50 protein-coding genes (1 of these 50 running past the window's edge) are annotated in these 57671 nt (G+C 43.7%); 24 read left to right on the top strand and 26 right to left on the bottom strand.

The genetic code is table 11. From position 1 onward, the window contains the following. Positions 1-351: 351 nt before the first annotated feature. Entirely contained in the window at positions 352-1056 is a 705-nt protein-coding gene (locus tag J5X94_RS10270; protein WP_416346177.1) for a DNA glycosylase, read from the bottom strand. A gap of 270 nt (positions 1057-1326) precedes the next feature. Between J5X94_RS10270 and upp the strand changes: the two genes are divergently transcribed. Both upp and J5X94_RS10280 read left to right on the top strand, forming a co-directional pair. After that, on the top strand, positions 1327-1986 hold the full coding sequence (gene upp, locus J5X94_RS10275; protein WP_189586156.1) for a uracil phosphoribosyltransferase: 660 nt from the start codon (positions 1327-1329) through the stop codon (positions 1984-1986). A gap of 158 nt (positions 1987-2144) precedes the next feature. Beyond that, on the top strand, positions 2145-2897 hold the full coding sequence (locus J5X94_RS10280; RefSeq protein ID WP_210541198.1) for an SDR family NAD(P)-dependent oxidoreductase: 753 nt from the start codon (positions 2145-2147) through the stop codon (positions 2895-2897). Positions 2898-2921: 24 nt separating this feature from the next. On the opposite strand, the gene J5X94_RS10285 is transcribed toward J5X94_RS10280, so the two are convergent. Then, positions 2922-3590 (bottom strand): hypothetical protein, encoded by a 669-nt coding sequence (locus tag J5X94_RS10285; RefSeq protein WP_210541199.1) that lies wholly within the window; start codon positions 3588-3590, stop codon positions 2922-2924. A 236-nt stretch (positions 3591-3826) separates the two neighbouring features. Here J5X94_RS10285 and J5X94_RS10290 point away from each other — a divergent pair, with 236 nt between their 5' ends. Both J5X94_RS10290 and J5X94_RS10295 read left to right on the top strand, forming a co-directional pair. Next, positions 3827-4810, top strand: coding sequence for an alpha/beta fold hydrolase (locus J5X94_RS10290; RefSeq protein WP_210541200.1), 984 nt, complete (start codon positions 3827-3829; stop codon positions 4808-4810). Between the two features lie 177 nt (positions 4811-4987). Further along, complete coding sequence (locus J5X94_RS10295; RefSeq protein ID WP_194620883.1) at positions 4988-5824, top strand: alpha/beta fold hydrolase; 837 nt, start codon at positions 4988-4990, stop codon at positions 5822-5824. Positions 5825-5905: 81 nt separating this feature from the next. On the opposite strand, the gene J5X94_RS10300 is transcribed toward J5X94_RS10295, so the two are convergent. From J5X94_RS10300 to tyrS, 4 genes are all read right to left on the bottom strand, one after another. Next, entirely contained in the window at positions 5906-6127 is a 222-nt protein-coding gene (locus tag J5X94_RS10300; protein WP_210541285.1) for a DUF1653 domain-containing protein, read from the bottom strand. 3 nt (positions 6128-6130) lie between these two features. After that, complete coding sequence (locus J5X94_RS10305) at positions 6131-6652, bottom strand: DUF4411 family protein (protein ID WP_210541201.1); 522 nt, start codon at positions 6650-6652, stop codon at positions 6131-6133. Between the two features lie 17 nt (positions 6653-6669). After that, a complete protein-coding gene (locus J5X94_RS10310; protein ID WP_210541202.1) occupies positions 6670-7800 on the bottom strand; it encodes an ImmA/IrrE family metallo-endopeptidase in 1131 nt (376 codons plus the stop codon). A 93-nt stretch (positions 7801-7893) separates the two neighbouring features. Then, positions 7894-9105: a tyrosine--tRNA ligase gene (gene tyrS, locus J5X94_RS10315; protein ID WP_210541203.1), complete on the bottom strand. Its 1212-nt coding sequence runs from the start codon at positions 9103-9105 to the stop codon at positions 7894-7896. A gap of 117 nt (positions 9106-9222) precedes the next feature. On the opposite strand from tyrS, the gene J5X94_RS10320 reads away from it, so the two are divergent. The 3 genes from J5X94_RS10320 to J5X94_RS10330 all read left to right on the top strand — a co-directional run bounded on the left by J5X94_RS10320 (position 9223) and on the right by J5X94_RS10330 (position 13047). Beyond that, entirely contained in the window at positions 9223-10599 is a 1377-nt protein-coding gene (locus J5X94_RS10320) for an anhydro-N-acetylmuramic acid kinase (protein ID WP_210541204.1), read from the top strand. A 94-nt stretch (positions 10600-10693) separates the two neighbouring features. Further along, the gene (fabF, locus tag J5X94_RS10325) at positions 10694-12070 is read left to right on the top strand and encodes a beta-ketoacyl-ACP synthase II (RefSeq protein ID WP_210541205.1); all 1377 of its coding nucleotides are present in this window, start codon (positions 10694-10696) and stop codon (positions 12068-12070) included. 116 nt (positions 12071-12186) lie between these two features. After that, complete coding sequence (locus J5X94_RS10330) at positions 12187-13047, top strand: hypothetical protein (RefSeq protein WP_189586130.1); 861 nt, start codon at positions 12187-12189, stop codon at positions 13045-13047. Between the two features lie 88 nt (positions 13048-13135). Here J5X94_RS10330 and J5X94_RS10335 read toward each other — a convergent pair whose 3' ends face one another. The 5 genes from J5X94_RS10335 to J5X94_RS10355 form a co-directional block, all read right to left on the bottom strand. After that, positions 13136-14953: an aminopeptidase P family protein gene (locus J5X94_RS10335; protein WP_210541206.1), complete on the bottom strand. Its 1818-nt coding sequence runs from the start codon at positions 14951-14953 to the stop codon at positions 13136-13138. Between the two features lie 243 nt (positions 14954-15196). Beyond that, positions 15197-16765, bottom strand: coding sequence for a peptide MFS transporter (locus tag J5X94_RS10340; RefSeq protein ID WP_210541207.1), 1569 nt, complete (start codon positions 16763-16765; stop codon positions 15197-15199). Positions 16766-17062: 297 nt separating this feature from the next. Further along, the gene (locus J5X94_RS10345) at positions 17063-17500 is read right to left on the bottom strand and encodes a hypothetical protein (protein WP_210541208.1); all 438 of its coding nucleotides are present in this window, start codon (positions 17498-17500) and stop codon (positions 17063-17065) included. Positions 17501-17638: 138 nt separating this feature from the next. Then, a complete protein-coding gene (gene lnt / locus J5X94_RS10350; protein ID WP_210541209.1) occupies positions 17639-19213 on the bottom strand; it encodes an apolipoprotein N-acyltransferase in 1575 nt (524 codons plus the stop codon). 542 nt (positions 19214-19755) lie between these two features. Continuing rightward, on the bottom strand, positions 19756-20655 hold the full coding sequence (locus J5X94_RS10355; RefSeq protein WP_189586115.1) for a CBS domain-containing protein: 900 nt from the start codon (positions 20653-20655) through the stop codon (positions 19756-19758). Between the two features lie 254 nt (positions 20656-20909). On the opposite strand from J5X94_RS10355, the gene J5X94_RS10360 reads away from it, so the two are divergent. Further along, on the top strand, positions 20910-22244 hold the full coding sequence (locus J5X94_RS10360) for a DUF4105 domain-containing protein (RefSeq protein ID WP_210541210.1): 1335 nt from the start codon (positions 20910-20912) through the stop codon (positions 22242-22244). Positions 22245-22251: 7 nt separating this feature from the next. Here the strand turns inward: J5X94_RS10360 and J5X94_RS10365 are convergent, their stop codons facing one another. Then, on the bottom strand, positions 22252-22848 hold the full coding sequence (locus tag J5X94_RS10365; protein ID WP_228293232.1) for a YcgN family cysteine cluster protein: 597 nt from the start codon (positions 22846-22848) through the stop codon (positions 22252-22254). A 161-nt stretch (positions 22849-23009) separates the two neighbouring features. Here J5X94_RS10365 and J5X94_RS10370 point away from each other — a divergent pair, with 161 nt between their 5' ends. The 3 genes from J5X94_RS10370 to ylqF all read left to right on the top strand — a co-directional run bounded on the left by J5X94_RS10370 (position 23010) and on the right by ylqF (position 28169). After that, a complete protein-coding gene (locus tag J5X94_RS10370) occupies positions 23010-23747 on the top strand; it encodes a dienelactone hydrolase family protein (RefSeq protein ID WP_210541211.1) in 738 nt (245 codons plus the stop codon). A gap of 217 nt (positions 23748-23964) precedes the next feature. Continuing rightward, entirely contained in the window at positions 23965-27081 is a 3117-nt protein-coding gene (locus J5X94_RS10375; RefSeq protein ID WP_210541212.1) for a DUF2339 domain-containing protein, read from the top strand. A 131-nt stretch (positions 27082-27212) separates the two neighbouring features. Further along, entirely contained in the window at positions 27213-28169 is a 957-nt protein-coding gene (gene ylqF / locus J5X94_RS10380) for a ribosome biogenesis GTPase YlqF (RefSeq protein ID WP_210541213.1), read from the top strand. 21 nt (positions 28170-28190) lie between these two features. On the opposite strand, the gene J5X94_RS10385 is transcribed toward ylqF, so the two are convergent. Both J5X94_RS10385 and J5X94_RS10390 read right to left on the bottom strand, forming a co-directional pair. After that, the gene (locus J5X94_RS10385; protein ID WP_210541214.1) at positions 28191-28586 is read right to left on the bottom strand and encodes a hypothetical protein; all 396 of its coding nucleotides are present in this window, start codon (positions 28584-28586) and stop codon (positions 28191-28193) included. A 6-nt stretch (positions 28587-28592) separates the two neighbouring features. Then, positions 28593-29717, bottom strand: a complete 1125-nt coding sequence (locus tag J5X94_RS10390; protein WP_210541215.1) for a hypothetical protein — start codon at positions 29715-29717, stop codon at positions 28593-28595. Between the two features lie 188 nt (positions 29718-29905). On the opposite strand from J5X94_RS10390, the gene mutY reads away from it, so the two are divergent. Further along, positions 29906-31138, top strand: a complete 1233-nt coding sequence (gene mutY, locus J5X94_RS10395; RefSeq protein WP_210541216.1) for an A/G-specific adenine glycosylase — start codon at positions 29906-29908, stop codon at positions 31136-31138. A gap of 129 nt (positions 31139-31267) precedes the next feature. Here mutY and J5X94_RS10400 read toward each other — a convergent pair whose 3' ends face one another. Then, positions 31268-32170 (bottom strand): acyl-CoA thioesterase, encoded by a 903-nt coding sequence (locus tag J5X94_RS10400; RefSeq protein WP_010197837.1) that lies wholly within the window; start codon positions 32168-32170, stop codon positions 31268-31270. Positions 32171-32836: 666 nt separating this feature from the next. Continuing rightward, the gene (gene rapA / locus J5X94_RS10405; protein ID WP_210541217.1) at positions 32837-35725 is read right to left on the bottom strand and encodes an RNA polymerase-associated protein RapA; all 2889 of its coding nucleotides are present in this window, start codon (positions 35723-35725) and stop codon (positions 32837-32839) included. 360 nt (positions 35726-36085) lie between these two features. Between rapA and J5X94_RS10410 the strand changes: the two genes are divergently transcribed. Next, positions 36086-37042, top strand: a complete 957-nt coding sequence (locus tag J5X94_RS10410) for a D-2-hydroxyacid dehydrogenase (RefSeq protein ID WP_210541218.1) — start codon at positions 36086-36088, stop codon at positions 37040-37042. Here J5X94_RS10410 and J5X94_RS10415 read toward each other — a convergent pair. Both J5X94_RS10415 and J5X94_RS10420 read right to left on the bottom strand, forming a co-directional pair. Further along, complete coding sequence (locus J5X94_RS10415; RefSeq protein ID WP_210541219.1) at positions 37032-38615, bottom strand: flavin-containing monooxygenase; 1584 nt, start codon at positions 38613-38615, stop codon at positions 37032-37034. The two genes, J5X94_RS10410 and J5X94_RS10415, sit on opposite strands and share 11 nt — an antisense overlap. Before the next feature lie 92 nt (positions 38616-38707). Then, entirely contained in the window at positions 38708-39421 is a 714-nt protein-coding gene (locus J5X94_RS10420) for an RluA family pseudouridine synthase (RefSeq protein WP_210541220.1), read from the bottom strand. A gap of 409 nt (positions 39422-39830) precedes the next feature. On the opposite strand from J5X94_RS10420, the gene trxA reads away from it, so the two are divergent. The 3 genes from trxA (at position 39831) to J5X94_RS10435 (ending at position 42501) form a co-directional block, all read left to right on the top strand. Then, positions 39831-40157 carry a thioredoxin gene (gene trxA, locus J5X94_RS10425; protein ID WP_010197853.1) on the top strand — a complete coding sequence of 109 codons (327 nt, stop codon included), beginning with the start codon at positions 39831-39833 and terminating at the stop codon, positions 40155-40157. Positions 40158-40704: 547 nt separating this feature from the next. Continuing rightward, positions 40705-41973: a transcription termination factor Rho gene (gene rho, locus J5X94_RS10430; protein WP_010197854.1), complete on the top strand. Its 1269-nt coding sequence runs from the start codon at positions 40705-40707 to the stop codon at positions 41971-41973. Positions 41974-42267: 294 nt separating this feature from the next. Continuing rightward, positions 42268-42501 carry a hypothetical protein gene (locus J5X94_RS10435; protein WP_194620912.1) on the top strand — a complete coding sequence of 78 codons (234 nt, stop codon included), beginning with the start codon at positions 42268-42270 and terminating at the stop codon, positions 42499-42501. A gap of 136 nt (positions 42502-42637) precedes the next feature. On the opposite strand, the gene J5X94_RS10440 is transcribed toward J5X94_RS10435, so the two are convergent. After that, the gene (locus tag J5X94_RS10440) at positions 42638-43525 is read right to left on the bottom strand and encodes a neutral zinc metallopeptidase (RefSeq protein ID WP_194620913.1); all 888 of its coding nucleotides are present in this window, start codon (positions 43523-43525) and stop codon (positions 42638-42640) included. 526 nt (positions 43526-44051) lie between these two features. On the opposite strand from J5X94_RS10440, the gene J5X94_RS10445 reads away from it, so the two are divergent. Next, positions 44052-44408 carry a hypothetical protein gene (locus tag J5X94_RS10445; RefSeq protein WP_189586073.1) on the top strand — a complete coding sequence of 119 codons (357 nt, stop codon included), beginning with the start codon at positions 44052-44054 and terminating at the stop codon, positions 44406-44408. Positions 44409-44632: 224 nt separating this feature from the next. Here J5X94_RS10445 and J5X94_RS10450 read toward each other — a convergent pair whose 3' ends face one another. The 5 genes from J5X94_RS10450 to rpmI all read right to left on the bottom strand — a co-directional run bounded on the left by J5X94_RS10450 (position 44633) and on the right by rpmI (position 49868). Next, a complete protein-coding gene (locus J5X94_RS10450) occupies positions 44633-44932 on the bottom strand; it encodes an integration host factor subunit alpha (protein ID WP_010197859.1) in 300 nt (99 codons plus the stop codon). Between the two features lie 245 nt (positions 44933-45177). Next, the gene (gene pheT, locus J5X94_RS10455; protein ID WP_210541221.1) at positions 45178-47592 is read right to left on the bottom strand and encodes a phenylalanine--tRNA ligase subunit beta; all 2415 of its coding nucleotides are present in this window, start codon (positions 47590-47592) and stop codon (positions 45178-45180) included. A gap of 82 nt (positions 47593-47674) precedes the next feature. Next, positions 47675-48730, bottom strand: coding sequence for a phenylalanine--tRNA ligase subunit alpha (gene pheS / locus J5X94_RS10460; RefSeq protein WP_210541222.1), 1056 nt, complete (start codon positions 48728-48730; stop codon positions 47675-47677). Between the two features lie 433 nt (positions 48731-49163). Further along, the gene (rplT, locus tag J5X94_RS10465; RefSeq protein WP_010197865.1) at positions 49164-49520 is read right to left on the bottom strand and encodes a 50S ribosomal protein L20; all 357 of its coding nucleotides are present in this window, start codon (positions 49518-49520) and stop codon (positions 49164-49166) included. A 150-nt stretch (positions 49521-49670) separates the two neighbouring features. Further along, the gene (gene rpmI, locus J5X94_RS10470) at positions 49671-49868 is read right to left on the bottom strand and encodes a 50S ribosomal protein L35 (protein ID WP_010197866.1); all 198 of its coding nucleotides are present in this window, start codon (positions 49866-49868) and stop codon (positions 49671-49673) included. 668 nt (positions 49869-50536) lie between these two features. Here rpmI and J5X94_RS10475 point away from each other — a divergent pair. The 7 genes from J5X94_RS10475 to J5X94_RS10505 all read left to right on the top strand — a co-directional run bounded on the left by J5X94_RS10475 (position 50537) and on the right by J5X94_RS10505 (position 56961). Continuing rightward, positions 50537-50980: a thioesterase family protein gene (locus tag J5X94_RS10475; protein WP_194620917.1), complete on the top strand. Its 444-nt coding sequence runs from the start codon at positions 50537-50539 to the stop codon at positions 50978-50980. A 52-nt stretch (positions 50981-51032) separates the two neighbouring features. Continuing rightward, positions 51033-51896 carry a phosphoribosyl-AMP cyclohydrolase gene (hisI, locus tag J5X94_RS10480; RefSeq protein ID WP_210541223.1) on the top strand — a complete coding sequence of 288 codons (864 nt, stop codon included), beginning with the start codon at positions 51033-51035 and terminating at the stop codon, positions 51894-51896. A gap of 231 nt (positions 51897-52127) precedes the next feature. Continuing rightward, the gene (gene tatA, locus J5X94_RS10485; protein ID WP_189586058.1) at positions 52128-52397 is read left to right on the top strand and encodes a Sec-independent protein translocase subunit TatA; all 270 of its coding nucleotides are present in this window, start codon (positions 52128-52130) and stop codon (positions 52395-52397) included. Between the two features lie 62 nt (positions 52398-52459). After that, complete coding sequence (tatB, locus tag J5X94_RS10490; RefSeq protein ID WP_210541224.1) at positions 52460-53158, top strand: Sec-independent protein translocase protein TatB; 699 nt, start codon at positions 52460-52462, stop codon at positions 53156-53158. Next, positions 53158-54015, top strand: coding sequence for a twin-arginine translocase subunit TatC (tatC, locus tag J5X94_RS10495; RefSeq protein WP_210541225.1), 858 nt, complete (start codon positions 53158-53160; stop codon positions 54013-54015). The genes tatB and tatC overlap by 1 nt, the downstream gene beginning before the upstream one ends. A 350-nt stretch (positions 54016-54365) precedes the next feature. Continuing rightward, entirely contained in the window at positions 54366-55865 is a 1500-nt protein-coding gene (locus J5X94_RS10500; RefSeq protein ID WP_194620920.1) for a UvrD-helicase domain-containing protein, read from the top strand. Between the two features lie 76 nt (positions 55866-55941). Continuing rightward, a complete protein-coding gene (locus J5X94_RS10505; RefSeq protein ID WP_201590056.1) occupies positions 55942-56961 on the top strand; it encodes a tRNA dihydrouridine synthase in 1020 nt (339 codons plus the stop codon). A 48-nt stretch (positions 56962-57009) separates the two neighbouring features. Here the strand turns inward: J5X94_RS10505 and J5X94_RS10510 are convergent, their stop codons facing one another. Both J5X94_RS10510 and J5X94_RS10515 read right to left on the bottom strand, forming a co-directional pair. Beyond that, a complete protein-coding gene (locus tag J5X94_RS10510) occupies positions 57010-57435 on the bottom strand; it encodes an MAPEG family protein (protein WP_010197893.1) in 426 nt (141 codons plus the stop codon). A gap of 14 nt (positions 57436-57449) precedes the next feature. Beyond that, on the bottom strand, positions 57450-57671 hold the 3' portion of the coding sequence (locus J5X94_RS10515; protein WP_210541226.1) for an OsmC family protein. It continues 192 nt past the right edge of the window; the window shows 222 of its 414 coding nt (coding positions 193-414); the start codon falls outside the window, past its right edge; the stop codon is at positions 57450-57452.

A 57671-nucleotide genomic window follows, 5' to 3' on the forward strand; every position in this document is an offset into this window, starting at 1 on the left:
CTGGGTTATTAATGTGTAATCTACACACTAGTTACTTCCAGCTCGTCTTGATGAGGGCGTATTATAGACGCTTTAAACTCTGTGTCAAGAGGTAATTTCTATTTAGTTTCAAGCAAATGTCTCATCACTCATTCTAAACAGCCTTCCCTTTCAACTAGGGCGCATTATACGGGGTTTTAAGACTGGGTCAAGGGGTTTGTCTTCTATTTTGAGTACTATCTAATTTTATAATTAATACCATCTATTTATCAGTTGGTTAGCACTAAAAATAACTTTTCCTTTACCAAGAATAACGCTTTTCCTTAAATTTAGTCGGAGCTTCTATATAGCCCCCTTCTATATACGATGCTTTTATAGCTTCCCTACCTTCTCAAAGAAATCCTTATAAGCCGTTATCTTTTTATCTAGTGCTAAAGGATAAGCACGCGAAGTAGAAGGCAATCGATATAGCGTTAGTTCATTTACTCTATTAGCTCTTAACACTGCCTCATCGTTTTGCCATTGATAGGGATAATCCATATTTTGATTGGTCTTAGGATATTTGGACTTAGCTGGTGGTTCGGCCAATAAGTTGAGCAATACCTCAGTCGCCTTACCGCCTGTGGTAAACAACGTATGAACCTTTGGCACTTGCGGCAAGATATTATCTAGGTCGACAGTGGTCACAACCGTTAAATTTTTATCTGAGGCATTGCCGGTTTCACGAATCGCTTGTTTTACTGTCGGACAAGAAGCTATGCCACGCTCAAACATAAAGTCGCGGATACGCTCAGGATCAAAGCGCTTCTCATCCCCTACTCTGAAATAATCAATATCGTCAAAAAATACGCTGCCATAGATACGCCACATATCATTATAAAAATTCGGATAGTGAAAGCTCATTGCCCATTTATCGGCAGTCGGAGGAAAGGTGCCCATCATCATCACGGTAGCATCTGGCGGTAACACCGGAGCGAACGGATGGGTTTCTACTTCTACAGCCTTCGTTTTGGATAAGGCGCTAGCACTATTGGCATTATTCATTACATCTTCAATGTTCGCTGGTTGATTGTTCATAAGATTCTTCATCAGAAAAGCAGTTTTTTTGGTATCATAGCAGGCCTAAACACTACTTCGTATTTAACCATGGCATATAGTCGGCTTAGATAGGGAAATGATAATTTAATTGGCTTAAACCATCTTTGCTTTGATTGCGATTATGGAAACGCTAAGCTTATGATTACTGTGTTACCTATAGGGTTGAAGTGTAGTAAGTGTTTGTATCTTTTATACTAATAGCAAACGCAGTGACTGCGCAAGCATCAGACCAAAACCAAGAGAGTATTTATGAGCGACTTAAATAGCGGTTTAGAAATTACGGTAATCGATCATCCACTAGTCCGTCATAAACTCAGTTTAATGCGCGAAAAAGACTGTAGTACTTATAAGTTTCGTACGTTGACCAAAGAGCTTGCACGCTTGATGGCGTATGAAGCGAGCCGCGATTTTGAGATTGAAACGTTCCCAATGGAAGGCTGGTGTGGTGAAATCACTGGTGAGCAAATTATCGGTAAAACAGCAACGATTGTACCAATTTTACGTGCAGGTATTGGCATGTTGGACGGTGTGCTCGATTTGATTCCTACTGCTAAGATTTCTGTGGTTGGTTTACAGCGTGATGAGGAAACCTTACAGCCAGTGCCGTTCTTTGAAAAATTCGTCAGCCACATGGACAAACGCCCTGCCCTGATCATTGATCCAATGCTAGCCACTGGTGGCTCAATGGTTGCGACCATCGAGATGCTAAAGAAAAATGGCTGTACCAATATCAAAGCTTTGGTATTGGTTGCCGCACCTGAAGGCGTGCGTGTGGTCAATGAAGCACATCCTGACGTAACTATTTATACCGCTGCATTAGACAGTCATTTGGATGAGCACGGTTATATTATTCCAGGTCTTGGTGATGCAGGTGATAAAATCTTTGGTAAACAGTTAGCTAATAAGTAACTGCCTAAATAGTAATTACCTAACAAGTAAGTAACTATCTAACCGTAGTTGCGACAATTGTGATTAATTAATGCAAGCAAATCAAAACATATACGGTAAGACAAACAGTCGTCTTAAAAATCAGGATACAAACACAGCATCAACGATAAGGATAGATAATGAATGTATTGATTACAGGAGCAAGCGCCGGTTTTGGTAAAGCGCTGGCAGAGCGTCTGATCGTTAATGGTCATCGTGTGATTGGTTGTGCTAGACGCCTTGATAAGCTGAACGCTCTAGCAGAGACATTGGGCGAATCATTCTTACCTGTGGTGATGGATGTGAGCGATACGGCTTCTATTCCACAAATCATTGCTGACTTGCCGGATGGTTTTAAGCAAATCGATGTTTTGGTGAATAATGCGGGATTGGCACTTGGTACTGAACCTGCACAAAGTAGCAGTCTTGATGACTGGATGCGTATGACCGATACTAATATAAAAGGTCTTATGGCGCTGACTCACGCGGTCTTGCCAGCAATGGTCGCACGCGATAGCGGTTATATTATCAATGTCGGCTCGATTGCTGGCAGTTGGCCGTACTTTGGTGGGAACGTCTATGGCGCGACCAAAGCATTCGTCAAGCAATTCAGTCTAAATCTGCGCGCGGATTTAATCGGTACCCAAGTGCGCGTGACCAATCTCGAACCGGGTAATGTCGCAGGCACTGAGTTTTCAAACGTCCGCTATCATGGCGATGATGATAAAGCCGCCAAGGTTTATGATGGCTTTAAAACCATGACCGGCGATGATATTGGCGATATTTTATTATGGCTAATCGAATCACCGGCTCATATTAATGTCAATCGCTTGGAAGTGATGCCAGTTGCGCAAACTTATAATGGGCTGACGATTGCTAAGAAAGATTCTTAAAATTTTAGCCGAGCCTTCGGCTCATTAACGTAATTCATAATATCGAAGCAACATAGTCTCATCTATGTTGCTTCTTTTTTTGCTGATGACATTCTCTTCATTGACCAAGCGCAACTCCTGAAAATCTAAAACCAATACTTCATTGCGCGTACGCTCACTAGTACGCCTATTATGACGTATGGGAAATCCCATCACCTGCCTGCCGACGACGGTTATCTGATTAATAACTGCTACTGAACGATTTATAGCAGATTTTTTATGTGCTTGCTGTGCGTTAAAGACTGCTGTGGCAGGATTCACAGTCGTGGTCAATAGCTTATCGAAACGAGCGCTTTTGGGCATGTCTCCTGCCAAAAACAATATTTGCGTAAGCGGTAAATACTGAGCATGACGTATGAGCTCTCGGCGAAACAACGCTGGCATATCTGTATTAAAGCTGTCTTCTGTCTGCCGATAAAAAGCCATAAATTGACGCTGCAGATAATCGCCAAATACCGTAAAGTTAATCCACTGTTGATAAGTATCATTGGCCAGTAATTGCCTAGTGAAAGCATCGGAAAAAGCCTTGGCATCTGTCTTAATGTTGCCCGTTAACATCGCTATCAATAAGCTGTGCGCATCATTAAATGTCTGCTGCTCCCAAACTTGTGGGTAAAGGCTGCGATCCAGTGACGCCAGTGTCGGTGTACTCATAAGCATCGCCCCTTTATTCTTTTATTTCAAGTTTAGGATAATGGCTGTTAATCACAAGCGTCACTTACTGTCTATACATTTTATGCTATGGTCAGCTTAGTTGTGTTTGATTAATACAAGTTCTATTAGCACAGATTTTACTATAACAAGCTCTCATCGATAAGATAAAAATACTTTATGTTGAATGTTCAACATGCCCTAATTAATTACAATATATATGACGGAAATACGACGCTATGATGACCAATTTAATGACGTTGCCCAGTCGCTACCAGTCGCGTTATCAGTTGCAAACGCTGACGGTTACCGCTGCTGACGGTACGTCTCTGCCAGTTTCAGTCATTGGTCAAGGCACGCCAGTGCTAATACTGCATGCTTATGGGATGGATGCACGCGAGTTCTTGCCTTTTATCTTGGCATTGACAGGTAAATATACATTTTATTTGCCGCATCTGCGTGGTTTTGGCGCTGCAAAAGCTCTCACGATGGAACAGTTTGATTTTGTCCGTCAATATGCGGATGATGCCAACGCTGTGATTGAGAAAATTTGTGAATGGCGTCAAGTAGAGGCTTTGCCAGTGGCGGCTATTTCGATGGGCGCGCAAGTCATGTGGTCTTATTTTGAGCGTTTTGGCGCATCAAGGGTCAGTCGCTATCTTAATATTGATCAAAATCCAGCGATTCATAATCAAGACGACTGGCAAGGGGGGCTATTTGGCACGCGGCAGCAAGAAGTGTTCGATATATTTCAAGAAGTAATCGATCTGACCTTACCTTATGCGAATTCTAATGCTAATGCTAATAGCTTTGCCCATCTGCCCTTTGCGCTCAAGCGCCGTGCAACCGATGTCGAAAGGCTGTTTTCTTTGTTATCCGTCAATCGCACGCGTTCAAAAGTTTTTATACAAGCGATGACTCATAAAAACGACCACACACTCGCGCTTTACGACCACAGCATTTGGCATCAAAAAATGCGCTGCTTGCAAGCCTATTTGGTCTTACCTTACGATTTTCGGGGTGCCATAGATAAAGTGACTATTCCTGTGGTTAATCTTATCGGTGGTCGCTCTAAACTTTATGACGCCAAATGGCAGCAGAAAGTGACCCAAATGCTGCCTAACGCCACTGAAGTTATTTTGCCACGTGCAGGTCATGCCATTCCTTTGGATGAGCCGATTGGATTTTATAGAGTATTAAAAGAGTTTTTGCAGAATCGCTAGCTCAGTGCAACTTACTGTGATGTCACAGAACCACTCTATAATCGACACTGTTACTGTACAACCCGTCATAGTAATCGTTCTATCCACCTTTTATACTAAAAACCTGACGTTAGCTGCGTAAGCGCATTAACGTTAAAATAAAATACTTTTTAATAATAATTCTAAAAGGAAAAACTTATGCCTTACGTTAACGTTGCACAGCAAGATGAACAATCTGTCGACCTATATTACGAAGTCCAAGGTACTGGCAAGCCTGTGGTATTAATCCATGGCTGGCCGCTGAGTGGACGCGCTTGGGAGGCACAACTTCCTGCACTGGTCGAAGCCGGCTATCAAGTGATTACCTATGATAGACGTGGCTTTGGTCAATCTGCTAAACCATGGAATGGCTATGATTACGATACTTTGGCACAAGATCTAAAAGCCTTGATGGATGAGCTGGATTTAACAGATGCTACTATCGTTGGCTTCTCTATGGGTGGCGGCGAAGTCGCTCGCTATCTGGGCAAATTTGGTTCAGAGCGCATTAGCAAAGCAGTACTTGCCTCTGCCGTTCCGCCTTATCTGTTTAAAGCTGATGACAATCCTGATGGGGCCTTAGCAGAAGCAGATATCCAAGAATTCTTAGACGGCGTAAGCGGAGATCGTATCGCCTTCTTAAACGACTTTACCAAGAATTTCTTTACGCCAGCAGATGGCAAGCTGTTGGTCAGCAAACCAATGCGTTTATACAATCGCGATATCGCCTCGTTTGCTTCAGCGAAAGCGACTTATGATTGTGTCAAATCCTTTAGCTACACCGATTTCCGTGATGACCTAAAAAAATTCGACGTACCAACCTTAGTCATTCATGGTGATGCCGATCAGATCGTCCCATTCGAGGCTAGCGGTCAACGTTCGCACGATATGATTGCCGACAGTCAGTTACATATTGTCGAAGGTGGTCCACACGGTATCAATGTGACCCATGCGAAAGAATTTAATGACACATTGATTGCGTTTTTGAATAGCTAATGATTATTTAACAGACATAAAAAAGGCGACCTTAACGGGTCGCTTTTTATTTGGGCAGTGGATTTTAACGAAGTTGATTCATTAATCCCCTAATGATTTAATAAGCTCAAAGCGTAGTATTACTTTGCCATCGACTTCGACGGTCTCTGTAAACATTGCTAAAGGTCTTACCCATACGCCATATTCACCATATAAACAGCGATAAACGACTAACGATTCTTCGGTTTCTGAATGCTGTGCGGTATGCAAAACTTGGTAAAGGCTGCCTTTATAATGGCGGTAGATACCTTGGGATATTATGATAATTTAAAACCTCATACCTAAGTGAGTGAAGACGTCTAACCAATTGCTACAAGGAATATTTTTATAACGACAGACATCAGGAATTTTTAATTGAGTGTTTTTGCTTAATACTGGATTAGTAATATCTTTATTAAAGCCCTGTTCGCTAGTAATGACTTTCGCATTCTTGATAGATGCTACTGAAATGTTTGATAAGTCTTCATCTAAATTGTCTAGAAATGTTCCTTGCTTTTTAGTAATGAAAGGCACATTACTAGCTAAATCTCCTTTTAAGCTAATTAGAGCTTGAGCATAATCACTGTTTCTTATTACATCTACTTTAAGACGTCTTATGAAATCATCGTAATTTTTTCTAGGATAGCCGAACTGAGTAAGCTTCCCTTCAACTTCTTTATTAATATGCTCAGATTGAATAAAACGTACTTGCCCTGCAATAACAGCAGACTCTAATCCATCCCATAGGCCTGCAAAAGAATCATTAGGGTAATAACGATAGCATATATCTAACAACGCATTAGTATCCACACAACACATTAATGTCATTAGGTGAAGGCCTTCTTCTCTAGATGGTCTAAATCACTCATTTTTTCAATACCTAGAATTCTCATGGCACTACCTAAACTCAGTGCATCCTCCCAAACGGCTGAAAACACTTGCTGAATATAAATCTTACCAAAGTGATTATAGGTAGTATGTTTTTTATAACTAGCTCTAAAACCACTATCCTTTTCATCCATTTCTTTCTGTTTATTAGCAAAATATGTATTTAAGTCGTTCTGTGAGATTTTTCCCACTTGCTTTAATTGTATAGCAATCGCATCATAACTGACTTTAACAGCTTTTCGAATATGCTCAATATTCTCGATTAACTGCTTTTTTTCATCATAAATTTCATTTATAACTGAAGTAGGTACTAATACATGGCCTGCTACTTCATTACAATAACTTTCAGTTTTATTGTCAGCTTCTAAAATATAGCCATCTAAAGCACTTTGTCTTAGACCTAAATGTACTAGTTCATGAATTAAAGTAAAGAGCTTTCTCGATGGAGTTTGACCAGATGTAATAATAACTATAATAGGTAAAACATCATAGAAAAGAGACAAACCTTCTGAACCGATACTAAGTCTAGACTTCTCTAGAACTAAAACATCTTTTTTCTCTAATAATAAGCGCCATGACTTATAGTAGTCGCTCCCTTCAACAGTCAAACGAGCGTTATCCACGTCTAGAAAATCTCGAATACGTTGAGCATCTTCCTGTGCATTATTTCCTGATAAGCTTAACTGGAAATCTCCAAGGCTTTCTTCGATAGCATCGTATACATGTAATAAGTTTTCTCTATCTTTATAAACTTCACTAATCATTTTATTTAGCTCATATAGATCCTCGTCATCCGAATTTCTATCTGAGTAGTTCCTATGATCAATATACTTTGGGATATTTTTACTATAGACCTTATCCATTGTAAGATAATAGGTAGGCAGAATGAGGGTTTTAGCGATGCTCTCTAACTGTTTCACAGTGAAAACTTCGGATTCTGTTTCACCTATGAGAACTTTCTTCAAATTAGTATTCGATTTCTTGGCAAGCAAATCTACAGATAGCGACATCTGTTTTCGATAATGAATTAAAGCTTTAGGAGAATGTGTCACTAGCTGACGGCTTGCCATATATGTCTAAAATTCCTAATCAAATGAAAGTGGAGATATGGTTAATATTATATCTCCATTTATAGTTCAAGTTTGTAAATGTATTATTTTAATTTAACTCACCGTCACTTTCGCATAAGCCTTTTTGCCTGCTTGGATAACGACTGTCTGACCAGACGTTAGACTAAATCCACCATCAACCACATCGCCATCTACTTTTACTACGCCACGTTTTACCATGTCTTTGGCAGATGAGCTGTTTTTCGCAAGCCCTGATTGGTTGAGTACTTGAGTGATAAACAGTGCATCCTGACCTTCTAGATCTACCGTTACTTCTGGCAAATCGATTGGCAATTCGCCATCAGCTAAGACATTACCGGCTGACTTGTGCGCATTGGCAGCGGCATCAGCATCATGGAAACGCTCGATTAACTCTTCGGCTAAAATACGTTTGATTTCTTGTGGATTGCGACCATTTTCCATTTCTGCTAGTAAACCTTCGACTTCATCCATTGGTTTAAAGCTTAAAAATTCAAAATAGCGGCGGATTAACGTATCTGGCATAGATAAGATTTTTTGGTACATCGTACCCGGTGCATCATAAATGGCCACGTAGTTATTTAAAGACTTAGACATTTTATTAACGCCATCTAACCCTTCTAAAATGGGTACGGTGATACATACTTGTTGCTCTTGACCATAACGACCTTGCAACGTGCGACCCATCAATAGGTTAAAGGTCTGATCGGTACCGCCAAGCTCAACATCGGCTTTCAGCGCGATAGAGTCATAGCCTTGCACGAGCGGATACAAAAACTCATGGATAGAGATTGGGGTCTGCGAGGCATAACGCTTAGAGAAGTCATCACGCTCAAGCATCCGCGAAACGGTTTGCTGACTGGCAAGCTGAATCATATCAGCGGCGCTCATGTCATTGAACCACTCAGAGTTAAAAACCACGCGAGTCTTTTCTTTGTCCAAAATTTTAAATACTTGCTCAGCATAGGTCGTGGCATTGGCTTTGATTTGCTCATCAGTCAATGGCGGACGCGTGCTGTTTTTGCCAGAAGGATCACCAATTTTGGCCGTATAGTCACCGATTAAGAAATAAATCTCATGACCCAAATCTTGAAAATGCTTGAGCTTATTGATCAGCACGGTATGACCTAAATGCAGGTCAGGTGCGGTGGGATCAAAGCCCGCCTTGATACGCAATGGACGGTTTAGCTTAAGCTTCGCCACTAAATCCTCTTCAGATAGGATTTCTTGCGTACCGCGTTGGATAAGTGCAAGTTGTTCTTCTAGGGTGTAAGTTTGCGTGGTCATGATGCTCTCTTTATTGTCTTTATTAAGGGTTAAACGTTTGAGCGATTTAGAATCTCGTCGCTGTCAAAAGATGTTAGAATTTGACGGATATACTAGCGTTTTTTAAGGTAAATTGCCATGACCAACCCCGCATCGACTGCTGATACTCGTCCAGATTTAGAGATGGACAGTGATTTGGATAATAGCTTGGAAAATATTGACGATTTAAATTATGCCACACTTACTGAGGCACTTGAGCAAACTGTGTTTGAAAACTTCGATGATGGCTTATATATCGGCATGATGTCGGGCACCAGTTTGGACGGTATGGATGCCGTTCTTTGTCAATTCGGTACAGATACTGGTAATGAAGACGAGGCTCAGCAGCCCATGCGCTTGTTAGCTTCTTATAGCCAAGACTTCCCACCGCGACTGCGTGAAGTGCTTTTAGCATTATGTCAGCCCAATGGTGTCCAAGCATTGACATCAACCGCTGACGAACCAAACAGCGAGCTTGACTGGTTCGGCTGGGCGAGCCGTGAGTATGGTGAGTTTGCTAGCGAGGTGGTCAATACTTTATTAACACAAGCCGATACCGATGTAGAGTTGGTGCTAGCCATTGGCTGTCATGGACAGACGGTGCGCCATCGTCCGCAGATGGGGTTTAGCTTGCAGTTGCTCGATGCCAATATCATTGCTGAGCGTACAGGCATCAGCGTGGTTAGCGATTTCCGACGCCGTGATATGGCAGTCGGTGGTCAAGGTGCACCGCTGGTTCCAGCCTTTCATCAAGCGTTGTTTGCCACGCCTGATAGCACGCGCGTGTTATTGAACTTAGGCGGTATTGCTAATATTACCGTCTTACCAGCGACTGCTAATAACTCATCAAATCAACCAGACGATGTTGTAGATAATGTCGTTGGCTATGGCGTTGTAGGTTATGACACTGGCCCTGCCAATTTACTATTGGATGCATGGACAGCGTTACATACGGATAAAGATTATGATGCTGGTGGTGCATGGGCGCAATCTGGTCAAGTCATTGAACCGTTACTGAACCAACTGTTAGAACATCCATTTTTTGCAAAACCTTATCCTAAGAGTACGGGCCGTGAAGACTTTAACTTAGCATGGCTGCAAGACGAGCTACAAAAATTCGAACAGGCATCTGCGGTCATTCGTTATTCATCAGCAAATGTACAGGCCACACTCACTGAACTGACAGCCATCAGTGCGAGTGCGCAAATTAATAAGTTTATCGATGCTAACGAAAATACTTCGGTATACGTCTGCGGTGGTGGTGCCTTAAATGACTACTTGATGACGCGTTTGCAGGCATATCTCCCTCATTGCACGGTAGAAACCACTGCGAGCTTAGGACTGGATCCAACATGGGTAGAGGCTGTTGCTTTTGCATGGCTAGCGAGACAGACATTGATGGGTGAAACAGGTAATTTGCCAGCAGTGACAGGTGCAAGTAAAAACGTGGTGCTGGGTCAAGTGTGCTTTGCCTAGTCCATTAATTTTAGTTTACATACGTGCACCTATGTGTTTTATAATGACTTCCGAAATAACATCCTCTTAGGACCGTAAGTACAGGATATATCGCATGAGCCAACACAGCAATTCAACCACCTCACAAGCCGATCAGGTTAGCGCAACCTCGGCGCACAAACCGCGCCATAAACCACCTCACTACGAGCGCTCTGATGAGTTGCGCGTGGTGATCACTGGCATGGGTGCCATTACACCACTGGGTCTAGACGTTGATAGCTCGTGGAAGAAACTGCTCAATGGCGAGAGTGGTATCGCACCGATTACCCATTTTGATGCTGCCGAATATCGTGCAAAAATCGCGGGTGTGGTCAAAGACTTCGACGCCAAACAATATATGAATGCCAAAGACGCACGTCGCTATGATGCATTTATTCATTATGGTATCGCCGCCTCTAGCATGGCACTACAGAACGCGGGCTTTATCGACCAAATAAGCGCGGCTGATGCGCCTGTACAAGGTGTTGACCAAGAGCGTTTTGGTATTATTTTAGGCTCAGGGATTGGCGGTATTCAAACCATTGAAAACAGCCGTGATACCCTGCGTGAAAAAGGTGCGCTGAAAGTTTCGCCGTTTATTATTCCAGGCTCTATTATAAATATGGCGGCTGGATTGGTGGCGATTAAGCACACCTTAAAAGGCCCCAACCTCGCAACATCGACTGCCTGTACAACAGCCACTCACGCGATCGGACTTGCAGCACGCCTGATTGCTTATGGTGATGCCGATGTGATGCTGGCTGGTGGTAGTGAAAAAGGCTCAAGCCCACTGGGTATATCAGGGTTTGGTGCTATGCATGCACTCTCGACCCGCAATGATGAGCCAACCAAAGCCTCGCGTCCATTTGATAAAGCCCGCGATGGTTTTGTACTCGGTGATGGCTCTGGTATGGTCGTGCTCGAAAGCTTGGCTCATGCCAAAGCACGCAGCGCGACCATACTGGCTGAATTGGTCGGTTTCGGTATGAGTGATGATGCAGGTCACATTACTGCGCCACCAGAAGATGGCAATGGTGCTGCACGCGCAATGAGAAATGCCTTGCACGATGCTGGTATTGAGCCATCGAGTGTTGGTTATGTCAATGCTCATGGCACCAGCACCCCTGCCGGTGATGTCGCTGAATCAATTGCTATTGAAACCGTATTCGCCCCAGTGAAAGACAGTATTCTAGTCAGCTCGACCAAGTCAATGACTGGTCACTTGCTAGGTGCCGCTGGTGGTGTTGAGGCCATATTTACAGTGCTTTCCCTACAGCATCAACACGTACCACCTACCATTAACTTGGATAATGTGGAGGACAACTGTAACCTCGACTATGTCGCCAATCAATCTCGCAAAGTCGAAAATCTACAGTACGCTGTCTCGAATAGCTTTGGCTTTGGTGGCACCAATGGCTCGTTAGTCTTTGCACGTTGGCCTAGCAATGACTAGAGCATAAAAGCATACAACACGCGTTGTTGTAACCTTGGTGTCAGATTTGCTACGTTTGTCCACTTGCAGCCCCTTATCGTACTTGCGTATGATAAGGGGTAATTTTTGGAACATTTATGGAAGATACCATGTCAAGCTACTCATTTTCCCATCAGTTTTATCAGCGCTGGACGTGTGCGCCTGAGCCTATACGCGCAGCAATCACCCAAGAACTAAAAGATATCACCACTTTATTGCAAAGCGATACACCCTTTGAGAGCTTTGAATTTCAAACCCATGATTTAGATGCTCATATCGATGAGCTCTATGAAAACCACGAAGCTGAGCAAGCGATTGCCAAAGCGATCACGGAAAAACAAGAACAAGCACGCGCCACTGCTGAAAAAGAACGTCTCGAAGAAGAACAAAAAATAAAAGCAGCAGCGGATGCCAAACTCCAAGAAGAAGCTAAATTAAAAGAAGAGGCCAAACTGCGCGAAGAAGCAGAAGCCGCGCAAAAAGAACAAGAAAAGAATGCAATACTAGCTGCTGATAAGCGCAATGATGACAAGTCAGTAGCAGCGATCGAGACAAATATTGCGGACAAAGCAAACGTTAATAGTAGTGCCACTGATAACTCTGAAAAAAATAATACCCAAAGTGTGGCTACTGAAAATCCTACGGCGAACCATAAAACCATCAACGAGCATGCAAACACTGCTGAAGATAATACAGTCAATAATAATAGCAGCGTTAAAAATGATAACGCTATTAAAGCCATTAATGATACAGCCAGTACTGCCATCAAGCTGGCATTAAAAGACGCAAAATTGAGCGCAACGCATCAAGAGTTAATCCGCGAGTTGGAAATGCAGATTGATGACTACCTAAGCGATCAGATGATGCTCATGTCTGAAAACCTAAAATCTTGGCTACGTGCAGAGGTCACTCAGCATTTAAGTGAGCAGGATAAATTAGAGATTAGTAAAAAGTCATAAGAAAACTAAATGCTGCTGTTTAGAAAAAAATCCCCGTAAAATTTACGGGGATTTTTTTATTTTAAATGCGCAGATATAGGCTTTTACTTTAGATAGCCTGAGTACGCTCAGTTAGCCACTCAAGTGCTGCGCCGTCGACACGGTCTTTTAGCTCCGCATAAACTTGGCTGTGATAGTCGTTGAGCCAGTCAATCTCTACTTGATTCAACAATGACGACTCAATCAAACGCGTATCAATCGGGCAGTAGGTAACGGTTTCAAAGTTTAAGAATTTACCAAACTCTGTCTCGGTAGGGCTTGCCACTGGTGTATTAACCATTAGGTTTTCTATGCGAATGCCCCATTTACCTTCACGGTATAGACCTGGCTCATTACTTGAAATCATACCGACTTTCATCGCACGCTCTTTTGGCGTACTGGCACTATAAGCAATGACTTGCGGGCCTTCATGGACGTTTAAGAAGTAACCAACCCCATGACCGGTACCATGACCATAGTCCATCTGTGCTTGCCATAAAGGCGCACGGCAAATGGCATCAATCAATGGTGAGGCAATACCGTCAGGAAAATGCGCTTTTGCCAATGCAATATGGGCTTTGAGCACGGTGGTAAAGTCACTTTTATGCTCAGAGCTTACTTGTCCGATACCGACCACACGAGTGATATCAGTCGTGCCGTTTTGATATTGCGCGCCTGAATCAATCAGTAGTAGCCCGCCCTCGCCCTCGGCCACATCAAGGTAGCTGAATTTTTCTGGTGTTGCACGATAATGTGGCAACGCGCCGTTTTCATTAAAACCTGCAATCGTTGGAAAGCTTGGTGATACATAGTGGGGCTGCTGACTACGTACGTCGATTAGCATGCTATCAACATCTAGCTCACTTAAACGCTCGCCGTTTGCTAGGCGCTGCTCAAATGTCGCAAAAAACTCAGCTAAGGCAGCACCATCCTGACGCATTGCCTCACGCACATGATCGATATCAGCATCAGCTTTAACAGATTTAAGTAACGTACTTGGTGCCATCTGCTCAATAAAGCCAACATCGTCTGCCATCTTCGATAGCGTACCGACTGCAACCTTACTTGGATCTAATAACAATAAATCTTCTGGCGTAAGCGTACTCAATGCTTCTTGTACTGCATCATAATCAGCAATCGTAATACCGCTATCTTTTAGGGCTGTTGCGATATCAGCACTGACTTTATTGCTATCGATAAACAACGTCGCGTCGTTTTCACTGATGAGCATATGTGACAAAAACACAGGGTTATAGTCAACATCAGCACCGCGTAAGTTGGTCAACCATGCGATGTCATCTAAACTTGAAAGTAAATGATGCGTCGCTCCTGCCTCTGCCATACCTGCACGCACGGCGGCAAGTTTTGAGGTGGCAGACTGAGCAAGAAACTGTTCATCGTGAGCATATAACTTGGCGGCTGGCAGCGCTGGACGATCTGTCCAAATCTCTGTCAATACATCGCGCTCAGTGATCAAAGTAATGTCATTGACATCAAATGCATTTAGCAGTCGATCCTGCTCCGCGATAGACAGCACATTGCCATCGACGGCGACACTATCGCCTTCTTGTAAATGCTCAGCTAGCCAATCGATATGATTTGGCTGACCTGGAGCAAGCTTCTCTAAAGTAATACCCGTGCCTTCCAACTGATCGGCGGCGTGTACCCAATAGCGACTATCCGTCCATAGTCCAGCAAAATCAGCAGTCACAACGAGCGTACCGACCGAACCGGTAAATCCTGATAGCCATAAACGTGATTGCCAGTATTCTGGTAAATATTCAGATAAATGCGGGTCAGCAGAGGGTACGATAATCGCAGTGAGATCCTGCGTCGCTAGGCTTTTACGCAAGCTGTCAATACGGTCATGAATGGTTTGTTTATTCATTTGATGTGTCCTTATTAGAGGTAGAGCAATTGATTTTGGAGAAATTAGAGTTAAAAAAAACACTACTGTGAGGCGACTATGGATAGCCGTCTTATTTGGGTGATTAGAATGGTTTCATGTGTCAGTTAAATATAGAAAACAACTGGTTTAATAGAATAATAAAAACGTGCTACCGATAATGGTAACACGTCTTGTCATACGTCACTTGTGCTGTTGTTATTCACAAATGTACATCAGCTTATTTTATGATTTGGCCAGTTGTTTTTCACGTTCGCTATCTTTGAGCATTTTATTGATAGGTTTTGCTAATACCAATAATAATACGGCGGTAGCCACCAAAAAGATGGTCATGGTGGTAAACAAACCCGGTAACCCTTCAATTTTATCAGCAGATACATGACCACCAAAGAAAGCGGCAACCAAGTTACCCATGGCAATAGAGGCAAAGAAAAGTCCCATCATTTGACCTTGCATGCCCTCTGGTGCCAGTTTGGTCATTGCAGACAAACCCACTGGGCTAAGTGCTAATTCACCCAATGTTAATAGTAATAAACTACCAACCAACCATAGTGGCGACGCTAAGCCAGCACCAGGCGCTAAAATGCTCTTAGAGGCAAAAATCATCAATGAAAAACCTGCTGCCGCAAGTAACATACCAAGTGCAAACTTAGCCATACTGCTCGGCTCAAGACCTCGGTTAGCCAGCTTAACCCAGATAATACTGACGATTGGCGCTAAGATAAGAATAAATAAAGGGTTCAATGACTGGAACCAAATACTTGGCACCTCAAATCCTAAGACATTAAGGTCGGTATAGCGATCAGCAAATAAGTTAAAAGACGTTGGCTGCTGCTCAAAACTTGACCAGAATAACGTTGAACCGATAATTAAGATAAAGCAAATCAGCAGGCGTAACTTATCCGTTTTATCTAAACGCGGTGAGATAAACATAATAGCAAAGTACAGTATCACCACGGCTGCAATGATATAAGTCATATACTGCGCGACCATCTCAGGATTGAACGGCATAATACCCGTAGACACCAAAACAATAACCGCAACCAACAATGCTAAAAACCCTGCAACCCAGCGACCGATATTTTTATAACGACCGTTGGCATGTTCCCATTCAGCACTGATGCCTTTAGCCTTTGCGTAGCGTGTTAGATTTTTTTGCGCCGCAAAGCGGTAGATGAGTAACGACACCAGCATCCCAAGACCACCGACACCAAAGCCGACATGCCACATGCCTTTTTCTTTAAAGATTCCGACAATCAGTGCCGCTAGTAGCGCACCAATATTGATGCCCATATAGAACAAGGTAAAGCCACCATCACGGCGTACATCACCCTTGGTATATAGAGCGCCAACCATCACTGAAATACAGGTCTTAAATAACCCTGAACCCAACACAATGCACATCAGACCGACAAAAAACAGCGTCATGCCAAATAATGCAGAGAGCGCAATGCATAAATGACCGAGCGCAATAATAATACTGCCCCACCAAAGAGCGCGCTCTTGCCCCAACCAGTTATCTGCTAGCCAACCGCCCGGCACTGCCGCTAAATACAATGAACCAGCAAAAATACCATAGATAGCAGATGCAGTGACCTCATCAAAACCAAAGCCACCGCTGCCTACCGTTGCTACCATGAACAGGACTAATAAAGGACGGATACTATAATAAGAAAAACGTTCCCACATTTCCGTAAAAAATAGCGAGCGTAATGGCTTGGGATGCCCCATAAAGCCGTTGTCTAGCGCTTCCAATTCAGCCGCACTAGCCCCTGATTGTGTTTCTATGCCCATAACTTTATTCCTTTAAAGATCATATTAGTAATGACCAAACCCCCAATTATTTAGATGAACGGTCATTATAGGCGGAATATTGTTTCACTTGGTTATGGCCAAGTAAAGAAAAAGTTGGCTATAAATTACACAAATACCCATAAAAAAACTCGTTCTCATCAGATGAGAACGAGTTTTTCTTTTGAGTCTAGACAGCAGTACTATCCTATTGATATCACTGCCGATAAAGACGCCATAATGCCACTCATTTTAGCGTAGAGTGTCACTATTTAGCGATTCAAATGACCATGTTACAGACTACTGTGCTGCTGCCGTATCATCAGCGGCATTGCCCGCATCTAGATCACCATCTGCTTGTTCAGCTGTCAAATCAGCATCAGCAACTGCCGCTTGACTTACTGTGCCAGAGGCGGTCGCTGTACCTGCTTCCGCAGTGACGACCGCACTATCCGCATCTGTCGCTGGTGTTACGGTTGCATCTGCAGCAGCAGGTGCGGTCGCTTCTTCTGCGGTTGCGGCATCTGCCTCAGCTGGAGCGGCATCTTCAGCAGCCACAGTTTCTGCTTCATTAGCAGCGGCTGAGCTTTCTGTCGTATCAGCCGTAATATGCTCTCCTGCTGGACGCAAGAATGCTGAGACACCAATGAGTAATACAATCGCTAAAAATAAGCCAACGCCGCCTAAAGCATACAACAGCTCTTTTTTTGGATTGTTGTTGACGATATCTTCTGACATACCTTATCCACCTTGCACAGAATATTTGAAATATTTGGCTATTATATCGCAATTTATGCCCATTTGTTAAAACCCTTAACTATTTAAAGGGTTTATTATCGAAAAATTGCGAAACTTAGCATGTATCATTCTAATTAATTAGCTGACCGAACGGCCTCGAGGAGTCTCGCGCTTGCCAAGATAGCTCAATAATAACAAGAGCGCAATAATGAGCAAAATCGGATAATTGCCAAAGCGCATAAAGGGTGTGTTACCTACCCGTGCCTGAACATCACCGCGCAATACGGTACGTTCAAACTGCGGTGCACGCTCGACGATACGACCCTTATGATCGATAATAGCCGTCACGCCAGTGTTGGTCGCCCGCATAAACCAGCGACCGTTTTCAAGCGCGCGCATTTGTACCATTTGTAGATGTTGCAGTGGACCTGCCGACGTGCCAAACCATGCATCGTTTGAGATAGTTAATAAAAAGTCTGTTCCAATCGCGTTTTTACGCGTGGTATCAGGATAGGCAACTTCATAGCAAATGGCTGCACCCAAATTATGCCCACGTACACGTAATGGTGACTGCTGATCACTACCACGGCTATAGCTCATAATATCTTGGCTACCAGCTAAGTTAGGGAGGATATCGAGCAGGCCTTCAAATGGAATATATTCACCGAATGGCACGAGGCGTTGCTTCTTATACAATCCTTCTGCCTGTGCACCCAATGCAACCACGCTATTATAAAATGGCGGATATTTATCTGTACTGGCATCAAACGCCGCTTCATCCTTATAAGGGATTCCTGTGACCCATGTGGTATCAGTCTCTTTGGCCATTTTTACCATTTCGTTGATAAAGCCAACGGCTTCGGTCTGAAACATTGGAATCGAGGATTCAGGCCATAAAACAATGTCACGCCCCCACTCGGTACGCGTCAAGGTTGCATAGATTTTTAAGGTTTCTACTTGATATTCGGTCAGCCATTTTAGGTCTTGCGGAATATTGCCTTGGATCAGCGATACCGATAAATCAGGCGTGCCCTTTGGTTTCGTCCATTGTGGATTAATAAGCCATAATGAAACACTCACTACGAGTAATGCGGCAGTCACAACCATATAACCACCACGGCGACGCAAGAGCTCAACGGTACTTGCAGCCAACAGGATGGCGACGAAAGAAACCGCAAAAACACCAGCAACAGGTGCTAATGACGACAGCCAATACTGCTCGGTAAAGGCATAACCCACGAACAGCCATGGAAAACCGGTAAATAACCACGTTTTCATCCATTCTTGCAACACCCAAAGCGCCGCAAAAGCCAAGGGCTGCTTACCGACCATGCGATTAAAAACTAACGCCAAAAGTCCGTGGAACAAGCCCATACCAAGACCCATCAACGCAATCATAATCAGCGCCAGCCATGCAGGCGTCGCACCATAGACATGGATAGAGGTATACAGCCAAAATGCACCCACGCACCACAACCCCGTACCGTACGCTTGACCGATAATAAAGGCGCGGCGACCTGTCATCTCAGGCATCAATAGCGCGTATAAGATAGCGGGCGATACCAGTGCTACTGGCCAAATACCATAAGGCGCGAGCGCAAAGATAAAGATTGCCCCTGCCAACCAAGCAATCAATATAGCCAGCCCCATAGGCAAACCCTTCGGTTTTTCGGGGTTCAGACGTTTTTGCAAATCAACAGTAGACAGACGCATAGCAGTTATCCAAAACCATATTATCTAAAATGTTACATGTTTAGTATTCAGTCGATATTTAACTTGAAGCTGGCTCAATGGTTATAAACGCCCTATCTTTTCAATAGTATTTTCTTATAATCGTCTTATAAGCACCATCGTCTTATAAATATAGTCAAGATACCCCGAAAACACGACGATACTGCTGATATCAATTTTTTGTAGCCTCTGGCTGCGTAGGCAGAGCAAGCAAGAAAAATTGATATCAGCAGTGCGTGATGTATCGATATTACTTTTCACTGACTATATAAGATTGGTATAAATACAGCGTCTAAAAATCAAACCCGCCCATGATACCAGTCTGCGTCAATCAATGGGTAAATTTGCGTAGTAAAAAAAATGACTGCTAAAAGTGGCTGATAAAAGTAGATACTAAAAGTGACTATTGAAAGTGAATGACAGACAGACAGCAAAAAACACGATCGCAATCGTGTTTTTATAAAAATTATCAGTGCGTTATCAAACTTATGAATGGCATGTATGACGATGACGTCAAAAATACATTAATGACTGCCTATCAATAGGTGCTGCTCAGGATTCGTTTTGGTCAGTTCTAGGTTTTGAATAAAACGTCCTTCGACATCAGTAATGGTGATTTGCCAGTCGTCTATCATTACGCTCTCACCTTCTAGGTCGCCTACATAACCCAGCGCCTGCATGACCAGACCGCCCATGGTATCGACATCGGTATCATCAAAACGACTGCCAAGCTCATCATTACAGTCTTCAATGACCGTCGACGCTTGCACACGCCAAGTATTTGGTTTGTCGGGATCAGCGATGATATTATTGATATCACTGTCCTCATCGAAGTCATCATGCTCATCGACGATATCACCAACGATTTCTTCTAACAAATCTTCCATGGTGACCACACCGCCGAAGTTGCCAAATTCATCGACCACAATCGCCATATGTACTTGGGTACGCTGTAGTGAGCGCAACAAGGTATCAGAACGCGCAGTCTCACTAATATAAAGCGGCTGACGTACCAAATCTTTTAGACGTTTGCTATCGATTTTATCTTCTTGGTCACGCACCATATGGACGAGAATAGGAATCAAATCCTTGGCCAATAAGATACCAATGACCGCATCATCATCTTGACTGTCAAAGACGGGATAGCGCGAATGGGTGGTTTCAAGGATGATATCCATCACTTCAGCAAGGCTGGTGCTCTCGTGGATACCAATCACTTGCGGGCGCGGCGTCATGATCTCGCGCACTTGTGTCGCAGGCAGATCGAGCACGCCCTCTAGCATGTCCACAGTATCAGGCTCTAAGAACTGGCGCGAATCCTGTACCAAACGAATCAGTTCATCACGGGTTTCGGGGGCGGTCGATAGCCAGCGTTTTAAGCCGCGCATCGACCAACTACTCGGGCTGGGAGTGTCGTCAGACATGGTGGTGTGATTTAACCTCTTTAGTTAATGGTAATTAATATCGTAAAAACATTAATATCGTAAAAATGTAGATGGGGATTAAAGTACTAAATAAAACCAGTCGTTTATGATTAATAAATACATAGACCAGTTTAAATTAGCTTCACTTTATCGCAAGGCTCAAAGACATTCAACGACAAATTCACTCAAATTGTACTGTCAGTGTGTTATAAACTTTGCTATGGTCAAAGCCTTTACTCATCAAAAAAAATCCTATGTCGCTACGTTCCCTTTTTCCTCGCTTACTCTCGATTGGTTCGCATAGCTCTGCGGCAAACAGTCGTCTTGCAAATCATAACTTAGAGAATGCATCATCAGACAGTAAGCAGCCAAAACATAAGTGGCGACATCGTCTTGTGCGGTTTTTTATCGCCGTCACACTGTTGCTATCAGCAGTCTGGCTACTACTGGCGATTTGGTATCAGTTTGGCGCGCGCTCAGCTATAACGTGGCTGGCAACTATCGTCATTATTGGCGTACTTAGCGCTTTGTTTTTTATGCGTTATTGGACAATTGATGCTAAGCAAGCATCTCAGAATATAACGGCGGACAGACAAGATAGCGGCAAAAAAACCACGACTCAGCAAACAAAGGTCAAATGGCTAATCGGACTATACGCGGCGATTTGGTGCTTAGGTGCTGGCTGGTTTATGTCTATCGAGCCCCAGCAACAACGCGAGTGGATGCCAGAAGTCAGCCAAAAAATCACTTATAAGCGTGACCCGAACAATCCCGATTTGATTACGCTCACCAATGTCCGCAACTTTGATTGGCATACCGAAGACGACGCGACGGCACGCTGGGAGACGCGGACGATTGATATGTCAAAGTTGTCTGGCGTCGATGTGGCGAACTCTTATTGGATGGGGCCACTAATTGCCCATACTTTGGTGAGCTTTCGTTTTGAAGATGATAGACCGCTCGCTTTCTCGTTTGAGATTCGCAAAGAACAAGGCGAGTCTTTTTCGGCGCTCGCAGGATTTTTTAGACGTTATGAGCTGAGCCTGATTGCGGCAGAAGAGCGCGATATTATCTATACACGGACGAATAAACGCGGTGAGCAAGTTTATCTATTGCCGGTTAGCCATTTGCAGCAACGCGAGGTCAAGTCATTATTTGAGTCTTATCTAACCGCTGCCGATGAGCTAAATGCTCAGCCTGCGTGGTATAACACCTTGACCAGTAACTGTACCAATATTATCTTTTATATGGCGCGTCTGGTCAGTGGTGATCGTCTGCCGTGGGATTACCGAATTTGGGTCTCTGGCTGGCTACCAAACTATCTCTATGACGTCGGCATGCTCGATACCAACTCCCAATTAAATGAAGAACAGCAAGGCAAGCAAAACTGGTCGATGGACACTTGGTACGAGCGCACCCATATCAATCCAAAAGTTCGCGGATTTGACAATCAATCTAATCTAGAATCAGGTATTAACAGTCGCGAATTTTCTACGCAAATTCGCCAAGGCATTCCTATTCCGCCCTTGGCTGATTCGCAAGCAAGCGCTGAGGCACAAGCCCAATCTGCAGCTCAAGCGTCTAACTAATTATAGATTAAGGCTTGACCCAATTCACCACGCGCGTTTCCATCTCTTCATCAGACATACCAATCTCCGACACACAGCGACCTGCTACGCCCACATTGACAGCGCGCATTTTCTGCTGAGTCTCTACCGCATTTTGGGTCAACAACAGATGCCAACTCGGCAGGTTTTGTCCTTTATACAAGCGCTTGTAAGCACAGTGCGATGGTAGCCACATCATCTGCGGCAAATTCTCCATGGTCAGCTGAATGCAATCGGGAACATGTTCTTGGCGCGTGTCATAGTGCTGACAATAGCCCGTCGCACAGTCCATCAGCTGACAAGTGACATCGGTGTACTCGACCAACTCCTCGTCCACATCGCCATTCTCATCTTCATCGATATACTTAATCAAACAGCAACTGCCGCAGCCATCGCACAACGCTTCCCATTCGCTATGGTTCAATTCATCTAAGGTAAAGCGTTCCCAAAACTGTGGGCGCAATGTTTCAGACGTTTCATTTGATTCGCTGTCAGGAAACAAGCTCACGATTGGGTCTGATTTCAGCGGCTGAACAGCATCAGCGTTTAAATTGGCAGCAGATTGATTTAAAAAGTTAATAGTCATAGCATTGTAGTCGATTTTTTATAAAGAGACATTTTGATAAAGAGCGTTACACTATTATAGCTGTTTTTGCTGATTATGGGCGTTAAGGTAGTACAAGTTAGAAAAACGAACTATTACAATGACAAATAAATAAAACTCACAACATAAAAAAGGACAATAATATGTCAATTAAAACATTTGAATTAATCAGCACGACCGAAAATGGCATCGAACTTATTAGCTATGTGGCATTGCCAGAAAACGCATCAGACGATAACTCAGTGCCAGGTATTTTAGTGGCTCCAGAATGGTGGGGCGTGGTCGAACATCCAAAATCAGTGGTCGAACGCTTGGCAGCAGCAGGTTATGCAGCAGTCGCTATGGATGTCTATGGCGAAGGCAAACTAACCACAGATGCAGCCCAAGCCAACATGTGGATGGAACAAGTATTAGAAGATCAAGATATGCTAATGGCGCGCTGCCGCTTGATACTCAATGATTTCAGTGATCAACTGGCAGTCGATGGCGATAATTTAGCGGCAATCGGTTACTGCTTCGGTGGTAAAGTAGTCCTCGATATGGCACGTGACGGTATGCCACTAAAAGCAGTCGCAACCTTCCATGGCAACCCATCAGCGAAACAGCCAGCGGACAAAAACTTCACTGCCAAAGTATTGGTCGCCCATGGCCGCGATGACTCAATGGTCTCAATGGATGCCATCGAAGGTCTAAAATCAGAGCTAGACGCTGCCGATGTGGATTACACTATCGATGTCTATGACAATGCTAAGCATGGATTTACCAATCCGCATGCCGATGAGCGTGCTGCCAAAAATGAAGTGGATCTTGGCTACAATGAAGCCGCTGCCAAACAAAGCTGGGAAAACATGCTTGAGTTTATGAAAGCAAACTTGGCATAAAGGGCAATAGCAGAGAAGCGTAAAAGCTCTCTGTATACTGTAAAGCTTAACTAGCAAATAAGAGAAAAAGAAGGGCCGCTTAGTATTTAAGCGGCCCTTCTTTATTTATAAACAACCGTTCATCAATAACATTTTGATTGATGCGTAAGGAGAGTCTTGTACTTATAGATAAATAACGTCATTATCACTGCATTATAAATTGTATTAAGTGATAAAGATGTTTTATATATTGAACCAGTTGGGCTGGCTGGCTTTTACCGTACTATTAATCGTTGTGGTTGTACTCTATGTCAGAATAAATCGACAGATTGGACAACTACGTCGTGATGTGGGCAAACTACAAATTCAGCTTAGAAACCAAAGAAACAGTAATGCCAGACGCTCATCTGTTCAACCAACTGACAACTTTATCTCTAGTAATAATCATGTAATAGCAGACAGCGCTGTTGACACTGCTAAACTGAATACAACCAATGAAACAAATACCACCGTGCATGCATGGCCACCATCACGCCCAACGACGCCTCAATCTAGCCTACAAGACAATACAGTATCCAGCACTTCTACTACTGGCATGAACGAAACGTTGAGCGTCATAAAAAGTAAAACGCCAACTGCCGCTATTCAGCCGGACGAAAGCTCCTTGCCGATCGTCACCTCGCTATTCCACTCTATTAAAAACTGGTTTTTCGGTGGCAATTTAGTGGTACGTGTCGGCGTATTGGTACTGCTGGTGGGCGTCGTATTACTGCTGCGCTTACTGAGTGATTATATTGAGATTCCAATTGCCTTTAAGCTCATGACGATAGGTGTCGCAGGGTTAGGATTGGCAGCACTTGGATTAAAGCTGACCGCAAAACGTTTCTCGTATGGGATTACCTTACAAGGCGCAGGCTTAGCCATTGCTTATCTGAGTACCTTTTTTGCTTATAGTGTTTATGAAATCATTCCGAGTTTACCGAGCTTTATCGGGCTTGGCATATTGTCCGCTATCACTATTGCGCTCGCCGTCCGTCAGAACGCTTTTCCTTTAGCCTTACTGTCATTATCTGGCGGTTTCTTTGCGCCGATCTTGACCAGTGATGATACTGGCAGCTTGATCACCTTGTTCAGCTATTATCTATTATTGAACGTCACGATTGCCGTCATCGCTCATTATCGACCATGGAAAATATTGAACTTATTCGGTGTGACGGTAACCTTTGGCTTGGCCTACTACTGGGGCATAAGTGAGAACTTAACCGCCATCATTGAGACACAGCGTTGGTCATTGGTGATATTGGTTACCTTACATTTACTGCTTTATCTGTTTGTCGTCATTCGCTACGCGCAACAAATCATCGCCTATAACATTCTTAATGAAGAAAATTCCTCTCATACAGATAACGCAAACAACGCAGATAACGTGGGCAAAATCCATTCAGAAAATAACGGCTATGTATTTCCCATTGATACAGGCTTACTGTTTTCAGTACCGATATTGGCATTTGGCTTATTTGCTGCCTTATTAGATGACATACCTAACGCTTTAACCATTACTAGCGCAGTTTTAGCAGTCATTTATTTAGGACTTGGCTGGTTGTTTGTCCAGCGCAGTCAGCGTTATGCCTTAATTACCGAAGGCATGTTGGCATTAGGGTTTGGCTTTTTGGCGTTGGTCATTCCGTTGGCATTAGATGCCGAATGGATTGCTTTTGGCTGGTCGGTACAAGGATTGGCACTGGTGTGGTTCGGACGACGCTCGCTACGCGCTTGGTCAGTGTTATTTGGTTTACTATTGCAGCTAATCAGTATAGGCATGTTGATGATAAAGGTGGTCTTCGCCGTTCAAGACTACCAAACATTGGCCTTAACCATTTCGGCTATGGCTTATCTAACCACTGTGTTTATTTTACGCGCTAGCAACTCGCCGGCTATTTTAAACGTCGGCTTAGATAGCAACTTAGATAGCAACTCGAATAGCAACTTAGCGCACTCTCAAGAGCAAACCACCACGTCAGATTCGATAGTAACCTACGCCAACGCACTGGGTATCAGCACCCAAGCCGCCCAGCAATGGCTAACCTCAATCAATAGCCAAAGCAACGTCTTTAACCTTGTTTGGCGCAGTCCTCTATTAATACGGCTTTTAACTTTTACTGCTATGGCTTGGCTGCTACAAGTATTATTGCTCGATTTTAATCAATGGTTTACCAGTTGGCAGTTAGCAACGACGACTTTGATTGCAATCGCAGCACTGATCAGCTTGAGTACTTACTGGGTCATCAATCGTTATCGCTCGTGGGCAGAGATCAGACAGTTTAGTCACGGCTTATTAGTGGTGTTTTATCTAATGCTTGCTCTACAGCTACCGCAAAAATTCGAATTTCATTTAGCATGGCAGACAGCAGATTGGTTGTTATTTACTGGCCTAATCATTGGTGGGTTGGTCATCGGACAGTTGTGGTTAAAGACGTGGTACGAGCATTCAGAATTGTCACGCTACGATGGCGCGAGCTGGTTGGGCGCTGGAATTTTAGTCATCGCTGCCGCTGCTCATTATGGACTCGCAGATTCAGCTGGGGTGATGGCTATCTTGATTCCAGCCATTTTGATATTAGCAGGATTATGGTTCAGCTATCGTGATTCCGGTTATCTTCAGCAAAACACGCAAACGCATGAAGTGTCAAATCAAGGTTCGCTGTACTGGTTTGATTGGCAACAAGCGCTATTCAAATGCGCTGCTATCTTCGCTGCTATCGCCTTGTTTTGGGTCGTCATTACCAACTGGTCTTATGACGGTGTGATCTGGGAACTGCCTTACTTCCCACTGCTAAATTTATACGACATTACCTCATGGCTCGCGCTATTCGTTGGTTGTAGTCTATATTACATGAGCCAACATCGCCGCGATAAGGGGCGCGTTGCATCAAATACCAATGTCAAATCCAAGCGCGTATTCACTGCTGAGAATTTGCTAATTATATTGGGTCTGATCAGTTTTTGGTTGATATCTAGCATGTTGGTCAGGACGCTACACGCCTTTATCGCTACACCGCTATGGACTACAGACGCATGGAGTAGCGAGCAAGTACAGACGGGGCTAACCATTTTATGGACGCTCTTGGCATTAGTCGCCACCATCATCGCCAGTCGCTACTGGCAGCGTGCGCTTTGGTTTATGGGCATCGGGCTACTGGGTATCGTTGTGCTTAAATTGGTCTTGGTAGATTTATCACAGACTGAGGCGATTTGGCGAGTGATATCCTTCCTTGGTGCAGGCAGCTTGATACTGTTAATTGGTTATCTTGCCCCATTACCACCCGCGCACGAGGAAATAGAAAACCAAAATTAGGCGTAATGACAAATCTGGTTAAGTGAAATTGTGCCGTGAGCAATGTGGTTCTGTAGTAAACTGGACACCATTAGAAAGTAAACGTTGATTGTCTTACTTTTAGCATTTTTTATAAAAGGTTATGAAAGCAGATGGATAAGAGAGTAAGTATTCAGTGGTTCCCTGGGCATATGAACAAAGCCCGTAACGAAATCAAAGAAATCATGCCGCAGATGGATTTGGTCATCGAGGTCATCGATGCGCGTATCCCTTATAGTAGTGAAAACCCAATGGTTGCGGCATTGCGCGGCGAAAAACCTGTCATCAAAATCCTGAACAAAGCCGACCTTGCTGATCCAGAATTGACCCAAGCGTGGATGGAATATCTTGAGCAGCAAAGCGGTGTCAAAGCCATTGCTTGCGATACCGAGAAAGCCAACGATGTAAAACGTATCATCGCCATCTGTAAACAACTGGTGCCCAATAAAGTTGGCACAGGTCGCCAAATCAAAGCCATGATTATGGGAATTCCAAACGTTGGCAAATCCACCTTGATTAATACGCTAGCGGGACGCGCGGTGGCAAAGACAGGCGATGAACCTGCCGTGACCAAGTCGCAGCAGCTGATTAAGCTGGACGATGACATCATGCTCTATGATACCCCCGGAATGCTATGGCCAAAAGTCGAAAACGAACACTCTGGCTATCGTTTGGCAGCGACTGGTGGTATTCGTGATACGGCTTTTGACTTCGCTGATGTGGCCAGTTACACCGCTGAGTACTTGATGCATGCCTATCCTGAGCTGCTAAAAACTCGCTATAAAATTGAAGAATTACCTAAGACAGATTGGGAGTTTTTTGAAGTCGCTGGACGTAATCGCGGTTGTGTACGTTCGGGCAATAAAGTCGATACTTACCGCATGTCTGAGATTCTCGTGAATGAATTACGTAGCGCTAAAATTGGGCGTATTACGTTAGAAACGCCAGCAATGACCGAGGCTGAAGAACTCGTGGTCGCTGAACAAAGACTCGCTACAGAAGAAAAAAGAATTGCTAAAGAAGAAGAGAAGCGTTTGCGTCGTTTGAAAACACGGAAGAATCGGAAGTAGGGTTGATAAACGTAAAACCAATCATTTAGAAGTGAAAATCTTCCCGTCAGGCAAAGAAACCACCCCTAGCAAATAATAAAATACCAACCCATGTTTCTTTGCCAATGGTGCAATTACTCTAGCAGCTTCTTGCATATTACTATCTGGCAGCGGTAGAGAGACAGCAAACGTATTCTGTAGCTGTATATGAGCGACTATTGCCCCAAATACTAGCGATAGCTCGAATGATAAATCACCTTCATGGGAAAATTGCTGTAGCTCAGTGGCGAATTTTAATGTTTTTTCGCTATGAGCGCTGACTTCTACCTCTAGAAGCTGCGGTAGTAATACACCAGCGCTATCATATGAGTCTGGTAGATACTCATCACCATCACCCAAACTTGCATCCCAAACATAAAACAGAGCATATTCAGTCATAACTGGCTACTCCAATGGCTCTACGGTAGATAAAATCTCTAAAAGCCTATCCCAGCGCTCATTCATTCTATTCTTAACATAGTCGTTTGGTGAGTTATCAATAAGTTCACGATACTGTATGATCAAATCATCATAGTCCTCTCGACCTGCAAGTTTGGCTAGAATAAGTTGTTTATCCACTCTTTCACCATGGCTGTGCCCTCTTGCAATCTTATCATGCAGTAACAAAAAAAGCTGATTGTAGCTGTCTATTTTATCTACTTCATCCAGTTTACTGGCAAACTCAGTATTAATAAATTCAGGAATCTGTTTTTGCTTGTCTGCAAAGTTTTTATCGCATACATTAATGTAATCTAGCTTTAAATAAGGAAACTGCTGACTAAGCTTAGTTGGCGCCGATACTTTATCATAAATCTTTGCAAAAGCTGGTGACACAAAATAAGCATGAATTTTTAATCTAAAATAGCCGTTCTTACCTTCTGCTCCTCCAGTTAGTCGCACGTGACCGTAAGGCGTTGCCTTAGTGCATCCATCAACTTTAAGATAATCAATATCGTTAGCACTTGATATTTGGTTACTCTGATAACCATAGCGTTCTAAACAATCATGCATGAATGGGTGCAGTATTTTTTCAAAATCTTCTCTATCCCTGGGAACGTCTGCCTCTGGCTTATAAATATCAGCAGACTGTTTTGCCAGCGCCCGCTTTTCTTTTAGCAGTGCCATACCTCTTGCGATGTTAGGCGGATAGATCGTACCATCTGGATAGGCGACCATACCCCGAGTGTCATAAAACACTAGCCCTAATTCTTCACATAAAGGGGCGATAAGATCTAACGCTTCACCGTGCAGTGCTTCAGGTGTGGGTATGGCTACGCAAGCGGACTTAGGATGCTTTTTCATCTCTAAATTTGTATTTACGTAGGCTTCATAAAAGACTTCTGAATAATCCGAGGTTCTGGCCTCGTCCACGAGACGATCTGCCAACTCAATAATGTTTGGACTGATCTCATCCACTGGCTGCTGGCTCAAAGCTTCAAAGTCATGGGTTGCTTGCTCCCATGAGCTGTCTTTACTTGATGTACAAGTGACTTGCTGGATATCCCATACAAAAAAAGTTTGTGCTGACAATATACTCTCTCCTAAACTATTAATGAAAACAATGGTTCTACTTATATTTATTATTAAACCAACAATGAATAGTTAAACTATATTCTTCCATAAAAATAACAGACCATTGCATAGCGACCTGCATCACCCCATAAACGAAGCTAACCTTTTATAGTCTGATATTTCTTATTAATTGACAAGGATTATTCTTGCCTACTTTATTCTCTCAACCTGATTCATCTTTAAACTCTTTCGCTCCACGCCTGCTCGATTGGTTTGCCGAAAACGGTCGCCATGACTTGCCTTGGCAGCAGCACCAGACAGATACACCCAACCCTTATATCGTTTGGCTATCAGAAGTCATGCTGCAACAGACGCAAGTAACGACAGTGCTACCCTACTTTGCCCGTTTTATGGACAGCTTTCCGACAGTGCAGGATTTAGCAGCAGCGGACTGGGATACCGTGGCAGAGCATTGGGCAGGACTTGGCTATTATGCGCGGGCGCGTAATTTGCATAAAGGCGCTAAGCAATTGGTCGAAGTCATTGATGAGACGGGCAACTTTCCGCAGACACTAGCAGGATGGGAAGCGATCTCTGGAGTTGGCCCATCGACTGCTGGCGCGATTATGGCAATGGGCTTACATCATTATGGCGTCATTTGCGATGGCAACGTTAAACGAGTAATCACACGTTGGGCAGCGATTGACGGCGACATTACCAAGTCAGCCACGACCAAAGAGCTATGGGCATTGGCAGAACGTTTAACGCCTAGGGAAAACTCAGGACTATTTGCGCAAGCGATAATGGATATGGGCGCAACCTTATGCACTCGTAGCAAACCTGCTTGTCTTTTGTGTCCGTTAAAAGATGACTGCCTAGCCCATGCGCAAGGGCGTGAGACGGATTATCCAGTCAAAGCAAAAAAACAGCCTAAACCTAGCAAGTTTAGCAATGCACTGTTAATTAAAAATTCTAATGGCAATATATTGTGGTTACAACGCCCTGATAATGGCATTTGGGGTGGACTGTGGAGTTTGCCTTTGCAGTTTGTTGAAAAAATTGACGGTAAAGTAAGTGGCAAAACAACTGCTAAAAAATCAGAAGTCAGCGATGATAAACCATTAAAAGTTGCTAGCAATGAAAAAATTTATGAAACAGAATTTACCACTGCTGAGCAGATTATTAACGAGTGGTTAGATAAGCATAAATTGGCAGCAAAAGCAGTCAGTAAAACTTTATTAGACGACGCTCCTATTAAGCATTCGCTGACCCATTTCCATTGGTATTTAACACCGCAATCAGTCACTTTAAATGCTAAACAAACTGCCGAAATAACCGAAGCCTTACAAGCAGCAGAGATTAATATTCATTGGTTAAATGCTGTTGATGCGCAGGCAACGCTTGGATTGCCACGAGCGATGGTTAAGATTTTAGAATAATCATATAAGCTATATCTCCATACCAATCATGCTTAGACCAACTGATTAAAGAACCACCTCATACACCATAAAAAAAGCAACTCACAATGAATCATGAGTCGCTTTTCCTATTTATGAAATACTAGAAACTTAAGACTTTGGCACTCGCAAGCGCATCAATCCTTCCTGCTGCACAGTGGCAACCAGCTTACCATCTTGCCAGAACTGCCCATGGTTTAAGCCCTTTGCATTAGACGTGGTATCACTCCACATGTCGTACAACAGCCAATTATTTAAATCAAAATTGCGATGAAAATGCATCGAATGATCGATACTGGCCGCTTGTAAGCCGCTGGTCATAAAGCTGACACCGTGCGACATCAGGCCGGTTCCCACCAGATAAAAATCAGAAGAGAACGCCAATAGTGCTTGCTGGATAGCAATGGGCTGCTTGCCAAGCTCACGAATGCGCAACCAGTTCGCCTGTTTAGGTTTCATCGGCTCTGGATGAATCGGATCGCGCGGCTTGACCGGCTTAATCTCAACATGACGACGACGCATAAAACGGGCTTTGAGCGCGTCTGGCACTTTACCGACATACTCTTCTTTTAAATCCTGCTCAGCGAGCAAATCTTCAGGCGGCGGATAGACTGGCATATCTTCTTGATACTCCAAGCCCTCTTCCATCGGTGAAAATGAAGCAATCATTGAAAATATCACTTGCTCAACTGGTGGCTTGCCACGCACTTCTTTATATTGAATCGCGGTCACTTCACGCGCAGACAGACTACGACCGTCACGTAGGCGGCGCACTTGATAAATGACGGGCTGAGTGATGTCCCCACCCCGCAAAAAATACCCATGCAGTGAGTGACAGGGTTTGTCTTTATCTAGTGTATGCGCCGCTGCCATGATGGCTTGGGCAAGCACTTGTCCACCAAAAATACGACTGCCGACATAATCGTGGCTTTTACCCTCAAAGACATCAGGGGTGACCTCGATAAGCGCCACCGTAGTCAGCAGCTCATCAATCAGTTGCGAATAATCGGACATGACGATATGTTTCCTTATTTTTATCAAAAACGCTAAGCATCTAAAAATGGGCATCTAAAAACATGCATCCAACGATATCAATATGATATCGAGCAAGATCCTTTGCGGTTGAATGTAAAATAATATGAAATCACTTGCTGAAAATACACAAGAGAGATTTTAGAACAAAAAATACCGATGAAGTATCGCAATGATTAAACATTCATTATTCGGCAAGAAGGCCAACATCTTACCCAAAATTGCGAGCTTTGACTAGATAATGGCGGTGTATCCACCAGTATCCGTCTAATGCACTAACTTAGCGACTAAAGCACATAGGGTCTGTTGAACATTCAAATGTGGTACTGGCAGTGGCTATTTTTTAGACAATACGCAGTGAAATTTTTGACGCCTAGTCGTTCTAGGGTAGACAATTTCGCCATGTATTGGCAAAAAATAGCCCTACCCTGAAAGGCTGATGCTAAAATCACCCCAAACGTTGTTGTAAACCTAGCTAAGGTCTCGACATTATCGTCGGTTTACGCCTGATTTGATAAAATGTTTGATGCGACTTTAGCGATCAGCAGTCCTAATATTTGAATGTTCAACAGACCCTAATATCAATTATGATAAATGAACAAAAAAGCGAGACGATTAAACACCTCGTTTTTATATCAGACTTTTAACTTATGGTTTTACTGCCACTAGCACGCGGATAGAGTCTGGCACTAGCGATAAATTACTCAAGGCTTGCTCGCCTTGGGCTTTTAGCTGCTCAAGACGCTCAATCTCTGCAGGACGAACGTTAGGATTGATGGTTTGTAGGTGCTTTAGGCGTTTGATTTCACGTGACCACTGTTGGCTAAAGCGGGCGCTCGCCTGCTCACCAATCTCAGCAAGCTGCTGACGGGCAATGTCTTCGGCTTCATAATAACGCTGCTCAATCACATCTCCACGTACTTTAATCACTTGGCGGGCACGGTTTTTATCCAGACGCTCAATATGCGGCATGATCATATCGGCACTGATACGCGCGGATAAATCACTGCCTTGCTCACTGATAAATACACGGATATTTTGTGTCGTCAACGTCGCTGGCAAATTGAGCAATCTCGGCGCAATCGCTTCGACACGGAAATTCACTTCGAGCAGTACCATACCTTGTGGCACAGCAGAACTTTTTAGCATCGCAACCGTGGTATTACCAAAAGTGCTGGTACTTGCCAGCTCATAGATAGCGCGCATCAATGGATGCTCATGAGTGATGAATTCGATATCTTCACGCTGTAGTGCTTGCTCACGCTCAAAGGTCAAGGTCATACCGTCTTCATCACCAAGTGGCAAGCCATCGATATAATCACTAATCTCTGTGCTATCAATCGGGGCAATCACCCACGAGCCATCGCGCTGGATATTGTGATCAATATTGGCTGAGGCAAAAAAGCGCTCGATAAACTGCGGCAATAGATTATGACCATCAAAATCACGCATGGCGTCCGCGATACGACCAGCGACACGGGGACGGCACGAGTTATATTCTAATAGGCGATCACGACCCGCTTGTAGCTGCGCCTCTAGCCCCAATCGCGTCTGTTGTGCTTCTTCAATAATACTTTGTAGAATTGTACGATTAGCATCGGTATCCGCGCCTTCAAGCATCGGCTTAAGCTCTTGGATATACTGCTCTTGCACGCTCTGCGCGGTCGGTGAAATCTGATTAAACATATTCAGCGCATCGTGATACCAATGATACAATCGCTCTTGCGCTGTGCCCTGTACATAAGGCACGTGCAGCATAATTTGTTGTGTTTGTCCGATACGATCTAAGCGACCGATACGCTGCTCCAAGGTATCTGGATTGGCGGGTAAATCCCATAGTATCAGCTGGCTGGCAAACTGGAAGTTACGACCTTCTGAGCCAATCTCTGAGCACAATAATATCTGTGCGCCTTCACTGTCGGCAAAGAACGCTGCTGCTTGGTCACGCTCAAGTAGCGTCATTTGCTCAGTAAAGATAGCCGTCTTAATGCCTGCATGCAGACGTAATACCGCCTCCAAGCTCTCAACGGTCGCGCCACTACGGGCAATCAATAGCACTTTTTTGTGCTTAAGCTCACCGCGCAAAATCTCGATCAACCATGGCACACGTGGATCGTCTTCTAGCCAGCCACCATCAGGTTGATTTTCTTCGCCCCATAGCTGCTCGCGCAATTTGCCAGTGGTTTGATAGCTGTCTATCCATGCGGCAGGTAATGCCAGTGGATACGGCTGGCTGCTACGACCATAAAACCCTTTGACACTCTCACGAGTATTACGGAATAAAATACGGCCTGTACCATGACGATCTAGTAGCTCATTGAGCGCATGTGTGCGCAGTTTTTCATCATCATTAATCGTTGCCAACTCATCCATGCTGATGTCTAGCAAACTGCTTAAGGCGGCAATTTGACTGTCACTCAAAGGCTTATCTTCGATTAATACACCAGCGACAGCAGCCGTTTCAGCAAAAGCTTCTTGACCATCGATAAATTCATCTAGATCATCAAAGCGATCTGGATCGAGCAAACGCAATCGAGCAAAGTGACTTTGTGCCCCAAGCTGTTCAGGCGTCGCTGTCAGTAGCATAACTCCTGGCGTCTCTTCGGCAAAGTCAGCAATCAAGTCATATTTATCGTTGCCACCTTGCGCCTCGTCCCAATGCAGATGATGCGCCTCATCGACGACCAATAAATCAAACCCTGCATCCATCGCTTGATCATACAAGTCAGGATGGTCGAGCAACAGATCCATACCCGCAATGATACATTGCTCAGTCGCAAAGACATTTTGTTCAGGATCGTGTTCTTTAATGGCTGCCGCACGTACCAAATCAAACAGCGCAAAATTTAAGTTAAAGCGACGACGCAGCTCAATCATCCACTGATATTGTAGACTGTCTGGCACTAGGATAAGCACACGCTCAGCTTTGCCCGTTAACAACTGCTGATGAATAATCAAACCCGCTTCGATGGTTTTGCCCAGACCCACTTCGTCAGCGAGCAACACACGCGGGGCGATACGTTTGCCGACTTCGTGGGCGATATAGAGCTGATGCTCAATGATATCGACACGCGCGCCCATCATGCCTTTGAGTGGATGACCAGCAAGCGCCGATTGCATACGCAAGATATCTTGACGCAGCTCATACCAATCACCGCGCTCAATACGACCAGCCAGTAGACGCTCAAGCGGCTTAGCCAAGGTAATATTGGCAGCGAGACGGGTTTCCATAATGCCGCGCTCGTGTTCATCGACACCGTATTTAAGCACGCCCATCACTTCATCAACCGCATTGACTAGATAGCACTTGCCGTCTTGGTCATAAATGCTATCGCCAACTTTGAACACCACGCGTGATAATGGCGCGGAGTTTTTCGCATAGACGCGCGTCTCTTCACTTTGCGGAAATAAAATATGTACACATCGGTCGTCTACATCGATGACCACACCTAAGCCCAACTCGGACTCCGTATCAGATAAATAACGTTGACCAACGGCGAATTCGGTGCTGTGCAATGAAGCGATAGAGATAGTCATAAGGCGATGTCTTTTTGTACTCAGATGATAAGAAAATAGGTAGTTAGCAATGGTGGCTAGTAATGCTGGCAAAGGTTACTTACTCACGCCGCTACCAGTCAAAAAACGTCAGTGCAAAGCAGCCACATAAATCAAGCCAACGTTTTGGCCGAACCATTATATAACGTTAGCGGCTAGATGAGTGCGTTAAGTTGACTTTTCAAGAGCAGATTGATGCAAGATTACTTCAATGCCAAGCATAAGTTGGTCATATAAAATAATAAGATAACGACTCATCATTAAAAACCATTCACCAACGTGCTACATTAAGTCGATAATCATGCAAACCCATTTAAAATAACAATGAGATAAGGAATAGCCATGCAAGCAGTTTTTTTAGATAAAGGTACGTTTTCTGATGGCGTCGACTTGCCAGCACCGACAGGCATCAGTGATTATGTGACTTATAATGACACGCCAAAAGACAATGAGGTCATTTTGGCGCGCTGCAAAGACGCTGATATTATCATCACCAATAAAGTCCAAATTGACGCTGACGTAATAAGCAAACTCCCCAACCTGAAGCTTATCCAATTGACCGCCACGGGGATGAATAACGTCGACCAAGAGGCTTGTGTTGAGCATAATGTCGCGCTATATAACGTCGCAGGTTACGCGGTCAAAAGCGTGCCTGAGCATACCTTTATGCTCATGCTGACGGCTATGCGTGCCGGTATTTATTATCATCAAAAAGTCGCTGACGGCACATGGCAGGCAAACGGTAATTTTTGCCTGCTGGATATTCCGTTGATAGATTTGGAAAATAAAACGCTAGGGATTATTGGGGTCGGCACTATTGGTAAACGCGTCACCGAGATTGCCCGCGCTTTTGGCATGACGGTATTGTGGGCGGAACATCAGGAGCGTACGCCTCGTAGTGACGACTATACCGCGTTTGATGAGGTGCTTGCCCGCGCTGATGTGTTGAGCTTGCATTGCCCATTAAACGCGCAAACCCAGCATCTCATTAATAAAGCCACCTTGGCAAAAATGACCAAGCAACCACTTATCGTCAATGTGGCTCGCGGCGGCGTTGTCGATAGCCAAGCACTGACCGATGCCATCAATAATGAGCAAATCATCGGCTATGCCAGCGACGTGTTTGAGCAAGAGCCGATTGTCAAAGACGACCCTTTATTGACCCTTGCTAATCATCCACGGGTCATATTTAGTCCGCACAATGCATGGGGCAGCAAGAGTGCACAAGAAACCTTATGGCAAATGCTCAGCAACCAAGTCGCTGACTTTATTCATGACCACCAAAATGCTAACGGCTAAAACGTAACCAATCGTCTTTTATTTTACGGTGTTTGAGCATAATGCGGTCGCTGACATAATTATTCGTCACATGCCAAGGGTAGCGATCGCCTTGCTTGGGCAACTCGTCCTGAGCTCGCTTAATATAACCCGCCGATAGCGCACCCATCACCGTATCTAACTGAACTTGTACTTTTTCACGCTTGGTCTCAGCTTGTGGCACAGCGACCTGATAACCATGGGTCTGCATATAATCAAGTAGCCGTACGATATACTGAGAGGCTAAGTCTACCTTTAAAGTCCACGAAGCATTGATATAACCAAACATCACGGCCATATTGGGCACATCCTCAACTAGGACTGCTTTGTAGGTCATACGTGCACCCACTTTGACTGGCTGACCATCAATATACAATGACGCGCCGCCGAGCATTTGCAGCTTCAATCCCGTTGCGGTGACAATAATATCAGCATCAAGATGTTTACCCGACTCAAGCATGATGCCCGTTTTAGTAAAGTGGCTGATTTGGTCAGTGACCACCCCTGCTCTTTTGCTGTGTAAGGTATTGAATAAGTCACCATCAGGTACCGCACAGAGTCGCTCGTCCCATGGATTGTACGCAGGAACAAAATGATCAACATCGACACCACTACCTTTCAACTCTCTTTTCACGCCATAGGTTAATAGCGCTTTTAACACTTTCGGTGCGTGGGCAGCAAACTGATAAACGCCTTGCTGTCTTAAGACGTTACGCGCCCGCAATAGCGTATAAGCTTGCTGTTTTGATAAAGGCGAGAATTTAGCAGATAGCCACTCAAGCGCATAATCATCGCCAGGTACGCTTGCCACATAAGTCGGCGAACGTTGCAACATCGTGACGTGCTGCACGCATTGACCATCGCCTTCATTGACCATCGCAGGCAACAACGTCATCGCTGTGGCACCGCTACCAATAATGACCACTTTTTTATCATGATAATCAACGTTGTTCCAATGCTGAGGATGGACGATTTGACCTTGGAAATCTTCTTCCTTTTCAAAATGCGGTTGATAACCCTGCTCATAGTCATAATAGCCAGTTGCCCCGACGACGAAGTTTGCGGTCAACGTAGACACCTCACCGCTCACATGATTTTTGATCGTAGCTGACCACTGTTGATCACGACTTGACCACGACAGCTGCTGCACTTCATGCTGATAGCGAATATGTTCAGTAATGCCAAATTCACGCGCCGTATCAGCGATATAACTCTTAATGTCTTCACCTGCTGCCAGCATTCGATGATCTAACCATGGTCTAAAACTATAGCCAAAGGTCAAGGCATCAGAATCAGAGCGAATACCAGGATACGTAAATAAATCCCAAGTACCACCTAGATCCGAGCGCTTTTCTAATACGATAAATGGTGGCGTTTTTGCCTGTTTACTCACTTTCTTTTTTGACTTGCGTTGTTGTAATTGACAGGCCATCCCGATACCGGCAAGCCCTGCACCGACGATAAGCACATCACAATCTACTGGCGGCGCTGCTGGTGATTTTTTGCGTTTAAAGCGCTTCTTGATGGCTTGTCTGGTCGCAGTGATATTAAGCATAATTTTATCCCTATAGTTAGCTTACTTATTTTTTATCCCATAACACAATATTGGTAATAATGTTTAAACAACCTATAACGCAAAGCAGAGCCTTAAAAAGGGCTGGGACTCTCCCAGTCCATCCATGCGCCTAGTACCGGATGCTTAAGACGCAGTTGCTGCGCATGCAGATTGAGCCGTGGCGCAATTGTCAACGCATTCCCTTCAGCATAAATGGGATCGCCTATCATGACGTGACCGACGTGCACCATATGGACGCGCAACTGATGACTGCGACCGGTGACGGGCTTTAACATCACTCGCGTGACCATTTGACCGTTGCAGTCTTCATGCGCAAGCACTTCATACAAGGTTAGCGCGTGCTTTGACCAGTCGTGGTCAACGATGTGGCGCGGTTTGGTGCTTGGCTCATAGCGTACTGGCACTGAGATTTTGCCTTTTGCACCCACGCTCTCCCATGCGCCAAAAACCCGTGCTTGATACTTTTTTTGCGGCAGACGTTCAATAAACTGTTTACTGATATTGGTTTGCGCAGCGGCATTTTTTGCAAAAATCAATAAACCAGAGGTATCCATATCCAGTCGGTGAATCAACTTAACCGCAGGATTGGCACGCTCTAGTCGCGCCAGCAAACTCACCTTTAGCGTTTTGCCATCGACACTCAGCAGTCCGGCTGGCTTATCGACCACCCAGATATCGTCATCTTCGTAGACGGTAACGTCTTTCGCGAACGCTTTGAAGAACTCAAGCGGATAGGCACTTTCTTGGGCGTTAACGGTTAGGATTTTTTCATCAGTAAAAGGCATAAAAGAAGCTACTTATATTGTTGAGCTTGAGAATAAATACTGTCGTGCATTAAAAATGCTAAGTCGAAGATTGCATCTAAACGGACCTATCGACATAAGGTTTTTTGCCAAAAGTTGAGACTGAACCAAACCATGAGAACCATGTTCGAGCACAGAGCTAAAACGACAATAGATGGCAAAGGTGACAGGTAAAACAGTACTTGTGTCGTTATGTGTTGATTTATTGTGCTAATCGTAATTGTTAAGCAATTTAACTGGCCTGTATCTGTCAAATCTGGGCAAACATGTTAATATAATGGCACATTTTCACCACTTCTTAACGCTTCTTTAGCTACTGACCAATCTATTATTAAACCAATATGCACGTCGATGAGTAGCGATAGAAATAATAAAACAAGAGAGAAAAACTATGTCAGACCTTATTGTTAACACCACCGATGCAAATTTTGACCAAGACGTCTTACAATCAGATGTACCAGTATTGGTAGATTTTTGGGCAACGTGGTGTGGTCCTTGTAAAGCAATTGCCCCTATTCTAGAAGACCTAGCATCTGAGTATCAAGGCAAAATCAAAATCGTCAAAGTTGATGTGGACAACAACCCACAAGCAGCCAGCCGTTTTGGTATTCGTAACATCCCAACGCTATTTGTATTCAAAGATGGCGAAAAAGTTGACTCAGTAATGGGTTTACAACCAAAAGCTGAATTGGCTAAAGTAATAGATAAACATCTATAAGTGATACTGCTGGTTTTAACTCATTTAAATACTAGTTTAAATACCAGCAAATGCACAGAAAGCCAGATTAATCGAAAAAGCCATTATCTTGTATAGGTAATGGCTTTTTTGCTTGTTTTTTATGCAAAAACCGCAATTATATGACTTTTTTAGCAAAAATTATTGACAATGCCATTATGAAAACCGTATAGTCTGCTGACAAGAGAAAACTAACGGTTTTCCTAAGTATCTTGTCGCTATTCTCCTCGTGTTTATCAACAAAAACACAATCGTCATTATAAACACCATTACTGAACGAAATGACTAAACACAATTACTGATACTGAGTTTTTGACGCAGACTCTTATGTGGCCTTCTTTATCTTCATTTCTTATGACCTTGCAGCAAAACCCGCAACGCGTACGTAAGCTGACACATAAAATTTTTACTACATAAATCCAGCTCTGTGCCCACACCCTCTATCGCCCTACAATCGTTGTTTTAATCAATATCGTGATTCGTGCTACTAATGGCATCTCTCATCTGACCAATTGCTAATGACCTATCTATGAATCTAACTGAATTAAAGAAAAACTCAATCGCCGAGCTATTGGCCATCGCCAAAGAAATGGGTCTTGATAATATGGCGCGTAGCCGTAAACAAGACATCATCTTTGCTATCCTAAAAACCCATGCTCGTAACGGTGAAGCCATCTACGGTGATGGTGTACTTGAGGTTCTCCCTGATGGTTTTGGTTTTTTACGCTCCTCAGAAGGCTCTTATTTAGCAGGCCCTGATGATATCTATGTCAGCCCCAGCCAAATTCGTCGCTTTAGCCTAAAGACTGGCGATAGTATCGCTGGCACCATTCGCCCGCCAAAAGATTCTGAGCGTTATTTTGCGCTATTGAAAGTTGGTGAAATCAACTTTGATACCCCAGATCGCTCACGTCATAAGCTTATCTTCGAGAACTTGACTCCCCTATTCCCAACCGAGCAATTAAAGCTCGAGCTAGGTAACGGTACTACTGAGGATTTGACTGGTCGTATTATAGATCTGATTGCTCCGATTGGTAAAGGTCAGCGCTCTATTATCGTCGCACCGCCAAAAGCCGGTAAAACGATGTTGCTACAGACCATTGCCCAATCCATCACTCGTAACAATCCTGAGTGCTATCTAATCGTGCTACTGATCGATGAACGTCCAGAAGAAGTCACCGAGATGGTACGTACGGTACGCGGTGAAGTGGTTGCTTCGACCTTTGATGAGCCACCTCAGCGCCATGTACAGGTTGCCGAAATGGTCATCGAGAAAGCCAAGCGTCTGGTGGAGCACAAGCAAGACGTTGTCATCTTACTTGATTCTATTACTCGTCTGGCACGTGCTTATAACACTGTCATTCCTTCATCGGGTAAAGTATTGACCGGTGGTCTGGATGCCAATGCACTGGAACGTCCAAAACGTTTCTTCGGTGCCGCACGTAATGTTGAAGAAGGTGGTAGCTTGACAATTATTGCCAGTGCCCTTATCGATACCGGTAGTAAGATGGACAGTGTTATCTTTGAAGAATTTAAAGGTACTGGTAACCAAGAGATTACGCTTGAGCGTGATTTGGCTGAAAAACGCGTCTTCCCTGCGATTAATATCAAAAAATCTGGTACTCGCCGCGAAGAGCGCCTGCTTGATGAAGATAAATTGCGCAAAGTTTGGATTCTACGCAAATTGCTACAGCCGATGGATGGCGTGCAAGCCACCGAATTCTTATTGGATCGCTTAAAAGAAGCGAAGACCAATGATGAATTCTTTGAGCAAATGAAACGTAAATCGCAAAACTAATCGTCTTATCACTGCTATTATAAAAAAGATCGCTTCTAAGCGGTCTTTTTTTATAACTAAAGAAACTAGGGCACACGAAAACAGTTAGCGTATTATTGAATCAAATACAATAATCCTAAGCAAAGGCGCTACCATCGATACAGTGAGGCAACATACTTTACAGTACATTTGCAAAGATTAGCGTTTTTACCACGACTAGAAAGGTACTAAACGATTACTATAGGAAATAGTAGAACGTCTTCGAAAATATCATGTATATTGTATTTTAAATTTAACGACTCAACAGGTGACATTATGAAATTTGCTAAAACTCTTGCAATGACTGCACTTACTAGCTCGGCTCTTATTATGGGCGGCTGTAACGGATACAACAGTGGTTTGAGCAACACGACTAAAGGTGCTGCTGCTGGCGCTGCTGCTGGTGCACTTATCAAAAGTGGCGGCGATAGCAAAGACATCGCTCGTGGCGCACTTGGTGGTGCTGCAATAGGTGGTGCTGGTGCTTATATTTTAAATAACAGCAGATAAGCTCTAATTAGGTTAACTGCTTTTATTCTGTATACGCATAACTCTGCTTAGAATGTTTTAAGACAAAAAAAGCCTGCAATCAATTGCAGGCTTTTTTGTGTTTAGCATTTGGTTTATTGGTCAAAAGCCAGTGCGTCTATAACGCCCCACTAAAAGTATCACAGGTCTGCACATTGCCGCTCTCCAAACCACGAGTGAACCATTGGACACGCTGTTGACTGGTACCATGGGTAAAGTTATCAGGGACTACCGCGCCTCCACTCGCACGCGCCAAACGATCGTCACCAATTTGGCTGGCTGCATTGATGGCTTCATCTATATCGCCCGCTTCTAAGAACTGGACACGTTCTTGATTACGCTGCGCCCATACACCCGCGAAGCAATCAGCTTGTAGCTCTTGTAATACGGAGAGCTTATTGGCTTCTGCACGCGTGACTTGCTGACGAGCTTCATTAACCTGTTGGCTAATACCCAATAGCGTCTGCACATGATGACCAACTTCATGCGAGATCACATAAGCTTGCGCAAAATCTCCCGCTTTTCCTTGGTTTTCGCTATTACCTGATCCTTGTTGGTCACCTGTAATACCAAGGTTTTGCCGCATTTCTACAAAGAAAGAAGTATCTAGATAGACTGTCTGGTCTCCTGGACAATAGAATGGACCCGTTGCAGAGCTGGCACTACCGCAAGCCGAGCTGACTTGTCCATTAAAGAGTATCAATGACGGCTCTTGATAAGTACTACCACCTTCATTAAATATTTGATGCCACACTTCTTCTGTGTCGGCTAGCACTACTTTTACAAACTGCGTATCACGATCGTCACTGGTCGCCGGCTCGGTTGAAGTATTGCTACCGCCACCTGCTACTACTTGGCCCGTTTGTAAAGCGGTCATGGGGTTAACGCCAAATACTAACCACAAAATACCCGCGATAATAATACCGCCGATACCACCGCCAATCATTTTGCCACCACCGCTACTCGTGCGTACGTTAGAGCTACCTCGTCTGCCTTGCCATTTCATATTCTTACTCCCGAAACATACGATACACCCTGCCATGCGCATGGGTAGTTATTTACGTTGTCTAGTTTTTGACTCGACTTTCCATGAGTCACAATTAATAGATACCTTAAATTAATAGATACCTTAAATATATTCTGTTTTTTCGATATTTGGCTGTTCCCATCCTAATAAGCAATTGACTTGATATCTACTTTATTTAGTAAAACTTGTTTAATAGAATCTATTTAAGAGGCAACGCCACACCATAATTTTCGCCAATTGGTTACGAAAATGGCTCGATTTGCATTAATTATACGTCGATTAATTGAGGTTGTTGTATTAAAAATTATATTAGATAAGCTATGTAAAATACTTTTTACAATTTTATTGTTACTCAATTGTACAGGGTCTTTTCATTTGAAAAGAAAACATATAGAATGCGTGGAAGCTGAGTAGCTGTGACTAAGACTAGTTGAATTCTGAGACATCTCGGACATTCAACCTTTGCTGCTGCTACTGCTCATTTCATTTTCCCGGAGAAAACCTTATGAAACTTAAATTACTTGCTCTAGCTGGTATCATGACTGCAACTATGGGCCTAACTGCCTGTGACAGCAACAAAGAAAACGCTGCTGAAGATTTATCTGACGCGCAAGAAGAAGTGCAAGACGCTTCAGAAGAGCTAAACGAAGCTGCTGCTGAAGGCGAAATGACTGCTGATGCTGACGCTGCTGTTGCCGGCGCTGAAGCTGATATCGCTGATGCACAAGCTGCAACTGCTACTGACGAAATGGACGCTGAAGTTCCTGTAGACGGTACTACTACTAGCGTAGATATGGCTAGCGAAACTGATACTGCTGTTGCAGCATCTGACGAAGTTGTTGTTGAAGAACCAGCTCAGTAATTTTATCGTATCCAACGATAGATATACTGTAGTAAAAAAAAAGAGAGCCTATGCTCTCTTTTTTTATGCCTATTATTTAATATATTTGATAACGGGCTAGAATATTTAATGCTTGTTGTCACACTTTGCATTGACAGCTATAGACAACGCACACTGATCTTGAAAAATCATCGCGACATTATAAGATCTTTCACTGGTCAGAATTTTATAGAGATGAGTGACAGCTATTCATCGAATAGACGCTCATCAACCTGTTGACGAAATTTTTGCCCCGTTTTAAAGGTGACCACACGGCGTGCTGATACAGCCACGGGCTCTCCTGTCTTAGGATTGCGTCCTGGACGGCTGCTTTTATCTTTAAGCTCGAAGTTGCCAAAGCCTGAAAGCTTGACCTCGTTGCCATCAATCAAACTCTCTGACAACTCATCAAAAAAATTCTCTACCAAACAGCGGCCTTCTTGGCGTGTCAGGTTAAGATGACTCATCAAATGCTCAATCATGTCAGATTTGGTTAAGGTGCTCACAGTACGACTCCTATGCTATGTCGTGATGTCGAATATCATGGTTTAGCGGTATGAGGGTTAAGCTTAGTTAGTATAAAGGTTTTTTGTTATTCTTTTAATAAAGTCTGAATTAAAATCCTTTGATAATAACCACTTAACTTTTTTTATAAAATTTTATCTAAGATAACAATCTTTATAAATAGCAATGCTCTATAGCCTCATAACGAGAAAGGCTACAGAGCATAGGCTATTATGAATGTTATGTGTTAGCTGTCACGTAGTTTTGCAGCATGTTGCTCAGTTAGTGCTTGTACTACCTTGTCAGTCGCTGTTTTCACAGCTTCATCAGACAAGGTCTGCGATCTATCCTGCCATATCAACGCAAATGCCAATGAGCGCTGACCTGCTGGTACTTTATCACCTTGGTAAACATCGAATAACCATAGATCAGTCAATAGCTCACCTGCGGCAGCACGAATCGTCGATTCTAATGCCTGTAAACTGATTTCGCTATCTATTAAAATGGCAATATCGCGGCGTACTTGTGGGAATTTACTTGGCGTGGTAATCGCCTGCTGTTCACGAGCCAGCGTTAGCAAAGGTGCAAGTGATAATTGGGCAACCCAAGTAGCCGGTAAGTCTAGCTGTTTGGCCGTATTAGGATGCAATTGACCAAGCCAACCGACATACGCATCATCGATATATAGTTTGGCGCTTTGACCCGGATGTAGGAAGGCAAGCTCACTACGCTCGTAGCGGATACGCATGCTATCGATTTGCGCTGGTAGCAGTTGCTCGATATCGTGCTTAAGGTCATAAAAGTCTAGCGCACGGTTTTGATAAGCCTGCTCATCCCAAATATTACCGACTGCGACCAATGCAATACTTGGCGTCTGTACCAAATCACTAATACTTTGACCAACAAAGCTCAGACCTGTTTCAAAGAAACGTACGCGTGGCTGTTGACGATTGAGATTGTATTGTACACAAGGCAATAAACTTGATAGCAAAGTACGACGCATCACTGCTAAATCACTAGAGATAGGATTGGCTAATGCCAATACTTCTCCTAATGCCTCATCATCAAGTAACGCTTCTATTTTTGCATCACTAAAGCTAAAGCTGATCGCTTCCATATAGCCATTATCGACCAGTGCTAGCTTCATCTCGTGCGTCAAGTCTGCCGTATCATCATAATCCATGCTTACCTGCAAGTGCGGCAGGATGCTTGGAATATTGTCATAACCATAGATACGAGCGATTTCTTCGATGAGATCTTCTTTAATACTCATATCAAAACGATAAGAAGGCGGCTTGCAAATAAGGCTATCCGCTTGCTGCTCTACCTCAAACCCTAACTGAGTTAAGATACGGACCATGACTGCTGGCGCTATCTCAATACCTATGACATCACGAACTTTAGTGATTGGCAAAGTAATTGGTGCACGTGCTGGCAAGTGCTCAGTACTTTCCGCTTTGACTATAAAACCCGCCTGACCGCCAGTAACGCTAGTAATCAAATCAACAGCGCGTGCTAGTGCCAGCTCAGGTAACTCAAAGTCTACGCCACGCTCAAAGCGTTGTGAGGCATCAGTATGCAAACCAAAACGGCGTGCACGTGCAGCAATAGCAAGCTGACCAAAGAAAGCGCTTTCTACAATAATATTGGTCGTGCTATCAGTCACACTACTACGCTGACCACCCATGATACCGGCAAGCGCCAATGCACCTTTGTCATCAGCTATCACCAACTCATCGCCCGTTAAGGTAATGGTTTGCTCATTCAGCAAGGTAATGGTCTCAGCAGGCTGTGCCAAACGAACCACGATATCACCAACAATGGTATCGGCGTCAAAAGCATGTAGCGGTTGACCCAATTCCATCAATACATAGTTGGTCACATCAACCAAAAAGTTGTGTGAGCGTAGTCCTGACTGCACTAGCGCATCTTGCATCCACTTTGGTGTCTCAATGCTACGATCAATATTGCTGATTGATTGTAGTAAATAGCGCGGACACGCCTCAACTGCATTGACCGTTACGGCTGGCGTAGCAGTATCAGTACCGTTATCAGTAACTACCACATTGGTAGGAATCTCAGGCAGCTGCATTGGCAAGTCGTTAATGACTGATATTTCACGCGCAATACCACGGACACTAAAACAATCACCACGGTTTGGTGTGATAGAGATATCCAGTATTTGGTTATCTAGACCTAAATATTCACGGATATCTGTACCAATCGGTGCATCAGCTGGTAGCTCAAGAAGACCATCAATGCTATCGGTTAAATCAATTTCAGAAGCACCGCAGAGCATACCGTTAGAGTCGACACCGCGTAGGTTACCATTTTTAATTTTAAAGCCTTTCTTGTCATCGCTTGGGAGCACTGCCCCAACGGTCGCAACAGGTGCTTTCATACCAACGGTGACATTAGGCGCACCGCATACGATTTGTAGCAGCTCAGCTTCACCGATATTTACCTGTGTGACGCGTAGCTTATCAGCATCTGGATGTTGCTCGACGCTGACGACTTCACCGACGACCACACCACTAAAGGCACGGGCGACCGCATAGCGATCATCAATCTCTAGCCCTGCCATGGTGAGTTGTTCGGCCAACTGCTCACTGGTATTGTTGGGGTTTACCCATTGACGTAGCCACTGCTCACTAATTTTCATAAATATCTCGGATCAGAATTTTATAATAAAGACTTTAGAATAAAGGGTGACGTATTAACCTGTTATGTTAACAAGGGAAACGCTAGCCAAACTGTTTTAAGAAGCGTACGTCGTTTTGGAAAAACAGGCGCAAATCATCAATACCATAATAGAGCATCGCAAAGCGCTCAATACCCATACCAAAGGCAAAGCCCGTATATTTTTCGGCATCAATACCGCAGTTGGTCAGCACTTGTGGATGCACCATACCGCAGCCCATGACTTCAAGCCATTTGCCATTGTCATCTAAGATATCAACTTCAGCAGAAGGCTCAGTGAATGGGAAAAATGACGGACGGAAACGAACGGTTAATTCTTTGGCAAAGAAAGCTTCTAAGAACTCACTAATCAAGCCTTTTAGCTCAGCAAAGGTACTCGACTCAGTAACCATAAGCCCTTCTAACTGATGGAACATCGGCGAATGGGTTTGGTCTGAATCATTACGATAGACGCGACCGGGACAAATAATACGAATCGGTGGCTCATTTTTTTCCATGGTGCGAATTTGCACTGGACTGGTGTGCGTACGCAACAAATAATGCGCATCAAAGTAGAATGTATCGTGCATCGCGCGTGCAGGATGGTGCGATGGGATATTAAGCGCTTCAAAGTTATAGTAATCGCTCTCAACTTCAGGGCCGGTGGCGACGTTAAAACCTGCTTGTATAAAATACTGCTGCATACGCTGGGTAATCATGGTCACTGGATGCAAATGGCCTTTTTGACCACCGCGAGCAGGCAATGTAATATCAATGCTCTCGCTTGCAAGCTTGGCATTTAATGCCGCGACTTCCAGCTGCTGCTGCTGATTGGTCAACGATTCTTGAATACGGCTCCGCACTTGATGTAACCAGCCACCGTAAGTTTTTTTATCGTCAGCACTGAGCTTACCCATCTGCTTCGACCAGCCGGTTAATGGGCTCTTTTTGCCAGTCAATTGCACACGCAACTCTTGCAGCACACGCGCATCAGTTACTTGTAAGATTAAAGATTCAGCAGCACTGGCAAATTCAGTCAGCTGAGCTTCATTAAGCTCATTAAGCTCTGAAGATAAGGTCGGTAGCGCCGACAAATCGTTGGTGGCAACAGGGGTAGTCATAAGACGCATCATTCCTGATTTAAACAGACTATTAATTGTAGGGATTTGACCAAATATTGCAAACCATTTACCCAGTTACTTTTAATTAGTTATTCGTATTTAGCTACTTTCAATTAGTTGCTCGTAATTAGTTATTTTTAATTAACTACTTTTGTTTCGCTAATTGTACCTAACTACTTTCGAATAACAAAAAATAAATACCAGTTATGTGAATGGCTTGAATATTTAGACGATTAAATGTGCAATATCACGAAAAGCACAAGAAGCTTAAGCATTAATAAAATTAGTCGTAAAATAATTTAATATAAAAAAAGCCACCGACCAGCGGTAGCTTTTATTAATATCGACCTATTAATCAATATTAGTCCTATTCGTTTAGATGCTTAATCAGATAAGCGTTATATCTATTTAATATCTAAAGGATAGTTAATATTTATGCTAGTTCCGCTTTTGCTTTTTCAACCAATGCTGTGAAAGTCGCTGCATCATGCATAGCGATGTCAGCAAGTACGCGACGATCGATTGAGATGTTGGCTTTTTTCATACCATTGATAAAGCGGCTATAGCTTAAGCCGTTTAAGCGTGCACCAGCATTGATACGTGCAATCCAAAGACGACGGAAGGTACGTTTTTTGTTGCGACGGTCACGATAAGCATATTGACCAGCTTTGGTCACTGCTTGTACCGCTACGCGGTAAACACGTGAACGGGCACCGTAGTAGCCTTTTGCGCGCTTTAAGATTTTTTTGTGACGACGATTCGCCTGTACACCACGTTTTACACGGGCCATAAATTACTCCAAGATATTGTTAATCATTATTAAACGAATCACGATGTCATCAAATAGTAGACATCGTTATCAAATTGCAAGGTCAAATATTTTTAACTAAGTAGCTATGAATTAAACAGCGCTTGATTAAATACATATGACGATAGGCTATTAGATGTATGGGCACATACGACGAACTGCTGCTTCGTCAGACTTGTCCACCATCTTAAGACCGCGCAACTGGCGAATACGCTTAGCTGATTTCTTGGTCAAGATATGGCTTTTGTTTGCTTGCTTACGCTTGAAGCCGTTTGCTGTTTTTTTGAAGCGTTTAGCTGCACCGCTTCTGGTTTTCATCTTAACTTTCATGATGATTTGCCTCTTTGTCTTTAATAGAACCTGGTCGTCAAATAGTTAGAATGAATAGTGGCTTTAAAAACAACCACTAAACCTCTATTTGCCTCGAGGTGGGAGGCGCTATTTTAGCAGATAGTGTGCTATTTTGCCAAGTAAAGTTTCAGCCCTGTCCTAATGGACAATTCATGCTTGTCATTCGTCTTAACAAAAGTACATGTCCTAGCCGTTTTAAGCGTCATAAAGGCCTCTCTTTTTTAGCCATCATTAATTTATAAGATATGAATAAGATAAAATAGCGCTAATAATCATGCAGCCACAATTAATTATTTACCATAAACCAGACACAAGGCTTCAGCGCTCTTTGCCTCATTTCATATTTGTTGCTGAATAAAAACTCATGTCAGGTACTATTGAATCATGTTCGATAGCACCATACATTATTGAAATCTCTATAAAGATTCATAAACCACGAATTTTTTTGTAAATAGATTGAATCTCGGTTTAAGCTGTGCTTAAGTAGAGACTGAGCGTCGCTACATTTTAAGTGCCAATAAACAACGCCAATTACCGCATCTACTGACCGTAGATCATACGATGCATGTTTATTTTTAACTATTCGGCTAGCTTGCCAATTGCTCAACAGAACAACTGATTATGGACAATCACTCTAGGAGACGACGTTGTCAAACCAAGAACTAAACTTTGATGACGGAATATTTGTGTTTGAAACGGTGATGCGGGTGCGCAATACCGAAATTGATATGGGTCAGCATTTAGCACTGCAATCATTGACCGCCCTACTGACTGAAGCAATGCAGCGCTTTTTATACTCTAAAGGGATTAAAGAGATCAATGCCGATCATCAAGGCTTGATTATTAATAAGCTACAGCTGAGCATTTTTAGCTGTGTACGGGCACGTGAAGAGCTTTTGTTTGAGGTCGGCGTTGAGCCATTATGTGATAATGGTGGCAATATTGTGTTTAAAGCCATGCGTATGCACAATGGCGAAATAGTGGCAAAGGCAAGGCAGCATTTTGTCAATTATGATTTTCGCCTAAATAAAATAACCACGCTGGATAATACGATTAAGAAAGCCTTATATCCGCATTTATTCGAGCTTTAACTTTTCTTACTGACTAATGACCACTTCCTAATTATAAGACGATAGACAGATTATGACTTTACCTGCTTGGCTAACTGCCATAAAGTTTAACGCTGATGGTTTGATTCCTGCGATTGCTCAAGATCACGAGTCAGGGCGCATTTTGATGATGGCCTGGATGAATGCTGAAGCACTTCAATTAACAGCACAAACAAAAACTGCCGTGTATTTTTCACGTTCACGTGCCAAGCTGTGGCATAAGGGCGAATCATCAGGACATACTCAGACTGTCCATGATATTCGCTTAGATTGTGATGCTGATGTGATTGTATTGAGTGTGACTCAGGCTGGTGGTATCGCTTGTCATACTGGTCGCGAGTCTTGCTTTTATCAGCGTTTGGATTTGTCTGGGCAGGCCCCTGAATGGCAAACCGTCGATAAAGTACTAAAAGACCCAGCAGATATTTATCAATCTTCTGAAGCGTCTGGCGCTACTTCTCACAGCCATAACACCGATACAAACGATGCTATGGATGCGGATAGTACGAATAACGCAGTTGAAGATCATAATACCGCAACAGGTAACACCTCCATTTTACAGCAACTTGATAACGTATTGGCAGAGCGCAAACAAGCGGATGCCGACAGCTCTTATGTGGCAAGCTTATATGCAAAAGGGTTGAATAAAATCCTAGAAAAAGTGGGCGAAGAAAGCACAGAAAGCATTATCGCTGCCAAAGACTTTGCCAATTGCGATGAGAAAACTAACAAAGCACAATATGACGAGGCTCGTCATGAGCTCATTTATGAGGTTGCCGATGTCTGGTTTCATACGTTGGTGGGGCTAGCGTGGTTCGATATAGAGTCGGATGCTGTGTTAAACGAGCTGGGTCGTCGCTTTGGGCTATCAGGCATCGATGAAAAGGCCTCGCGATAAATTGTAACACGGTAAAGTTAATACAGTAACGATAACAGGCGAAGTCGTAAAACAAATCTCTACTTGTTTTGATTATGATTGCTTTCACCTTTTTGTCACAATGGCAGGTTATAATATAGCTCTTTTAGCTTCGCATCTTTTATCTATATTTTTTTGTTTAACAGATCAATATTCTATAACATAAAAGCATTCATATATAGATATTACAATCAAGACATTAAGGATATCATTATGGGCAGTTTTTCCATTACACATTGGCTGATATTATTGGTGGTAGTGGTGGTCGTATTTGGCACCTCAAAACTTAGAAATGCGGGCAAGGATTTGGGCGGTGCCGTCAAAGGCTTTAAAGAAGCGGTCAAAGATGAGAATACAGAGCATGCCAAAAAGCATGCAGTTCTCGACCATGATGGCAATGCACACCCAACAGATCACGCGGCAACCAGTAAGGTACAGGATAGCGATATCAATACTGCACCTGTTGACGATAAGCACCATTGATAATACCAAGTATAGTGCTGGGTATGATACTGCTGGCATCTAGATAGTGATAATCAACCATTATGTTTGACATTGGGTTTTCTGAATTACTCCTCTTTGGCGTCATTGCCTTAATTGTCTTGGGCCCAGAAAAACTGCCACAAGCAGCACGTACTGCTGGGCAGTGGTATGCCAAAATTCGCCGTACAGTCTCTACCTTACAGTCTGAAATAGAGGCTGAGCTAGACCTAGCTGAAACACGGCAACAAATGCAAAAAGAGCTGGCTAAAATCCGCGAAACTGAGGCAGAAATGCGGCGTGAGATGGCAGAAATGCGCGGCAGTATGCAGGAGTTTGAGTCTTCACAAAACCAGACTCTGAAAGCCACACATGATCTAGACGCTGACCATCGCAATAACAAAATAAGCAATAATCAGCAAGATAATAGTGATCAAAAAAATACGCCACCTGTCACGCCAAAGGCGTTTGACTACGCCTACGGGCAAGACGAAAAATCAGCAGATTCTGAGCAATTATTGAAACACGGTACTGACGACGAAACCTCAAAAACTGCCTCTAGTGATAATATTCAACCAATTGCTCAAATCATCACCACCAAACCGTGGGAAAATATGTGGTTCCGTCTGGGCGCTTATGATAAAGCGCGTCGTTTGCCACAGCCGCCCTATTTACCGAATTACAAAGCAGATAAATTATTAAACAGCCATTTAGATCTTTCTTCAAAAACACAGGCTTCTGTCAATAAGCAGGAGACTGATTGATGAATTTATTTAAGCGCAAAAAAAGTCGTCAAGAAAAAATTGCAGATGCAGATTTAGAAAAAACAACTGAAACAGCCAGTAACGAGAAATCTGGTGATATATTAAGTTCATTGGCTGATATGCCCATCACTGAGCACCTGATTGAGCTACGCTCGCATCTGATCAAAATATGCGTGGCAGTGTTGGTCATATTTTTAGCCTTGGCTGGATTCTCACGCGAGCTCTATAATTTCTTATCCGATCCATTGGTCGCGCAGCTACCTGCCAATTCGACGATGATTGCCACGGATATTACCTCTAACTTTATGGCACCAATACGCCTGACTGTCTTTGTCGCGGCCTTCTTTGCCATGCCTTATATTTTGTACCAAATTTGGTCTTTTGTCGCACCTGGGTTATATAAAAAAGAGAAAAAAATCGCTATCCCTGTGCTGATGTCATCTATCTTTTTGTTTTATGCGGGCGTGGCTTTTTCTTACTTTATCGTGCTAAAAGGCGTCTTAAAATTCTTTATCATGTTTGCCCCGCAGAACGTCTTGCCAATGACGGATATCGATAGCTATTTAAGTTTTGCGCTTAAGCTATTTATGGTGTTTGGCCTGACTTTTGAGATTCCCGTCGTCACCTTACTATTGATATTGGTGGGGATTGTCTCCATTCAGACTCTAGAAGATAAACGTCGTTATATTATCGTTGGTTGTTTTGCTGTGTCTGCAGTCGTCACACCACCCGATGGCGTGTCGATGTTATTACTCGCCATCCCTATGTGGCTATTGTTTGAGCTGGGTCTGTTATTAGCAAAAATCTTAATCAAAGAAAAGTCTAGTCCTGATTTAGCAGCCGTAGATAAAGAGTAAAAAAACAACCCCTATATTCGCTATGTTTTGACGCATCAATAAATGCTAATGTTTTTATTGGCAATTATTTTTGACTTTCCTCTATCTCATTTATTAGCTTAGTATAGTCAGTCCAAAACAAAATGGATACATGACTAGTTAAGTACAGCTGGTATAAATTTTCCTTGCTTGCTGCTATCACAGAGGCTACGAAAAATTCATCCCAGTCGCACTGTATCTGTTTTAAAGTGAATTCACTATAGTTATCAGTCTTACTAAGCGTCATCATTGTTCGCCAGCCATTGCTTATCCAGTGGCTTTTTTTACCCCCATCGTTTTTACTCACTTTTAGTCTTTTAGGTAGCTTTATTATGTCCGCATCTATGCCAGCTTATATGAGCGATCCCACTGATGAGCAGCTGAGCGCGCTTAATATGGCGATGGATCACAAATCATTTAAAGTGGTCGCTTATGCGGGTGCTGGTAAAACCACGACGCTAAAACTAATCGGTGAGCGCCTACGTGGACGCGGCTTATATTTAGCCTTTAACAAAACAATTGCCAATGACGCTCGTTCAAAGTTTCCATCCCATGTGGAATGTCGCACCTTTCATTCGCTTGCTTATCGGCATGTCGCCCGTGATATTACTGCCAAGCTGTCGTTACCGCGCTTTTCACCCAAGCGTCTTGGCGACGATTTGGGCCTGCAACCGGTACAAGTACGCCGACAAATGGATGGCATTAATAAATACATTACGCTCACGCCTGCGAGATTAGCTCGATTCGTTAGTGACGCAGTCAGCAACTTTTGTAGTACGCATGCCAGCTATCCGGCACCAAGGCACATACTATTCCCAAGCTGGCTCGATGACTCAGATGCAGAGCAATTACGTGAGATGCTCTACCCTGCCGTAGAGCAACGCTGGCTACAGTCGATTGATGCACGTCACCCTGCTGGCATCGGGCATGACATTTATCTCAAACTTTGGGCCCTATCTAAGCCAAGTATCCCTGCGGACTTTATATTATTTGATGAAGCGCAAGATGCTGACCCATTGATGATGGGAATTTTGACGCAGCAACCACGGCAAGTCATTTATGTCGGCGATGCGCACCAGCAGATTTATGAGTGGCGCGGCGCGGTCAATGCAATGAAAAAGCTGCCATTGCCGCAAACCTTATTGACGCAGTCGTTTCGTTTCGGTGAGCCAATTGCTGAGGTTGCCAACACTTTGCTCAAAGCATTGCAAGAAGAGGTACCGTTAAAAGGCAATCCTAACAAGCAGTCTTCTACTGAAAAAGGTATGGTTCATAGTAAAAAAGATGCCATTCTGTGCCGCACCAATGCTGCTGCGATGTCGCAATTATTGACCGGACTTAAGCTAGGACACCGCGTGGCATTGCAAGCCGATACCGAGCGTATGCTGAAATTCTGTCAGGCCGCCGAAAATTTAAAAAATGGCAAATCGGCGTATGGTGTGCCAGAGCTGGCATATTTCTATAACTGGTCTGATGTACAAGAATATGCTGAAACCAACGAAGGCAGCGATCTCAAAACTCTGGTGAAATTGGTCGATGACCATGGCACCAATGTATTAAGCCAGGCAGTCAATAGCCTAACGAGTATCGAAAATGCCGACTATGTCATCTCTACCGCTCACAAAGCCAAAGGGCTTGAATGGGGAAAGGTACAGTTAGACGATGATTTTTATTATGATGTCACCACCAATGCCGTCAAGATAAGCCCAGAAGAATTGCGTTTGCTCTACGTTGCTTGTACACGTGCGCAGAGTAATTTGGACATCCATAATATCAAAGACTTGATATCAGGATTACAGACAGGCAAAAAAGTGATTTTTGGCAATACTTAATCCCTCTTCGTAGTTGTCAATTTGAATTCCTAGTCTACCTCTATTTATAACGACCTTTTAGCAGTGAATAACAAGCATGAATAATAGTCAGCAACTTCAAGCACGTCAAAACACCATCCGTCAGTTATTTGCCAATCCTGTCCGCTTACTTGCGCCAATGGAAGGCCTAACCGATCCATTAATGCGGCAAATCCTAACGCAGATTGCGGCAGATTTAGGTCGTCCCTATGACTGGTCGGTGAGCGAGTTTATCCGCGTGACCCAACACGTCTTGCCAGCGCATGTATTTTATAAATACGTTCCAGAGTTGCGTCATGATGCCAAGACTGCCTGCGGCACACCGATTCATATCCAGTTACTTGGTAGTGAAGCGCAACTCATGGCAGACAATGCGGCATATGCTGCCGAGCTTGGTGCACCTGCCATTGATATCAATTTTGGTTGCCCTGCTAAAACGGTAAACAGCCATCGTGGTGGTTCAGTATTATTGGATGAACCCGAAACCATGTATCAAATTATCAGTGCGGTGCGTCAAGCGGTTCCTGCCGACATTCCAGTCTCGGCCAAAATACGTTTAGGCTATACCGATACCAGTCGCATGGATGATATTCGCGGCGCTATTAACGACAGTGGTGCTGATTGGCTGACCATTCATGCACGAACCAAAACCCAAGGATATAAGCCACCAGCCTATTGGGACAAGATTCAAAGCTTTAATGCGCTTGATATTCCCGTCATTGCCAATGGCGAAATATGGAATGCAGAGCATGCACAAAATTGTATGACGCAAGCAGGTACAGAGCATTTGATGTTGGGTCGCGGCGCGGTCACTCGTCCCGATTTGATTGCGCAGGTTGATGCCAATATCGATGATGCAGAAACGTTGACTGTTTTAGCATGGGAAGATTTAATTGCACATCAGATAAAATTCTTGGAAGGTCAGGCTAAAACTGAAGTGATATTGGTTGGTCGTTACAAGCAGTGGTTAGCGATGCTCACCAAAGGTTATAGCGAGGCAAAAATATTATGGGACAGTATCAAACGAGAAAAAAATAAAGCAGTTATCATTAGTGCACTACGAATGAGTGTACGATAATCATAACTGCCTCTCTCTCAAACTGGCACCTTAACGAAACAAATAACGCTAAACACTCACTCGAATAGCTAGATAGAATAGCATCAAAGAACAAGCCATCGATAACGCCCAAAGGATAGAACGAAACATTGCCAAATTAGTAATATAAGCCACGCAAAAACCGATACGAATCAACACATATAGCCAAGCCAATACATTGATAATCGATTGCGGTACAAAAAATAGCATCGCTGTTATTACTGCGGCCAAAAATATAGGCAAAGTCTCATAGCTGTTTTGCTGTGCAGCATTAGCTCGTGCTGCAACCCCTGTCGCATGCTGAAAAAAATCACGTGGATGCGCATTATTTCTGAACTTAAAGCCGCCAGATGCTTTTGCAACTATTGATACCGCCCATGGTAATAAGCTTGCTACCACCATCGCCCAGATCGCTGACGCTGCTGTATCAGGGATTAACCCAAAAAATACATTCATTGTTCTATTTGCCCCTACCCTGCAATCACTTCAAAATCGTGGGTAATATTCACCCCACCTTGTACCAACATTCTACTGGCAGAGCAGTATTTTTCTGCTGATAAATGAATGGCCTTCTCAACCTGCTTGTCTTTGATATCTTGCCCTGTTACAACAAAGTGCATGTGGATATCGGTATATACTGCTGGTACAGTTTCGGCACGCTGCGCGGTCAGTTCACAACTCACGTCTGTCAC

Source organism: Psychrobacter sp. K31L (genome assembly GCF_017942195.1).
Lineage (GTDB): Bacteria > Pseudomonadota > Gammaproteobacteria > Pseudomonadales > Moraxellaceae > Psychrobacter > Psychrobacter glaciei.

Bases quoted from the DNA above. Each gene is read 5' to 3' on its own strand.
- J5X94_RS10280 (WP_210541198.1), top strand. From the start codon at position 2,145: ATGAATGTATTGATTACAGGAGCAAGCGCCGGTTTTGGTAAAGCGCTG.
- J5X94_RS10410 (WP_210541218.1), top strand. From the start codon at position 36,086: ATGCAAGCAGTTTTTTTAGATAAAGGTACGTTTTCTGATGGCGTCGAC.
- J5X94_RS10420 (WP_210541220.1), bottom strand. From the start codon at position 39,421: ATGCCTTTTACTGATGAAAAAATCCTAACCGTTAACGCCCAAGAAAGT.
- J5X94_RS10500 (WP_194620920.1), top strand. From the start codon at position 54,366: ATGTCCGCATCTATGCCAGCTTATATGAGCGATCCCACTGATGAGCAG.
- J5X94_RS10365 (WP_228293232.1), bottom strand. From the start codon at position 22,848: ATGACTATTAACTTTTTAAATCAATCTGCTGCCAATTTAAACGCTGAT.
- J5X94_RS10330 (WP_189586130.1), top strand. From the start codon at position 12,187: ATGGAAGATACCATGTCAAGCTACTCATTTTCCCATCAGTTTTATCAG.
- hisI (WP_210541223.1), top strand. From the start codon at position 51,033: ATGACTTTACCTGCTTGGCTAACTGCCATAAAGTTTAACGCTGATGGT.
- J5X94_RS10370 (WP_210541211.1), top strand. From the start codon at position 23,010: ATGTCAATTAAAACATTTGAATTAATCAGCACGACCGAAAATGGCATC.
- J5X94_RS10285 (WP_210541199.1), bottom strand. From the start codon at position 3,590: ATGAGTACACCGACACTGGCGTCACTGGATCGCAGCCTTTACCCACAA.
- tatA (WP_189586058.1), top strand. From the start codon at position 52,128: ATGGGCAGTTTTTCCATTACACATTGGCTGATATTATTGGTGGTAGTG.
- upp (WP_189586156.1), top strand. From the start codon at position 1,327: ATGAGCGACTTAAATAGCGGTTTAGAAATTACGGTAATCGATCATCCA.
- J5X94_RS10345 (WP_210541208.1), bottom strand. From the start codon at position 17,500: ATGTCAGAAGATATCGTCAACAACAATCCAAAAAAAGAGCTGTTGTAT.
- rho (WP_010197854.1), top strand. From the start codon at position 40,705: ATGAATCTAACTGAATTAAAGAAAAACTCAATCGCCGAGCTATTGGCC.
- J5X94_RS10435 (WP_194620912.1), top strand. From the start codon at position 42,268: ATGAAATTTGCTAAAACTCTTGCAATGACTGCACTTACTAGCTCGGCT.
- pheS (WP_210541222.1), bottom strand. From the start codon at position 48,730: ATGACTACCCCTGTTGCCACCAACGATTTGTCGGCGCTACCGACCTTA.
- J5X94_RS10295 (WP_194620883.1), top strand. From the start codon at position 4,988: ATGCCTTACGTTAACGTTGCACAGCAAGATGAACAATCTGTCGACCTA.
- J5X94_RS10505 (WP_201590056.1), top strand. From the start codon at position 55,942: ATGAATAATAGTCAGCAACTTCAAGCACGTCAAAACACCATCCGTCAG.
- J5X94_RS10270 (WP_416346177.1), bottom strand. From the start codon at position 1,056: ATGAACAATCAACCAGCGAACATTGAAGATGTAATGAATAATGCCAAT.
- rpmI (WP_010197866.1), bottom strand. From the start codon at position 49,868: ATGAAAGTTAAGATGAAAACCAGAAGCGGTGCAGCTAAACGCTTCAAA.
- J5X94_RS10355 (WP_189586115.1), bottom strand. From the start codon at position 20,655: ATGTCTGACGACACTCCCAGCCCGAGTAGTTGGTCGATGCGCGGCTTA.
- J5X94_RS10340 (WP_210541207.1), bottom strand. From the start codon at position 16,765: ATGGGCATAGAAACACAATCAGGGGCTAGTGCGGCTGAATTGGAAGCG.
- J5X94_RS10400 (WP_010197837.1), bottom strand. From the start codon at position 32,170: ATGTCCGATTATTCGCAACTGATTGATGAGCTGCTGACTACGGTGGCG.
- J5X94_RS10510 (WP_010197893.1), bottom strand. From the start codon at position 57,435: ATGAATGTATTTTTTGGGTTAATCCCTGATACAGCAGCGTCAGCGATC.
- tyrS (WP_210541203.1), bottom strand. From the start codon at position 9,105: ATGACCACGCAAACTTACACCCTAGAAGAACAACTTGCACTTATCCAA.
- rplT (WP_010197865.1), bottom strand. From the start codon at position 49,520: ATGGCCCGTGTAAAACGTGGTGTACAGGCGAATCGTCGTCACAAAAAA.
- J5X94_RS10310 (WP_210541202.1), bottom strand. From the start codon at position 7,800: ATGGCAAGCCGTCAGCTAGTGACACATTCTCCTAAAGCTTTAATTCAT.
- tatC (WP_210541225.1), top strand. From the start codon at position 53,158: ATGAATTTATTTAAGCGCAAAAAAAGTCGTCAAGAAAAAATTGCAGAT.
- rapA (WP_210541217.1), bottom strand. From the start codon at position 35,725: ATGACTATCTCTATCGCTTCATTGCACAGCACCGAATTCGCCGTTGGT.
- lnt (WP_210541209.1), bottom strand. From the start codon at position 19,213: ATGCGTCTGTCTACTGTTGATTTGCAAAAACGTCTGAACCCCGAAAAA.
- trxA (WP_010197853.1), top strand. From the start codon at position 39,831: ATGTCAGACCTTATTGTTAACACCACCGATGCAAATTTTGACCAAGAC.
- pheT (WP_210541221.1), bottom strand. From the start codon at position 47,592: ATGAAAATTAGTGAGCAGTGGCTACGTCAATGGGTAAACCCCAACAAT.
- J5X94_RS10320 (WP_210541204.1), top strand. From the start codon at position 9,223: ATGACCAACCCCGCATCGACTGCTGATACTCGTCCAGATTTAGAGATG.
- J5X94_RS10360 (WP_210541210.1), top strand. From the start codon at position 20,910: ATGTCGCTACGTTCCCTTTTTCCTCGCTTACTCTCGATTGGTTCGCAT.
- J5X94_RS10290 (WP_210541200.1), top strand. From the start codon at position 3,827: ATGATGACCAATTTAATGACGTTGCCCAGTCGCTACCAGTCGCGTTAT.
- J5X94_RS10385 (WP_210541214.1), bottom strand. From the start codon at position 28,586: ATGACTGAATATGCTCTGTTTTATGTTTGGGATGCAAGTTTGGGTGAT.
- ylqF (WP_210541213.1), top strand. From the start codon at position 27,213: ATGGATAAGAGAGTAAGTATTCAGTGGTTCCCTGGGCATATGAACAAA.
- J5X94_RS10335 (WP_210541206.1), bottom strand. From the start codon at position 14,953: ATGAATAAACAAACCATTCATGACCGTATTGACAGCTTGCGTAAAAGC.
- fabF (WP_210541205.1), top strand. From the start codon at position 10,694: ATGAGCCAACACAGCAATTCAACCACCTCACAAGCCGATCAGGTTAGC.
- tatB (WP_210541224.1), top strand. From the start codon at position 52,460: ATGTTTGACATTGGGTTTTCTGAATTACTCCTCTTTGGCGTCATTGCC.
- J5X94_RS10445 (WP_189586073.1), top strand. From the start codon at position 44,052: ATGAAACTTAAATTACTTGCTCTAGCTGGTATCATGACTGCAACTATG.
- J5X94_RS10415 (WP_210541219.1), bottom strand. From the start codon at position 38,615: ATGCTTAATATCACTGCGACCAGACAAGCCATCAAGAAGCGCTTTAAA.
- J5X94_RS10375 (WP_210541212.1), top strand. From the start codon at position 23,965: ATGTTTTATATATTGAACCAGTTGGGCTGGCTGGCTTTTACCGTACTA.
- J5X94_RS10440 (WP_194620913.1), bottom strand. From the start codon at position 43,525: ATGAAATGGCAAGGCAGACGAGGTAGCTCTAACGTACGCACGAGTAGC.